Source organism: Pseudoalteromonas sp. NBT06-2 (assembly GCF_002276045.1).
Lineage (GTDB): Bacteria > Pseudomonadota > Gammaproteobacteria > Enterobacterales > Alteromonadaceae > Pseudoalteromonas.
The window spans coordinates 1-42,713 of record NZ_NQMR01000078.1 but is presented as its reverse complement, the minus strand read 5'-3'; the positions used below and the strand labels follow the sequence as shown (position 1 = coordinate 42,713).

The following is a 42,713-nucleotide window of genomic DNA, read 5'->3' as shown; positions in this document are numbered from 1 at the left end:
AATAGGGGGGGAGCGACTGCATATTTATATAATTTTATTTTGTATATTAAAATTATTAAGTGATACTATCATGCTGATTTATAGTAAAAACTTTTATTGTAGTAACCAATGCATAAGAGCTAACTATAAATCTTAAAAAGTTTGTAATAATAAAAGGACGTTTTAGATGATAATTGGTCTGTATCTTAGGCATGTAAAAGCTTATAAAGGCATTTGTTTTATACCTGTGGGTTTAAAATATAATTTTACTACATACGCAGGTGAAAATGGTGTTGGAAAAAGTACAATTCTTGAAGCTTTTAACTCCTATTTTAACGGTGCAAAATATCCAATTAATCAAAGCGCTCTTAATGATGGTATTAAAACTGTCGGAAACGAACCGTTTATTGCGCCTATTTTCTTAATTGAAAAATCAAAAGTATCTCGTCAAAAGAAAGAGTTCGATAAAGTTAGTACTTATTTTTGGGATATAAATAAAAGTGATGTCCCAAGCAAAACAAGAAGTTCTATGAATGAATTCTTCGAGCTAAGAAAAACTTTATTAGAAAATGGATATTCTAAAAGTTCCCATTACTTAATGTTAGTTGGTGAATCAGATGCTGATAGGGATGTTTTACCAAAACCTTATTTTGCTAGTTTTCATGGAGAAGAGTCTTTTGTTTCTCACTTACTCCAATTAACCCATGCTAATGCGAATCAGGTAAGCAGAGAAAAACAGAAAGAAATTTTAAAAAAAGAATTATTGGTTAGAGATTGGAAAAAGTTCTTTATAGAACTCAAGTCTCTTTATTCTTATGTATATTTTCCTGTTGAGCTCGATGCTGAAAGTTTTACAAAGATTGAAACAACTGAAATGCAAAAAATCTTCGATAAAGATATAAAGAAGGAAATTGAAAAATCATTAAAAGACGTAAATATTGATAAGAAAGATGGAATTAACAAAATTCTTGAAAATTTTGTTTTAGAAATAGAGGATATTTTAGAAAATGAATACTGTTACCATACTGGAAAAGATCGAAATAATGCAATTACAAAAAACGACCTCGTTAATAAAATTCTAGAAGTTTATTTTCAAAAAAGAATTTTAAATAAAAAAGATGGTGTTAATTTAACCAAAATCAGTGAGCTTAGCGCTGGGGAGAAAAGACAAGCGCTTATAAATTTAGTTTATGCCTTTTTAAAAAGAAATTCTAACAGAGAAAAAATGGTAATCATTGGTATCGATGAGCCTGAAAATTCACTTCACACTGCTTTATGTTATGAACAATTTGAAAAGTTAAAAGAGATATCTCTACATAACCAAATTTTAATAACAACTCATTGGTATGGTTTTTTGCCCATAGTTAGTGAAGGTCATAGTCACTTTTTAAATACAGTTGGTAGTCAAATTACCTTTGAAAGTTATGATCTCTATGACTATAAAGCTCAAGTCAAAAAAGATATTGAAGAATCAAAATATAATTATCCTAAAAACTTTGTATTGAAAAGTACTTATGATTTAGTCCAATCTATCTTTTATTCTATAAGAAGTGATAATGCTTACAATTGGATACTTTGTGAGGGGATAAGTGAAAAAATATATTTTGAATATTTTTTTCAAGAAGAAATTAAAAAGAAAAAGCTTAAAATATTGCCTCTGGGTGGTCAGAGGATGGTTATCAGGTTATATAAATATCTTGAGACCCCAATCTCGGAAGATAAACCAAATGGAAAGGTTTATTGTGTAATTGATACAGATATAACCAGATGTGAAAATCTAAAAAATGATAAAAGGAATAACCTAAAAATAAGTCGATTAAGTAATAAAAACTCACATGAGAAAACTCATTTACTAGATCTTGCGAATGCAGATACCTCTCCTACTGACATTGAACAAGCTTTAGAACCTTGTATTTTCCTAGAAACAATTAGAGAACTGACCGGTAACGATGATTTTAAATATCAAAATACATATGGTAATACAAGTTTTATAAAAAACTTTAAAAATCTTGAATTAGAAGATTACTTTAAAGAAAACCTTGGGGAAAATAAGATTCTTTTTGCTAAAAAATATGTTGAAATTTGCTCATCAAGGGAAAATGAGGGAGAGTACTTTAGGTCTCAATCCTTCGATAAAGAAGGAATCATACCTGAATGGATTTATCAGATTAAAAATTTTTTTGATGGTTAATTAAATTTATATTTTAATAATATGCTCAGTAACTAAAAGTTTTTAAATGGGTTTAAACTTTTGCTATTTCATTCCCTCATTTTACTTATTATACATAATAAAAAATGGCAATTTTATGGCGAATTAAATTTTAGATACAAAAAAGGTAGTTAAGATTTAACCTAACTACCTAATTCATAGCACTTAATTTGGTGGCGCTGGGGGACCCCCTATCCGGAAAGCGTAGTTATTACAATTGATTTTAAAGTTGTGGCCAATATGTGGTCATTTAAATGCCGTTGAACCATAAGTTATTGTTCTTAATTACTTTTTAAGTTTAGCAAATGCATCCGCAAAGGCATTACCCATAGCTGCATTGTTAGATTCTTTCCTTGACTTAGCTTGATGTTGTGGTTTTCTTTGCGCATCGTTTGCTTGAGACTTATTAGCTTGTGGTTTATGATTTTGTTTAGATTGAGGTGAAGTATGAATTTCATCATCTAAGCGCATGGTAAAGCTGATACGCTTACGAGCAACATCTACTTCTACTACTTTTACTTTTACAATATCACCGGCTTTTACGATTTCACGCGGATCTGAAATAAATTTATTAGTGATAGACGAAATATGTACTAAGCCGTCTTGATGTACGCCTACATCTATAAATGCACCAAAGTTAGCGACGTTTGAAACTACACCTTCTAAAATCATGCCTGGTTTTAAATCTGATACGGTTTCTACACCTTCTTTGAATGTGGCTGTTTTAAATTGTGGTCGCGGATCGCGACCCGGTTTATCTAGCTCTTCAATGATATCAGTTACTGTTGGCAGACCAAATTTTTCATCTGTGAAGTCATTAGCATTTAAGGCTTTTAAGCTTTCGCTGTTACCCATTAAATCAGATACTTCGATATTGGTTTTCATTAGTATGCGTTTTACTACTGGGTATGATTCAGGGTGAACGGACGAGCTATCTAGTGGGTCGGTGCCATTGCTAATACGTAAGAAACCAGCACTTTGTTCAAATGCTTTTGGCCCTAAGCGTGCTACTTTTTTAAGTTGGCTACGATCGGTAAATACGCCATTTTCATCACGATATTTAACAATGTTTTGCGATAGCGTTTTATTTAAGCCAGATACACGGGCTAATAATTGTGCTGAAGCCATGTTGATATCGACACCAACGCCATTTACACAGTCTTCTACTACACCATCTAGGCTAGTTGATAACAGGCTTTGCGATACGTCATGTTGGTATTGGCCAACACCAATGGCTTTAGGTTCAATTTTTACTAGCTCAGCAAGAGGGTCTTGCAAGCGACGCGCAATAGAAACAGCACCACGAATAGATACATCTAAATCAGGGAACTCGTTCGCTGCTAATTCTGACGCTGAATAAACTGATGCACCTGCTTCGCTGACAATAATTTTATTTATTTTCAAATCGCTTTCAGTTTTTATTAATTCAGCTGCAAGCTTGTCGGTTTCGCGCGAGGCAGTACCGTTACCAATGGCGATTAACTCTACTTTATGTTGGCGACACAATTGGCTTAAAGTGCGTAATGATTTGTCCCAATGATTTTGCGGTGCATGTGGGAATATAGTGCAGTGACCTAGCATTTTCCCTGTTACATCAACAAATGCTGCTTTTACGCCAGTACGTAAACCAGGATCTAAACCTAAAGTAACACGTGGGCCGGCAGGCGCTGCCATTAATAAGTCTTTTAGATTTTTAGCAAATACATCAATAGCGCCATTTTCGGCTTTATCGCGCATAGCGCCTAAAAATTCGTTTTCTAGGTGAAGTGATAATTTTGCTTTCCAACAAGTTTGCACAACACTTAATAGCCACTCACTTGCTGCTGTATTTTGTAAATCGATATTAAAGTGCTTAGCAATAATATTAATGCATATGCCTTCTGGGCGTTCTGAACTTGGGTCGGGCACCATTTTTAGTTGTACTACGCCGGCACTACGCGCTCGTAACATGGCAAGTGCACGGTGAGAAGGTACTTTTTTTAGATTTTCTGTGTGTTCAAAGTAATCTTGATATTTTGAACCTTCGTTTTCTTTACCTTTTACTAAGCGGCTATTTATCACGCCGTATTGGCTGATTTGACGACGTAATTTAGCAAGTAATTTAGCATCCTCAGCAAAACGTTCTATTAAAATAAATTTAGCGCCATCTAAAGCATCTTTTATTTCGTTGATTTTTTGCTCTGGATTTAAGAAGTTTTGTGCTTCGTTTTCTGGCGTTAATGATGGTTGAGAAAACAAGTTGTTGGCTAATGGCTCTAAACCCGCTTCGATTGCAATTTGGCCTTTGGTTCTGCGTTTAGCTTTAAAAGGTAGGTATAAATCTTCTAACTCAGTTTTACTGTTTGTTGCTTTTATATCTTGCTCTAACTGAGATGTTAATTTGTCTTGGTCTTTTATGGTATTTAATATGAATTTTCGCCTTTCTTCTAAGGTTCTTAAATAACCAAGGCGCTGCTCTAATAAGCGCAGCTGTGTATCATCTAATCCGCCAGTTGCTTCTTTTCTGTAGCGTGCTATGAATGGTACTGTTGCACCTTCATCTAATAATTGCGTGGCTGCGTTAACTTGGTTTTCATTGGCATTGAGTTCTTGTGCCAATTGAGATGCAATTTTGCTCATTTTGAACCTATAAACGTATATCAAATGAAGTGGTCATGAAAATAAATGGTTTTTTGAATCAGCTAGGTAAAATACTGATGCTAAATTCAAAACCCGCTATGATAGACCATATAATGAATAATATTGTCTCTATTAGTACTGCAAAAGTCCAATTTTAAAGTGCATTTGCATCATTTTTACTGATCGAGTGTTTGAAAAGAAGCTTAAATTATCTATGATGCTTAAGTGCATCCTTTTTATTTTTTTAATTAATTGAAGATATAAACGTGTGAAAACAAATTTAGTAACAGCCGAAGGTTATAGAAAACTTCAAGAAGAAGAAAATTATTTATGGACTGTAAAACGTCCTGAAATTACAAAAATAGTAACATGGGCTGCAAGCTTGGGAGATAGATCTGAAAATGCCGATTACACTTTTAATAAACGTGTTTTACGTCAAATAGATCGGCGTGTTAGATACTTAAGAAAACGATTACCTGATTTAAAAGTGGTTGAATACTCACAGGTTCAAGAAGGTAAAGTATTTTTTGGCGCCAAGGTTTATATTGAAAATGAAGCAGGCGAAACAAAATCATTTAAAATAGTGGGTCCAGATGAAATATATGGCGATGAAATGGAGTCTTATATTTCTATCGACTCACCAATGGCCAGAGCATTATTAAAAAAACAAGTAGATGATGAATTTATTGTAAAAACGCCACAGGGTAATAAAGAATGGTTTGTAAACGCAATTGAATACGAGAAATAATTCCTTTAGAGTCCGTAGTTATGATGAGTTTGATGTTAATTTAGCCATTATGAAACTTTCCGTAACAAACTAAATCATAAAAGGATTCTTATTATGATCATTTTCTTTTATATTTAGTTCATATTAATAACAGAAGTTAGCTCGGAGTTGGACATGGGACAGGAAACAACCAAAGTTTTAGTAGTAGATGATGATATGCGCTTACGTTCATTATTAGAACGTTACCTAGTAGAACAAGGTTTTATCGTCCGTTCAGCTGGAAATTCAGAACAAATGGATCGCCTGATAGAGCGTGAAAACTTTCATTTGTTAGTATTAGATTTAATGTTACCAGGTGAAGATGGTTTATCTATTTGTCGTCGTTTACGACAAAAAGAAAATGATATTCCAATTATCATGTTAACTGCCAAAGGCGATGAAGTTGACCGCATTATTGGTTTAGAGCTCGGTGCCGATGATTACATTCCTAAACCTTTTAACCCGCGTGAATTATTAGCTCGTATTAAAGCAATCTTACGCCGTCGTTCAGCTGATGTACCGGGTGCACCTGCTGCAGAAGAAAATAAAATTGAATTTGGTAACTTTAAACTAAACTTAGCAACACGTGAAATGAGCCACGGTGATGAAATTATATCGCTAACAAGTGGTGAGTTTGCTGTTTTAAAAGCGTTAGTTACTCACCCAAGAGAACCGCTTAGCCGTGATAAGTTAATGAATCTAGCGCGAGGTCGTGACTACAGCGCCCTTGAACGTAGTATTGATGTTCAGGTCTCTCGTCTGCGTCGTATGATTGAAGACGATCCAGCTAACCCTAGATACTTACAAACAGTTTGGGGACTTGGTTATGTATTTGTTCCTGACAGTGATGAATAATGCGATTATTTCCGCGTAGTGCATTTGGACAAACAGTATTTTTTGTTGGTGCACTACTTTTAATTAATCAAATTGTTTCATATATATCAGTGACTTTTTATGTCGTTAAACCTACTATTGAGCAAGTAACTTTAATGCTTTCTAAACAAGTTAAAATCGTATTTATAGGTGTTAACGATGGCATTGTTTTATCTCCTGAAATAGCCGAGAAATTTCATTTGGCAACAGGGGTAGAAGTCATGAGTGAAAAAAAAGCATTTAAAAATGGTCTTGAAATGGCATCTGAATATCCGATGTTATCTAACATAATGTCAGAGCAATTAGGTGGACCTGCACGAGTTAGAATTAATCAAGCAAGCCAACTAGTTTATTGGGTTGAATCGCCACAAGCACCAGGATATTGGGTGCGAGTACCGTTAATGGGCTTTAAAGAAACGCAATTAGAGTTTTTAACATTTTATTTGGCTTGTATCGGTGTGTTAAGTGTTTTAGGTGGCTGGTTATTTGCGAGCCAATTAAACCGACCACTAAAATCATTACAAGATGCCGCGGTTAAAGTTGGTGTAGGGGATTATTCTACTCAACTCAAAGAGCGCGGTTCTATTGAAGTGATTGAAGTAACACGTGCATTTAATCAAATGTCTAAAGGCATTAAAGAGCTCGAAGAAGACCGGCGCTTATTGATGGCGGGAGTATCACATGACTTGAGAACGCCTTTAACACGTATTCGCTTAGCTACAGAAATGATGTCTGACGATGAAGATTATTTACGAGATGGCATTATTTATGATATAGAAGATATGAATACGATTATAGATCAATTCATTGAATATCTAAGGCATCATAAAGTGGCAGAATTAGATAGTGAAGACTTAAATGCTTTAGTTGCCGAGGTCGTTTCTTCTGAACAAAAACAGCAAAGAGTGATTAAAGCTCAGCTTAATGACAATATTCCAAATATTCCATTAAGTCATGTTGCAATCAAGCGTGTAATAACAAATATGATCGTGAACGCACTGCGTTACTCTGATGATGATATTCAAGTGATAACAGGTTTAGATAAATCTAAAAAATACGCTTATGTGGCCATCCAAGATAAAGGCCCTGGCATTCCTGAAAACGAACTAGAACGCGTATTTCAACCATTCACACAAGGAGATTTAGCGCGTGGAAGTGAAGGCAGTGGTTTAGGTTTAGCAATCATCAAACGTATCGTAGATATGCATAATGGCACAGTAACTTTAAGAAATATGCCTGAAGGTGGGTTAGAAGCAAAAGTAAACTTCCTTGTTAAACAGTAGGGAAAAAAAATAAAACTAAAAAGGGGTCGGAGTGAATTAACTTAAAATGGGTTAATGTACTCCGACCCCTTTTTGGTGGATATTAAAAAAGGCTAGCCTTAGCTAACCTTTTTATTTTGTTAATGTTCGAGAGTAAACTCTCGCAGCAATATTATAACTGAGGACCAGCTGATACTAATGCTTTACCATTATCTGTATCAGTGAATTTCTCAAAGTTATTTACAAAGCGTTGTGCTAAATCTACTGCTTTATCATTCCAAACGCTTGCATCTTTGTATGTTCTACGAGGATCAAGGATGTCACCTTCAACACCTTCAACTGAAGTCGGTACGGCTAAGTTGAACATAGGGATAACAGTTGTTTCAGCGTTATCAATTGAACCATCTAAGATTGAATCAATGATGGCACGCGTTGCTTTGATAGAAATACGTTTACCAGTACCGTTCCAACCTGTGTTAACTAAGTAAGCTTCTGCGCCAGCATCTTCCATACGTTTATGTAATACTTCAGCGTACTGAGTTGGATGTAGGCTTAAAAATGCAGCACCGAAACAGCTAGAGAAAGTAGGGGTAGGCTCTGTAATACCACGTTCAGTGCCGGCTAGTTTTGCTGTGAAACCTGAAAGGAAGTAGTATTCAGTTTGCTCTGGCGTTAATTTAGCAACTGGTGGTAAAACACCAAATGCATCAGCAGTTAAGAAAATTACTTTCTTAGCATGTCCTGCACGAGAAACTGGTTTTACTATATTGTCGATATGGTGAATCGGGTAAGAAACACGTGTGTTCTCAGTTTTCGAGTTATCGTCAAAATCAATTTTACCGTTCGCATCAACAGTTACGTTTTCTAATAATGCATCACGACGGATTGCATTATAGATATCTGGTTCGTTTTCTTTGCTAAGGTTGATTGTTTTTGCGTAACAACCGCCTTCAAAGTTAAATACGCCATTGTCATCCCAACCATGTTCATCATCACCGATAAGTTGACGTTTAGGATCTGTAGAAAGCGTTGTTTTACCAGTCCCTGATAAACCAAAGAAAATTGCTGTATCGCCATCTTTACCAACATTTGCACTACAGTGCATAGATGCAATGCCTTGAAGCGGAAGGTAGTAGTTCATCATGGAGAACATACCTTTTTTCATTTCGCCGCCGTACCAAGTACCACCGATCAGTTGAACTTTTTCAGTTAAGTTGAAAGCAACAAAGTTTTCAGAGTTAAGACCTTGCTCTTTCCATTTATTATTGACTGTTTTTGCACCGTTCATAACTACGAAATCAGGTTCGTAATTTTCAAGCTCAGCTTCAGTAGGACGAATGAACATGTTTTTAACAAAATGTGCTTGCCATGCTACTTGAGTAATGAAACGTACTTTTAAACGTGTTGCTTCATCAGCACCACAAAAAGTATCAACAACAAATAAACGTTCGCCGCTTAATTGTGTTGTAACTAAACCTTTTAAATGATCCCATGTTTCTGGGGTCATAGGTTTGTTATCATTTTTACCTTGATCAGACCACCATACTGTATCGCGAGTTACGTCATCACGAACAATATATTTATCTTTAGGTGAACGACCGGTAAAAATACCTGTGTCTACATTTACTGCGCCAAGTTTAGTTTCGACACCTTTGTCAAAACCTTCTAGGCCGGCTTTAGTTTCTTCTGAAAAAAGCAACTCATAAGAGGGATTGTAAACAATTTCTGTCACATCATTGATACCATATAGTGACAAATCAATTGAGTTTTCTAAAGCGGTCATGCAAAAACACTCCTACGTTTGAACGGGGTTTAGTTATAAAGAACGATTGTGAGATTAGGCGCTAATTCTAGGTGATCACTGGCTAAAACAAAAGCAATAAAAGGCGTTAAGTCGTAGTTTTCAAAAAAATCATTTATGACACCGGTATCATATTGCCAATGTAAGATGAAATTTATTAATGACAGCGGTGTCAGTCTGTTTTCCATATTTGAGCAATAAAAAGGCCGAGCAATGCTCGGCTGTTTGCCAGTAATAAAAATTACTAATATTTATAATTTACAGTTAGTGAAAAAGGGCTCTGACTTGCGATTCATCAAAAATATAATTTTGTAAGCAGTAATGGCAATTAATTTGAATGTCACCATGGCTTGCTATTTCTTCTAATAAAGACTCAAGACCAACATTCATTAATGCGCCTGCAGTTTTATCACGAGTGCAAGTACATTTGTAATTTACAGCTTGCGGTTCAAATACTTTTGGATTGTCTTCATGATAAAGACGAGTTAAAACAGTCGTTGCATCTAAAGTTAACAACTCTTCATCTTTAATAGTATTTGATAGTGCTTCAAGATGAATAAAGTCTTGTTCAGCTTTTTCTTTATCAACAGGCAATACTTGTAAAAATAAGCCTGATACTTTAGCTGCATCTTCAGTAATATTAGTTGCAAACCATAAACGAGTTTTTAATTGCTCCGACTGTGTAAAGTATTGCTCTAAACATTTTGCTAATGTATCAGCATCAAGTGGCACTATACCTTGATATCTTTCACCTTTTTTAGGTGTGATAGTAATGACCATCTGGCCTTTACCGATCAGTTCTTTGATACTTGTGCCTTTTATTTCACGTTGTAGGCGCGCAATGCCTCGCATATTTTGTTCGTTATCACCGTTGATCACGGCATACTTTACAGGACCATCACCTTGTAACTGAACGGCAATGTCACCTTCAAATTTTAGAGTCGCCGTTAACAAACAGGTTGCTGCTAATAATTCCCCTAGTAACTCTTTAACTGGAGTTGGGTAATCATGACCTTTAATGATTTCGTTAAACGTGGTGTTTAACTGAACTAATTCCCCCCTGGCATCGAGGTCTTCAAAAATATATCTGTGTAATAAATCTTGCATCTTGAACTTGCCTATCTTAAATTTATGTATCGTAGAATTTAAATCCTGCGGTATTACTATAAAGTGCTTTAATAAAACGGGTTTTGCTTCGCTTAATTCTGTTTAAATTGAATAATTTTACGTCTTTGTTTCTTATCTGGTTTACGATCTGGATGTGGTGAAAAGAAATTGTTATTTTTTCTAGCTATCGTATTTATTTCACGCTGTTTTATGCTTTCATCTGACTCTTGATATAAAAGTTGTGCTTCAGGTGCGCCGCGTCTGTGTTCAGATATAACTAAAACAGTAATGATTTTTTCATCATAATTTTGAGTCAGTTTTATAATTGCGCCTATTTCAACTGTTTTACTAGCTTTGCACCTTTGGCCATTATATTGAACTTTTCCCCCTTGAACCATGTCTCTTGCTATAGCGCGGGTTTTATAAAACCTTGCAGCCCAAAGCCATTTATCTAATCTAACTTTAAGAGTGTCATTTGGCTGTGTTTTTGGATTTTTTGCCATTCTAAATTAAATATCGCTGAGAAATTGTGCGAAATATAGCATGAAAAGACTTTTTTAAAAAGAGACTACATTTGTTTACGAAATACTTAAACATAGTAAGAATAAGTGTTAGAAAGGTGTTTGTACCTTTTTATTCAATTTCTAGATAAGATTAACTATTAAGTCACTTGTTGTATGAAAATAAGCGCGTTAAGATGTCATCGCTATTAATTATAAAAAATAAAGGTTATGCAGCAAAAATCACAACAAATTCAGTATTTAATTGCCAAACTACCAGAAAGGCAAATTAGTTTTACACTACTATTAGTAATTGTGGTGTATGTTGCATATTTATCTGCTCAAGCATTTTGGCTATTTTGGCCACAACCTCAAGAATCAAATTCATTTATTAATAGCTCTAATTCAAATTCAGCTAGCCGCAGTAGCATTAATAGTTCAGGTATTACCGATCTAAATTTATTTGGTATTGCCAATGCAAAACCGATTAAAACAGAAATTGAAACACCAAAAATCATTAACGATGCCCCAGAAACAACATTAAATATCAATTTAACGGGTGTGATGGCTGTGAATCAAAATGATAAAGCTGGTTCAGCTATTATAGAAAGCCAAGGCTCACAAGAAACCTATGCGGTCGGAGATGTTGTTAAAGGCACGCGAGCAACAATTAAACAGGTATTTGCAGATCGTGTCATTATACAGGTACGTAGTCGATATGAAACTTTGATGTTAGACGGGTTTAACTTTTCGAAAACAGTAAGTGGTGTAAAACGTAAGCCACAAAGTACTTTCCCTAAAAAAATCACAAAAAATTCACGTACTATTAAAGCAACGCAAAATGCAGATGTAAAACGTGAAATTCGTGAAAAACGGGCAGAATTAGTAAAAGATCCAGGTAAGTTATTTGATTATATTCGAGTTTCGCCATCTAGGGTAAATGGTGAATTAGTTGGATATAAATTAAGACCTGGAAAAGATCCTGCGTTATTTAAAAAGATGGGGTTGAAGAACAATGACTTAGCAACTTCAATCAATGGTTATATGCTTACTGATATGAAGCAAGCTATGGCTGCAATTAATGAATTGCGCACCGCACAATCAGCTACGATTTCAATTGATCGCAAGGGCGAACAATTGGACGTATTGTTTAGTTTAGAATAATAGATTCGGAGTTTATAAGATGAATCACATGCAAGGCCGCCTAAAAAAAAGCACTAAAATTAAGAAAGGGTTGGCAAAATACGCCGCATTGATGCTTGCTATAGGAACTTCGTTGTCTGTTGCTGCTGTAGAGTATTCAGCTAATTTTAAGGGCACAGATATTAATGAGTTTATTAATATCGTTGGTAAAAATTTAAATAAAACCATTATTATTGACCCAGCAGTACGCGGCAAAATTAACGTGCGCAGCTATGAATTAATGGATGAAAAGCTTTATTATCAATTTTTCTTAAATGTACTGGAAGTGCAAGGTATTGCTGTTGTTGAAATGGATAACGGTATATTAAAAATAGAAAAAAGCTCTAGCGCTAAAAAATCTAGCGTACCAGTAATGGATGATGGCGATGACACATCTTACGGTGATATGATGGTGACACGTGTTATTCGTGTTAAAAATGTCAGTGTTCAAGAGTTAGGCCCGCTTATTCGTCAGTTTAGTGATCAAAAAGATGGTGGTCATGTAACTAATTATAAAGACGCAAACGTAATGATGCTGACAGGTCATGCTGCATCAGTAAATCGCTTGGTTAAAATCATACGTTTAGTTGATCAGGCGGGTGATAAACAAGTTGATATCATTCGTTTAAAACATGCAGCACCTGGTGATATTGTATCTGTTATTGAAAAAATTTATAAACCAACCTCTGGAAAGTCTAATATACCGGCTTTTTTAATTCCTAAAGTGGTTGCTGATGATCGTACTAATAGCATTATTGTAAGTGGTGAAACACAAGCAAGGGAGCGAGCTTTAGAATTAATTAAAAGATTAGATGGCGAACTTGAAAGCCAAGGTAATACTAAGGTTGTATATCTAAACTACGCTAAATCCGAAGAATTAGTAAAAGTATTGCAGGGTGTAAGCAAGTCAATTGCTGAGGAACAAAAGAAATCTAGCTCTAAATCTAAAAGTCGTAATAGTAAAAACCAAACAAGTATAGAAGCCCATACTGAAACGAATTCACTCGTTATTACAGCACAACCTGATGTAATGCGTTCACTTGAAAAAGTCATTGCTAAATTAGATGTGCGTCGTCCACAAGTTTTAGTTGAAGCGATTATCTTAGAGGTATTTGAAGGTGATGGTATTAACTTAGGTTTTCAGTGGATCACAAAGCAAGGCGGCATGGTACAATTTAATAATGGCACTGTACCTGTTGGTTCATTAGCTGTGGCAGCGGAACAAGCAAGAGATAAAACGATTACCGAAACAACAGCCTCTACCAATGCTAATGGCAGTACTGTGGGTTCTGCTCCGACTACAAGAGTTGTAGAAGGTGATTTAACCGCTGCTGCAAGCTTACTTTCCAGTGTCAGTGGTATGGCTATGGGTATCATTAAAGGTGATTGGGGCGCGATTATTCAAGCCGCTGCAACTGATACTAATACTAATGTTTTATCAACACCTTCAATTACTACCATGGATAATCAAGAAGCCTCGATGATCGTAGGTCAAGAAATTCCAATTTTGACAGGTTCTGCTGCAGGGAGTAATAATTCAAACCCATTTAGTACGGTAGATCGTCAAGAAGTCGGTATAAAATTAAAAGTAACACCACAAATTAATGATGGCTCTGCAATTCTATTAACTATTGAGCAAGAAGTTTCGAGTATCAGTGGTTCCACTTCGGTTGATATTATTACTAATAAACGTGAATTTAGTACAACCGTATTAGCTGATGATGGCAAGATGGTTATACTGGGAGGTTTGATTGATGAAGATGTGCAAGAAAGTGTTTCTAAGGTGCCGATTTTAGGTGACATTCCAATTTTAGGCCATTTATTTAAATCAAGTAGTACTACTAAACGCAAACGTAATTTAATGGTATTTATTCGGGCAACTATCATTCGTGATGGTGTCACTATGAATAAATTAAGCCATGAAAAATATAATTACCTGCGTTCAGAGCAAGAAAAAATGGATGAAAAAGGTATATCATTAATGCCCGGTTCGCAAACTCCAGTATTACCTGAGTGGAATGATGAATTAGTTTTACCACCTACTTATCAAGAGTTCTTGCACAATAAAAATAAAAAAGAGAAAAAAGATGACTGAGTTAGCGGTCGCAGTTCCAATGGCTGCTAAGCGCCTGCCTTTTTCTTATGCGCGTCGCTTTGGTGTGTTTTTGAGTCATGAACAGCAAAGTAATAATTTCACTTTGTTTTATAAAGGTGAGTTAAACCTAGAAGTTTTACTTGAAGCAAGACGTATTGCAGCTCAAAGTTTTACAACGGTGCGACTTACTGATGATGACTTTGAATTACAAATCGAAGCTATCTACCAAAGAGATAGCTCTGAAACGCAGCAAATTATGGAAGATATTGGCAACGAAGTTGATTTATTCTCTTTAGCTGAAGAGTTGCCGACAACGGAAGATTTGTTAGCCAGTGATGATGATGCACCGATTATCAAGCTGATTAATGCTATGTTAGGTGAAGCAATTAAAGAAGGTGCTTCAGATATACATATTGAAACTTTTGAGATGGATTTAGTGATCCGTTTTAGAGTTGATGGGGTTTTAAAAGAAGTATTAAAACCTAATCGCAAGCTATCTTCTTTATTAGTTTCTCGGATCAAGGTAATGGCTAAATTAGATATTGCTGAGAAACGTATACCGCAAGACGGTCGTATTAGCTTAAAAATAGCGGGTCGTGCTGTTGATGTACGTGTATCAACTATGCCTTCAAGTTATGGTGAGCGTGTCGTATTACGTTTACTTGATAAAAACAATGCGCGCCTAGATTTACAAGATTTAGGTATGAATGATGATAATCGTGTGACTTTCACTGATTTAGTACGTAAGCCGCACGGTATTATTTTAGTTACTGGGCCTACAGGCTCGGGGAAAAGTACTACGCTATATGCAGGTCTTGCTGAGATAGATTCAAAAGAAAGCAATATTTTAACTGTTGAAGATCCCATTGAGTATGAAATTGCAGGTATTGGTCAAACACAAGTAAATGCTAAAGTGGATATGACATTTGCTCGTGGCTTACGCGCCATTTTACGTCAAGATCCTGATGTCGTTATGGTGGGGGAAATCCGTGATTTAGAAACAGCACAAATATCAGTTCAAGCGTCATTAACCGGTCACATGGTATTATCTACTTTACATACGAATACCGCAGCAGGTGCAATAACACGTATGGAAGATATGGGGGTAGAGCCTTTTTTATTATCTTCATCATTATTAGGTGTTTTATCACAACGTTTAGTACGTACTTTATGTCCTGATTGTAAGCAATCTCATGTGGCAGATGAAAAAGAATGTCGTTTATTGGGGGTTGAATTTAATCAGGGAGTGCAAATTTACCGAGCATTAGGCTGTACAGAATGTAATCACAATGGTTATCGAGGTCGTACAGGTATTCATGAATTATTGGTTGTTGATGATGCTATCAGAGAGCTTATTCATAACGGTAAAAGTGAACAAGCGGTAGAAAAATATATTCGTAAAACAACACCCAGTATTCGACAAGATGGTTGTAGAAAAGTATTACTAGGCGAAACAACATTAGAAGAAGTATTGCGTGTTACTAGAGAGGAAAGCTAGTGCCTGCATTTGAATACAAAGCATTAAATGCTAAAGGTAAAAGCATAAAGGGCTTGGTTGAAGCGGATACCGCAAAACAGGTCAGGCATAATTTAAGAGAAAAAGGTTTAACACCTTTAGAAATTAATGTTGCAGCAGAGGGAGAGAGAAAACAAAGTGGTAGTTTTTTTAAAACTAAAATATCAACTGCCGATCTCTCTTTAATTACACGCCAATTAGCAACATTAATACAGTCGGCATTACCTGTAGAAGAAGCAATATTAGCGGTAGCTGAACAATGTGAAAAGCCTAGACTAAAAGGCATGCTAATGTCGGTTCGCTCAAAAGTTGTCGAAGGTTATACTTTAGCTGATGGCTTAGCTGAATTTCCTCATGTATTTGATTATTTATATCGTGCCATGGTTGCGGCAGGTGAAAAGTCAGGTCATTTAGATAAAGTACTGAATCGCTTAGCTGATTATACTGAGCAACGTCAGCATATGCGTAGCCAAATTACACAAGCTATGGTTTATCCAATGGTGCTAGTTGTTTTTGCAATTGGTATTATTTCTATATTATTAGGTAGTGTAGTACCTAAAATATTAAAAACATTTGAAAAATCAAAACAAGCTTTGCCTTGGACGACAGAGTGGGTACTTGCTGCGAGTAATTATGTGCAAAACTATTGGTTGATCACCTTAGTTGTATTTTTAAGTCTTATTTTTGGTATAAAAAAGGCGTTAGCAAAACCACATATTCGCTTTTGGTATGATAGTAAACTTTTAACGCTTCCGGGTTTAGGAAAAGTAAGTCGCAGCTTAAATACTGCGCGATTTGCCCGTACATTAAGTATTTTATCCTCTAGCTCAGTACCTTTATTAGAAGGTATGAAAATATCAGGTGAAGTACTGGCAAATGAACGCATAAAAAAGGCTGTAGGAGATGCGGCTGTTAAAGTAAGTGAAGGTGCGACGCTAAGGGCTTCATTACAGCAAACAAAGTTTTTCCCCCCTATGATGTTGCATATGATTGCCAGTGGTGAAAAGTCAGGTGAGCTTGAGCAAATGTTAGAACGTTCGGCAGATAATCAGGATAGAGAATTTGAAAGCTTAGTGAGTGTGTCATTAAAGCTTCTTGAACCTGCCATGATTGCGGGAATGGCAGTGATTGTATTGTTTATTGTAATGGCAATATTACAGCCAATAATGGCAATGAACAAAGCGATTGGTATGTAGTCTTAATAAAAGTCTTATAAAATTTAAAATTAGAGGTAAACAATGAAAAAACAGTCTGGTTTTTCACTATTAGAAGTAATGGTGGTTTTAGTGATCATAGGCATGATCATGGCGATAGTTGCACCCAATATTATGGGACAACAAGAAGAAGCGGCTGTAGATAAAGCGCATTTAGACATACAGCAGTTAGAAGATGCGATGGCGATGTATAAATTGCGTAATAAAGTATATCCGTCAACAGAGCAAGGTCTTGAAGCATTAGTAACAGAAACGGATATTGAACCTTTACCAAGACGTTTTCCCGAAGGTGGTTTTATCGATAAATTACCTGAAGATCCATGGGGTAATCCGTACCAGCTAGTAAGCCCTGGTGATAATGGTAAAATTGATTTGTTTTCTATGGGCCCTGACGGTGAAGTGGGTACAGAAGATGATATTGGTAATTGGAATGAAGAAGATACACAAGGTTAAAATAGCTTTTGGAATAGCACTTGTTTCATAGTATTCACAGTAAGGTGAAAAATTTAAAACCATGCAGTAAAACGCATGGTTTTACACGTTATCGTCAAAAAAGTTTAGGCTTTAGCTTAATTGAAATCATGGTTGTATTAGTCATTATCGCATTTGCCACTAATATGATGGTTTACAATTTAGGCGGTGGTCAAGAAGATGAATTAGAAAAATCAGCTGTTAAAATGAATTCGGTTATTAATTTAGCTGCTGACTATGCGGTATTAAACCAGTTAGAGTTAGGCTTTCATATCGATAAAGGTGTTTTAGAGTTTCTTGCATTTGATGGCGAAAAGTGGATACCTTTAACTGGCAATAAGGTTTTCAAAGCGGTTAAATTTCCTGACTTTATGGATGTTGAGTTACAGCTTGATGATCTTCCTTGGGCACAAGACAACTTATTAGAGCAAGTTGATTGGCGAGAGTTGATGGATACAGATGATGAAGAAAGCTTTTTAGAAATTGAAAAATTAAAAGTGCCTCAAGTTATATTGTTATCATCAGGGGAGGTGAGCCCTTTTTCATTATCACTTTCATTAAAAGAGCAAGTAGAACCGACCTTTTTTATTCAAGGTGAGTTTATGGCGCCGGTTTTATTTAAGAGAGAACCTGAACTATGAAAAATAAAAGTGTAGGGTTTACTTTATTAGAGGTGATGGTTGCATTAAGTATTTGTGCTATGGCGGGGATTGCAGCGATGCAAGTCGCTGGTCAGCATATTAATCACCTTTCAATTGTAGAACAGCAAGCTTATGCCTCTTGGGTTGCTGAAAACCAATTAGCTGAAATAACTCTGAGTGATAAATGGCCGCCTAAAAATAATAAAAAAGGCAATGAAGAACAAGCAGGTCATAAATGGTATTGGCAGCAAAAAGTCATAAAAACAGAAACTGCAGACTTTTATCAGGTCACAGTTGTTGTATTTGAGAGTGAAAAATACCAAGAAGCTGTTTACGAATTAAGTACCTATGTCACTAAGAGTAATACCAAGTGAATATGTTAAAATCTCAATCTAAGCAACTCGGATTTACTTTGCTTGAAGTCATGGTTGCTTTAGGTATTTTAGGTTTTATTGTTGTTGCAAGTCACCAGATTTTAAATACAGCCATTCTTACCAATGAAACATCAGAGCAAACTATCGCTGAGTTAAATACGCTACAAACCACTTTTAGATTAATGGATCAAGACTTTAGTCAAATGGCGCAACGTATAGGTCGTAATGAGTCAGGTGAGCGTATTGAGCAATACTTAATTGCCGGGCACTATTTAATGAATAGCCAATATGATGGATTAGCTTTTGTACGTGATGGTTGGCGCAATCCTGCAAATTTATTACCGCGCAGTGAACTACAAGCAATAGGGTATCGTGTTGTAGACGACAAGCTTGAACGTATTTATAAAGTTTATATCGATAGTTTAGATGATGCACAGCCTCGAAAACATGTTTTGCTAGAAAACGTGGAAGAGTTTTTGGTTAAGTATCGTAATGACAGAGATAAGTGGCTAGACGCATGGAAAGTTAAATCACTACCAAGAGCAATAAAAATTGAATTGAAATTAAAAGATATCGAACCTATTACGCGTGTTTTTTTAGTGCCGGGCGCAGGAGTTGTTGATGACAAAAAATAACTCAGGTGCAGCATTGATTATCGTATTATTTGTAGTAGCACTTGCTGCTACATTAGCAGTTGAAATGAGTTCTCGGATGATGGTGCTCGTTAATAAAAATAGTATTTTACAAGAGCATCAACAAGCAAAATGGTATGGCTATGCGGCAGAAGCGCTAGCAAAACAGGCTTTAATTCAGACTAAAAAAGATGACAAAGAAATAGTTAATTTAAAACAGCCTTGGGCACAAGAAGAAGCAACCTTTCCAGTTGAAGGAGGTACGATAAGTGGCCAAATTTCAGACTTACAAGCTTGTTTAAACTTAAATGCATTTAGGGCAAAGCCTAATGCCAATTCAGCAGATAAACTACCTGAAATTCATGGTGTATTTTTGAGATTGTTAGACAAACTTGATGAAGTTGAGAGTCTTCCGCTAGAAAACTCACAAGAGGAGCTTGCTGATACTTTATTAGATTGGCTTGATAAAGATGATAACCGCCGCCCTGAAGGTGCGGAAGAAGATGAATATTTATCTCGTGAAATTCCTTACTTAACGGCTAATCATTTTTTAGCATCGATATCAGAATTACGCACAATCAAGGGCTTTAACCCATTAATAGTTGAAAGGTTATTACCCTATATATGTATCATTCCTGGCTCTGATTTATTCGAAATTAATGTAAATACTATTCTTCCTGAGCAAGCTCACTTATTAGCTGCTTTGTTAGCAACAGATACTGAGATTGCAGAGCAAATTTTAAGTGAAAGGGAACCAGAAGGGTGGAGTGATATTGATAAATTTATCAGTGATGCAAACGAAAAGTTACCTAAAAAATTAAAAAAAGATAATAAACAATTTGTTGTAAATAGCGAATATTTTCAACTGATAGCAAATACAACATTTGCTGAAAGTCGATTTAGAATGACAACGATGATGAAAATAAAAGATAACAAAGTCAGTATATTGGCACGTAAATTTGGAGGCGACGTAGATGAGTGAAACTCTAATAATACGTTTAGGTCACAATCAGGCAGATAAATTACATTGGTTAATTTATTCTGATACAGAACAAGAAATCATAGCCAGTGGCGAATTACAAAATGCTAACGAGTTAGTAAACTTAACAGATAAAGCGGTAAACCGTCAATTTGTAGCCTTATTACCTGCCGCAGATGTGCAATTAAAAAAAGTGACTTTGCCAGCAAAGTTTAGTCGAAAACTACAACAAGCTTTGCCTTATATCATTGAGGAAGAGTTAGCTTGTGACTTGGATGATATATTCATTGCGATAGATGAGCCGTATCAAAATACCAAAAATTCTGAGACTCAATACGGTATTAAGGTGGCAATCTTAAATAAAACTTGGTTTGAGACTTGGCTTAAGTGTTTGGCTGACTATCAACTTTCTCCACAAAAAATCATGCCGGATGCTTTATTATTGCCATATGAAATAGATAAAGCATCTGCAATTGCATTAGATAATAAATGGTTGGTGAAGACCACTGATTGGCAAATAGCTGAAGTGGAATCTGATTGGTTAAATACCTATATAAGTGCAACTAAAGTAGATACTTTAATGCACTTTACACCAAGTGCACAATTAAGTGGAATAAATGGTTTAACCTTAGAATCAAAAGAATCTCAATTTGATTTACCTTTAGTTATATTTGCCAAACAACTTAAGAATCACGCTTTTAATTTATTACAAGGTGACTATCAGGTTAAAAAACAAAGTAATATTGTTCGACCTGCTTGGCGTACGCCAGCGATTGCAGCATCAATTGCATTAGTTTTAACTTTGGGTTTAAAAGGGTTCCAAGTATATCAACTTGATCAGCAAGTCTCTGTTGCTAAGCAAAATGTAATAGATCAATATAAGTCAGCCTTTCCTCGTGCTAAGGTTCGCCCTCATCTCATTAAAAAACAGCTTAAGAATCGTTTAAAGCAACTGGAAGGTGGCAGTGGTGCTGGTTTCTTAGATCTTATGAATGATTTAGTGATTGTGTTTAAAGAAGTCGAGAACTTTGAACCTGATTCATTACGTTATGATAAAAAACGTAATGAAATTAGATTAAGGGCAAAAGCGAAAGACTTTCAGACATTTGGCAGAGTAAAATCTATCTTAGAAAATCAAGGTTTAGAAGTATCTCAAGGATCACTTAATAATGATGGTGATAATATTGTTGGTGAAGTTAAAGTCAGGCGCCAATCGTGAGCTAGGAGAATAGAGTATGAAAGCAATATTGGAATATTGGCAATCACTTAAAGAACAAGAACAAAAATTGTTAATGGTAGCTGGCGGTATTTTTGTTATTTTTGTGTTTGTGATGGGCGTTTGGCGACCTTTAAATAATGCGATAGATACTTTTACAAAAGAGTTAAATAAGCAGCAGGATTTAGTGATATGGATGCAATCTAGTATCGCTAAGATTAAACAAGCAAATCCTAAAGCAAGCATAAGTTCTGGTAGTTTAAGTCAAATAGTGAATAAAACACGTAATAAATATCAAATTGTGATTAGTAAAATGCAACCGAAAGATAATACACTTCGTTTAACAATTGAAAGTGTTGAGTTTAATAAGCTGGTTGATTGGTTGACATTATTGGTAGAAAAACATCAGTTCACTATTGAAAAGATAGATATGAGTAAAGATGATAATACGGGTTATGTGAAAGTGAGTCAGTTGATTTTAGAGAAATAATGACAATGAAAAATATAAAAAAAACAATTGGATTAACTTTGGTATTTTTACTTACTTTTATCTTTTTTGTTTTAAATTTAATGCCTGCAAATATAGCTGTTTCTTTTGCAAAACCTTATTTCCCTAAACAGCTTAACTTGGGCTCGGTATCAGGTTCACTTTGGCAAGGTTCAATTGCTCAATTACGCTTTAAAGATAGAAATCAAGAGCTTATTTTAAAGAAATTAAGCTGGACACTCAGTGCAAGCTCATTGTTAACTGCTGACTTAGTTGCAGATATTAAATTTGGTAATATTCGTCAAGAAGGCGAATATTCAGGTAAAGGTACCATCAAGTTTAGTTTACTATCAAAAGAGTTAGCTATCAGTAATGCGAATATCAAAGCGCCAGTGTCTTTATTAATGGCACAAGTAAACCTTCCTTTACCAATTAATGCTAAAGGGCGTGTCACTGTTAAAGTGAAAGAATATCAATTAGGAATGCCTTATTGTAAAATGCTAAATGCGGATATATCAATACAACAGTTACAAATTCAAGGGTTATCAGGTTGGTTTCCAATTGATGAAATCGCCGCAAAAGGTAAATGTAAGTCAGGTAATGTTACATTTGCAGTCAGTAAAGATAATGACTTAGGTTTGCAACTTGATATTGTATTAGCAGCAAAAAACAAATTAACAGTCGATGGTTTTATTAAGCCTAGTGTAAATATGCCAAAAGATGTGCATGATGCTGTTAAATTTTTAGGCCGACCTGATGTTCAAGGTCGTTATAAAGTTAGCCTGTAATGAAAGACGAAGAATATAGGGGTGATACTTGAAAGAACTTAACTTAACATCAACAGAATTAAATTTATTAGCTGATTGGTTAACTGGTGATGAAACTTCAAAAAAAACAATGAACTTACCTTGCGTTGAAGGATTTTTATTTGCACTTATTTGTGCACCTGCACCTGTTGAAGATGAAGTTTGGTTAAATGAAATATTAGCTGGAGATTTATCATCTCTTAGTGATGATAAGTTATTTGCTTTAATGACCCTTTATAATCATTTAAGTACTGATATATTCGAGACTGGGTATAAACTTCCAAAATCATTAATTGTTGTTGATGATGTAGCAGCTAATTTTATACATGGCAGTGCACTGCATAGTTGGAGTAAAGGTTTTGCTCGTGGTATCGGGTATGCTGGTGATTTACTTGATTGTGAAAATATTGATATAGAACTGAGATCTGCCTTTGCTATGGCGATTAGTTGTTTAAGCTATTTTTCTAATGAATCGAATGCTCAGCAGCAAGCGCAAGAGCAAAATATTCATTTGGAAGCTATGAGTCAACAAATGTTTGAAATGATGCCTGACTTTGCGACAGGTTTTGCTGAGATAGTTGAAGCAATGGCTGTGAGCAGTGGTTTGTTTAATGATGAAGGCTGGGATTAATTCCTAAGCTAATTTCAGGTAAATAAGCGGAGCTTTTCTGGCTTGTTTTTAGAGTACTAAATGTTGTAAAGCAATATGGCTAAAGTCCCTTTTACAGAGGGGCTTACTCTTATTTTTTAACTACTATGATCGATCACAATGCGCCATTCATCATTGATTTTTTTCCAATAAAGTGAATAATACCCTTTTGGATTATCAGTTTTTCGCTTTAAAGACCACTTTCCTAAAACAAAAGCGGTGTCACCATTGACATTAACTTCAAGTACATCAAATGTTAACTGCCCCATAGTTGCTTTATCCGGATATGTTGTAATATAGTTTTTCAAAGTGTTTTTCCAACCATATTTAATACCATTTTTACCAACAAACTTTAATTCTTCAGATTGCCAATAACCTTGCATATATTGCTTTAAGTTTCCTTGGTTCCATGCGTCTTGCTGCATTGCCATTACTTTTAAAATGTCATATTTACTTGTACTAGCATGTGCAAATTGGCATATAAATATAAAGCTGAATAAAATAAATTTTATCATAGTCGCTGTTTCATTTAATGATGTGAATAAAATATATGGCCAGATTAACTGTTTACATAAACGAAAGTAAACAGTTATTTTTTGATGAAAATTTTCACTTTAAAAGCGTATGCTAGTTAATAAAGTTGCTGATTTAATATCTCCGCTACCATCACCAAATTTAGTACCTAAACCAAAGCGAAGAGAAGCAATATCGCCAAACCAATATTCAGTTTTTATTTCTATATTGTTGTTATCAAAATCATCCATTTCAACACTTGAAGAAAGAGATAAACTCCATTGTTTATTGATATAATAGGCAGCTTGAGTTTGAATATATTCTTTTTTTCCTGAGTATTGCTTTAGCTCTAAGTCCCACCCTTGGCTATTCTCTATGCTAGTCCATCTAATATAAGGGCCTACAGTAAATTCGCTATCTGAAGGTGTATTGACTTGATTATTTTTTTCGTAATTGTAAAAACCACTGATTCCAACCTGTAGATTTTCAGATAATTTTTGTCCTAAAGTAATTGATGTTTCATAATACTTATCTTTTCCATGATAAACATCATCTTGAATGTATTTTATATAACCACTTAGGATTAAATTGTCTTCGGTAAATTTTTCTGCGTGGATGGCTAAATGATCAACATCGTCAATGCTAAACCCTGATACTGTAATAGAATCGATTTGATTTAAATAGGGGATTAGTTTGTGCGGGCCTTCTTTATTGATAAGATTATCAAAGTAATATCGATAACGCATACCAAAAAATCGGTCATCGAAATCTCTTATATCAGAAAATCCAATATCAAATTGATGATGAGTTGTATCCTGAGCTGTACAGCAAAAGCTTGTTAATAGCGATATTGAAACTAAATTTAATAGACGCATAGAGAATCCTTTTTTATTTAGCGTCATTTTAGGTATGTTTATTTTTCAAGTCATTAACTATAAAGTAAAAATATGTAGAAATGAAATTGTGTGTACTTTGTGTTTATGTTTGTTCAGTACGTAGATATACCCAAGCTACTTGGAAATGCATGATTTCAGCGGGAGTTTGAAAGGCAATAAGCATTCCTAAAATGATGTGCCTTGTGCTAACTCACCTGATAAATTCTGAAACAAGCATTATCAAGTGGCTTGGGTATATAGCCCAATTTCCTGGAATAGCAGTGCACACTCAGATTGAACTAAATCTTCAATATTCATAAATGCATGCTCCATATCTTTAAAATGTTTGTGTTGAACCGAAGTATTATTTTTCTTTAGTGTTTTAACATAGGCAAAACCCTCATCCTTAAGGGGATCGTAACCGGCAGTAAATATAAGCGTATCAGGCAAGTTTGAACTAATCGGACCGAATAAGGGCGATAGTAATACTCTATCTTCATTATTCTGAAAATAATGATCAAAATACCATGCGATTTTTTGACTTTCTAATAAATACCCTTGCCCATTTTCTGAAATCGAAGGTAAGCTCATGGTGTAATCTAAACTAGGATAAATTAATATCTGTTTATCTATTTTAACTTTTTTATTATTAATATTATTCATTGATAAAGTGGCGCAGATAGCTCCGCCAGCACTGTCACCTGCAATATAAAGTTGTGAACTGGAATTTAAACCTGAGAGTGCTTGAGTATATTTTTCTAATACAAGTTGTTGGCATTCTTTTCCTGTTTCAGGTAAGAAAAAACTGCCGATGAAGATATTACTACTGACAATTGTAATAAACATAAATGAAGGGTCATAATTACCATCATTTATATCAACAAGCCTACCAAAGATCCATAAAACGACGGTAGCTAATAAGTAACTAATTGACCAAAACAAACTAAAAACAACTGTAATACGTTGAGTTGTCATATTAAGTAATTCTTGAGGTAAAGTGATTAATGCGGTCATAGGTAAAAAGATAAAGAAGCCTAAAGTGATACTTGAAAATAGTTGAATGGCATCGTCACTTCCATATGTTAACCCTGTGATAAAAAAGATAATAGCTAAGCCAGACTAGCGAAGTACAGGTATTCGTAAACTGATTTTCTTACTGAAAATAATACCAAATCCGATGACCCATTTACTGTTAGAAATCTCTGCTTGAGGATAAAAAGTAAATAAACAAATATAAAAGGCTGGCAGACTCACCAGAATTTTTTTCTATATCTTTTTCTGAGAACCAGTTAAAATATGACTTGATATTATTTTTTTTACTTTGTTGTGGAATTAATAGTAAAAATTATTTTTTTCAGCAACACTTTCAAAGCCACTTTGCTTAGCAAAGGATTTATTTTTCTGTGCGCAACCATGTAATAAAATCACTAAGTTTTTACTATGGCTCAGAGGTAAATATGAATATATACCCAAACCACTTCAAGATGCAGGATTCAGTTGGAATTAGAAATGCTTTAGGCAAAGGCATTGATTGAAGAACATGGTTATTCCCTTTTCAAAATCAATTACGCTGCATAAAGTATTTATAAACCAACCTTACAGGGACTTCTGAGCAAATCATGCTCGTTGTTCCATCTTTTTTTAAGGGAGTAACCATTAATGCAAAGATGCGCCTAGATCATGCATTGCTCAGCAGTCCTGAACCTCACATCTTGAAGTGGCTTGGGTATACAAGTAAATATTATCAAAATCAGATGATTTTTTTTCATTTAAGGTCGAATCCTGATTAGTGTGGTTAATATACTATATCTTGTAGACTAGTACGTGTTTTATCTATGCTACTTTAGAGTAGGGAGCGTGTTTTTTTAAATAATCACATATAAAAAGCAACTTGATCATCTTTTACTCTTGTTTTCACTTGCTTCCTCAGTATAATGTCAATCCACTTTGCAGGGGCGTAGTTCCAATTGGTAGAACAGCGGTCTCCAAAACCGATGGTTGGGAGTTCGAGTCTCTCCGCCCCTGCCATTTATTAAACCAGTCTGAACTTAATAGCCGGTTTGTAATAGCACGTTATTAAGTTTAGATTTTAAGGAATTACCCTGCCAGCGTGCAGGGTTGTTGTGTCTGTTATTAAGGTAAATAATTATGAGCACTAAAGTGGAAACCCCGTCTAGTTCGATGGATCCGATTAAGTGGATTTTAACCTTTGCTCTGCTTGGCGGTGCTGTGGTTGGAAACTACATGTTTGAAGATCTATCTGTATTAATACGTGCGATTGGTGTAGTTTCAGCTGTCGCTGCTGCAATGGGGATTGCATCGCAAACTCAGAAAGGACAAGATTTTATTGTTTTTTCAAAAGAAGCTAAATTAGAAGTACGCAAAGTGGTGTGGCCTACACGCCAAGAAACAATTCATACAACAATCATCGTAATGATAGCAACAGTTGTAATGGCATTAATCCTTTGGGGTCTTGATGGTATTTTATTTAGAGTTGTTGGCTTTTTAACTGGCTTGGAGATCTGATCCTATGACGGATGAGAATAAAGAATTAAAATTTCGTTGGTATGTAGTTCAGGCATTTTCAGGCTATGAAAAGCGTGTAAAATTGACAATTGAAGAACATATTAAACAAGAAGGTTTAGAAGATCTTTTTGAAGAAGTGCTAGTACCTACGGAAGAAATTGTTGAGATGCGCGCAGGTCAAAAACGTCGCTCTGAACGTAAGTTTTTCCCTGGATACGTCTTAGTTAAGATGGCCATGACAGATGCTAGCTGGCATTTAGTTAAAGGCACTGAACGTGTTATGGGCTTTATTGGTGGTACAAAAGAACGTCCAGCACCAATTAGCCAAAGAGAAGCCGATAAGATTCTTAACCGTTTAGAAGAAAATGCAGATTCACCTAAGCAAGCGACTATGTTTGAACCTGGTGAAGTTGTACGTGTTATTGATGGTCCTTTTGCTGACTTCAACGGTGTTGTTGAAGAAGTAGATTATGATAAATGTCGCGTAAAAGTTTCTGTACTTATATTTGGTCGTTCAACCCCTGTAGAGCTTGAATTTAGCCAAGTAGAAACTGATAAATAATAAAACTTTCTTTTTATTATTTTAAAAGGCACAGTATTTAGCTGTGCTTTTTTGATCTTAAAGTACAACATCACTTCAGTCTCTATATTTAAGAACCTAGGTTTATTTTTATACTGATGTAAATAATATCAGTTTCTTAAAATTTTATTATTCGATATTATAAATTTGAATTTCATTTTGAAATAATCTAGTAGAAAAATCATATTAATTAAATATTGATCAAGGCCGCTGATTAAACTATAATCAGCGGCCTTTTGTTATTGGGCTAGTTATTTATTGACTGAATCAGTAACAAAAGCACGAATTGAAAAATTTTGTAAAACACGGGAAGCCGTTTGAGTACGCGTCCTCACGCGCACAAGGCTAAGACCCACAATCGAGGTATTTATAATGGCTAAGAAAGTTGAAGCTGTAATCAAGCTACAAGTTGCTGCTGGTATGGCTAACCCTAGTCCACCAGTTGGTCCTGCACTAGGTCAGCACGGTGTTAACATCATGGAATTCTGTAAAGGCTTTAATGCTCGCACAGAGTCTTTAGAAAAAGGCGCTCCAGTCCCAGTTATCATCTCTGTATATTCAGATCGTTCTTTCACGTTCGATATGAAAACTCCACCTGCCGCTTACTTACTTAAGAAAGCAGCTGGAATAAAATCTGGTTCAGGTCGTCCTAACACTGAAAAGTGTGGCACAGTAACACGTGCACAACTAGAAGAAATCGTTACTATCAAGCAAGCTGATTTAACAGCTGCTGATATGGACGCTGGTGTACGCACAATTGCAGGTTCTGCACGTGCAATGGGCTTGAACGTAGAGGGTTAATCAGATGGCTAAACTTACTAAACGTATGCGTAATATCCGCGAAAAAGTGGAAGTTACTAAAGAATATGATATCAATGAAGCTGTTACACTTTTAAAAGAATTAGCAACTGCTAAATTCGTAGAAAGTGTTGACGTTGCTGTTAACCTTGGTATCGATGCACGTAAATCTGATCAAAACGTTCGTGGCGCTTCTGTGTTACCACACGGCACTGGTCGTGATGTTCGTGTTGCTGTATTTACTCAAGGCGCAAACGCTGAAGCTGCTAAAGCAGCAGGCGCTGAGCTTGTAGGTATGGAAGATCTTGCTGAGCAAGTGAAAAAAGGCGAAATGAACTTTGACGTTGTTGTTGCTTCTCCAGATGCAATGCGCGTTGTTGGCCAACTTGGTCAAATCTTAGGTCCGCGCGGCCTTATGCCTAACCCTAAAACGGGTACTGTTACACCAAATGTTGCTGAAGCAGTTAAAAATGCAAAAGCGGGTCAGGTTCGTTACCGTAATGACAAGAATGGTATCATCCATACTACTATCGGTAAGGTTTCTTTTGAAGCTGCACAGCTTCAAGGTAACTTAGAAGCACTAATCATTGCACTTAAGAAGGCTAAGCCTGCTCAAGCTAAAGGTGTTTACTTGAAGAAAGTAACTATCTCTACGACTATGGGTGCTGGTGTAATTGTTGATCAAGGTACACTGAATACTGTAGTAGCTTAATTTTCTAAATTAACTATTACAGTATACTTGGCGCATAAATCAAGATATAATTTTGCGCCACATTTATTGAAAAAATGTTTTATTTAAAATAAAACTAAATTTTTCAATAAATAACAAATTCGGGTTGAAGTTTTGATTAGTAATAATTGAAATTTCCGTCCAAGACCGTAGGTGTTATTTATTATTCGTAATAAAAACTTAATTTCCTACGTAGATGGTGTAGAACCCCAGATAGATTTTTCCTAATCTTCTGGCTCTCGCCGTAAAAAGCACCTTAGCATCATTTTGTTGTTAAGGATGAGTAAATCGGAAAATTTAATTTAAGTTTTCCAAGAACCAGGAGTCACACCCATGGCCTTAAACTTTGAAGGCAAAAAAGCGATTGTTGCTGAAGTCAGCGAAGCCGCTAGTGGTGCTCTATCTGCAGTAATTGCAGATTCTCGTGGTGTACCTGTTGGCGCTATTACAGCCCTTCGTAAAGAAGCACGTGAAGCTGGTGTATGGATGAAAGTTGTTCGTAATACTCTAGCAAAACGTGCTATCGAAGGAACTGAATTTGAGTGTCTTAACGATTCTTTAGTTGGTCCAAGCTTAGTTGCTTTTTCTAGCGAGCACCCTGGTGCTGCAGCGCGTATCTTTTCAGATTTCGCGAAGAAAAATGATAACTTTGAGCTTAAATTGGCCGCTTTTGAAGGTAACGTTGTAGACGTTGCTATGTTGGCTACATTGCCTACATATGATGAAGCAGTTGCACGCTTAATGAGCGCTATGAAAGAAGCGTCTGCCGGTAAATTGTGTAAAACAATTGAAGCAGTACGTGTACAAAAAGAAGAGCAGTCTGCATAACTTTATAGAATTCTATAAGTTTAGATTGTTTTTATTGGTGTAAATATTTTTTAGAACATTATTTATTCTAAATAATTGTTCATATAATTAGGAAATTTGAAATGTCTGTATCTAAAGACCAAATCCTTGATGCTATTGCAGAAATGTCTGTAATGGATGTTGTTGCTCTTGTTGAAGCAATGGAAGAAAAATTCGGTGTAACTGCTGCTGCTGCAATGGTTGCTGGTCCAGCTGCTGAAGCTGCTGAAGAGAAAACTGAATTTGATGTTGTAATGACTTCATTTGGTGGTAACAAAGTTGCTGCTATCAAAGCTGTTCGTGCTGCTACAGGTCTTGGCCTTAAAGAAGCAAAAGGTCTTGTTGAATCAGCTCCAGTTGCAGTTAAAGAAGCTATTTCTAAAGAAGAAGCTGAAGCGCTTAAAACAGATCTTGAAGCAATCGGTGCAACAATTGAAGTTAAATAATCTGGCGTTTGCTAGGTTATCTGCCTAATTTATTAGGCATGGGCTGATGGTTTTTTAATCATCAGCCTTTTTGCGCTGTAGTGTTTTACACTGCAGCGCATTTTGCTCTCTGTGATTTATGCTGTTTATTACAGCAATAGAACATAGTATGCAAACACACAATATGTAGTAAAAAGATGGCATTAATAGCCAGTTAGTCTGTCCATTTATGGATGGTATATCAAGATTCAGCAAGCTGAGGAACCTCATGGATTACTCTTATTCTGAAAAGAAACGTATCCGTAAGGATTTTGGTAAACGACCACAGGTTATGCAAATACCTAAACTGCTAGCTATGCAGTTGGATTCGTTCGCAAAATTCTTAAAGCCAAACACCGAAGGCGAATATGGATTGGAAGCAGCCTTCCGTTCAGTATTCCCTATCAAAAACAACTCGGGTAGTGCTGAGCTTCAATACGTAAGTTACCGTATTGGTGAGCCAGTATTTGACGTTAAAGAATGTCAAATCCGTGGTGTTACTTTTTCTGCTCCACTACGCGTAAAATTACGTTTAGTTGTAATGGATAAAGAAAATCCAGGCACAGTTAAAGACATAAAAGAACAAGAAGTATACATGGGTGAAATTCCACTCATGACAGATACGGGTACCTTTGTAATCAATGGTACAGAGCGTGTTATTGTTTCTCAGCTGCATCGTAGTCCAGGTGTGTTCTTTGATAACGATCGTGGTAAATCACACTCTTCTGGTAAAGTTTTATATAATGCACGTGTCATTCCATACCGTGGTTCATGGTTAGACTTTGAATTTGATATCAAAGATAACCTTCACGTTAGAATTGACCGTCGTCGTAAATTACCGGCATCAATCATTTTACGTGCATTAGAATACTCTACAGAAGAAATTCTAGCGATGTTCTTCGAAACAACAACTTTCGAAGTTGCCAACGGTAAAGTGATGATGGAACTCGTTCCTTCACGCTTACGTGGTGAAATTGCTACTTTTGATATTAAAGATCAAGAGGGTGAAGTAATTGCTGAGTCGGGTCGTCGTGTTACTGCTCGTCATATCAGAACATTAGAGAAAAAAGCAGTGACACAACTTGAAGTACCACATGAGTACTTGATTGACCGTGTTATTGCTAAAAACTATGTAGATGAAGACACTGGAGAAGTGATTGCTGAAGCAAACGACGAGCTTACTCTAGAAATTATGGCTGAGTTAGTTAAAGCTGGCTTCACCAAAATTGATACGCTTTACATCAATGAAGTTGATAGTGGTGCGTACATGTCTGATACAGTACGTGTCGACTCTACAACTAATAAACTTGAAGCGTTAGTTGAAATCTATCGCATGATGCGTCCTGGCGAGCCACCAACTCGTGATGCTGCTGAAGCGTTATTTGAAAATTTATTCTTTAATGAAGACCGTTATGATCTATCTAAAGTAGGTCGTATGAAATTCAATAGCCGTGTTCTACGTGACTCAGATATTGGACCTGGTATATTAGCTAAAGAAGATATCGTTGACGTAATGAAGACATTGATCGACATTCGTAACGGTAAAGGCGAATCAGATGATATCGATCACTTAGGTAATCGTCGTATTCGTTCTGTTGGTGAAATGGCTGAAAACCAATTCCGAGTTGGTTTAGTACGTGTAGAACGTGCTGTAAGAGAGCGTTTAACATTAGGTGATCTTGATGCAATTATGCCGCAAGATTTAATCAATGCGAAGCCTATCTCTGCTGCGGTTAAAGAATTCTTTGGTTCATCACAACTATCTCAGTTTATGGATCAAAATAATCCGCTTTCAGAAGTAACACATAAGCGTCGTATTTCAGCATTAGGGCCGGGTGGTTTAACTCGTGAACGTGCTGGTTTTGAAGTACGTGATGTTCACGTAACTCACTACGGTCGTGTATGTCCCATCGAAACTCCTGAGGGACCGAATATCGGTCTAATTAACTCATTGTCGTGTTATGCACGTACTAATGATTACGGTTTCTTAGAAACTCCTTACCGTAAAGTTATCAATGGCGTTGTTACTGACGAAGTAAACTACTTATCAGCAATTGAAGAAGGTCAATTTGTAATCGCACAGGCGAGCGCAGAAATGACAGTTGATAAAGAGCTTGTTGATGGCATGATCCCATGTCGTTTTAAAGGTGAATCTACCTTTATGGGTAAAGATGACATTCAGTACATGGATGTATCTTCACAGCAGGTTATCTCAGTTGCAGCAGCACTTATCCCGTTCCTTGAACACGATGATGCAAACCGTGCATTAATGGGTTCAAACATGCAACGTCAAGCAGTGCCGACGTTAAAAGCGGATAAGCCGCTAGTTGGTACTGGTATTGAACGTACTATTGCGAAAGAGTCTGGCGTTACTGTTGTTGCAAAACGTGGTGGTGTTGTTGATTACGCTGATTCAGGTCGTATCGTAGTTAACGTAAATGAAGATGAGCGTATTCCTGGTGAAGCAGGCATCGACATTTACAACCTAACTAAATACACACGTTCTAATCAAAATACTTGTATTAATCAAAAACCAACTTGCATGGTTGGTGAACCGGTTACTACAGGTGACGTATTAGCTGATGGCCCTTCAACGGATTTAGGTGATTTAGCACTTGGTCAAAATCTACGTATCGCTTTCATGCCTTGGAATGGCTACAATTTTGAAGATTCAATTCTTCTTTCAGAAAAAGTTGTAGATGAAGATCGCTTAACGACGATTCATATTCAAGAGTTACAGTGTATCGCACGTGATACTAAGCTAGGTCCTGAAGAGATTACTGCCGATATCCCTAATGTAGGTGAATCAGCATTAAGCAAACTTGATGAATCAGGTATTGTTTATATCGGTGCTGAAGTTAAAGGTGGTGATATCTTAGTTGGTAAAGTAACCCCTAAAGGTGAAACCCAATTAACACCTGAAGAAAAGCTTTTACGAGCTATTTTCGGAGAGAAAGCATCTGACGTTAAAGATAGCTCTCTACGTGTATCTAACTCGATCTCAGGTACTATTATCGATGTTCAAGTCTTCACCCGTGATGGTGTTGAAAAAGATAAGCGTGCTTTAGAAATTGAAGATATGCAACTTCGTGAAGCGAAAAAAGATTTCAATGAAGAGTTTAAAATCCTTGAAGAAGGTGTTTTAAGTCGCACTCGTACATTATTAATTAATAATGATATCGATGCAGATAAAGTTGCAACTTTGAATGGTGAGCAATTACTTACTCAAAGTTTAGCTGATGAAACTGCACAGGCTGAGCTTGAGCAATTAGCTGAGCAATACGATGAACTTAAAGCTGATTATGATAAACGTTTTGAAATTAAACGTCGTAAAATTACTCAAGGCGATGATTTAGCACCAGGTGTTCTTAAGATTGTAAAAATCTACCTAGCTGTTAAACGTACTATCCAACCGGGTGATAAGATGGCTGGTCGTCACGGAAACAAAGGTGTTATCTCAACTATCGTTCCAGTTGAAGATATGCCATATGATGAAAATGGTCGTACCGTTGATATCGTACTGAATCCGCTTGGTGTACCGTCTCGTATGAACATCGGTCAGATCTTAGAAGTACATATGGGTCTAGCTGCACGTGGTATCGGTGAGCGTATCGAAGAGATGCTTAAAGAACAACGTGAAGTTCATGAACTTCGTAATTACATTAAGCAAGCATACGACTTAGGTGAATCTCGACAAAACGTTGATATTGCTAGCTTTACTGATGACGAAGTACGACGTCTTGCAGCTAACCTTAAAGGCGGTCTACCGATCGCTACTCCAGCATTTGATGGCGCGATTGAAAACGAAATCAAAGACATGCTTGAATTAGGTGGTTATCCAAGAAGTGGTCAGGTTACTTTATATGATGGTCGTACAGGTGATGCATTTGAGCGTCAAGTAACTGTAGGCTACATGTACATGCTTAAACTGAATCACTTAGTTGATGACAAAATGCATGCTCGTTCAACCGGTTCTTACAGCCTTGTAACTCAGCAACCACTAGGTGGTAAAGCTCAGTTCGGTGGTCAGCGTTTCGGTGAGATGGAAGTATGGGCATTAGAAGCATATGGTGCTGCTTATACCCTACAAGAAATGCTTACTGTTAAGTCTGATGATGTAAACGGCCGTACTAAGATGTATAAAAATCTCGTAGACGGAAACCACAAGATGGAACCTGGTATGCCGGAATCATTCAACGTATTGTTGAAAGAGATCCGCTCACTAGGTATCAATATCGAGTTGGAAGAAGAGTAAGCGAAGCTGCTAACTTTATTAATTGAAGTTAGCAACTCGCATGGCAAGCATAACTGGGTTGTTATTATAATTAACAACCCACACTATTAACTTCCGACAGGAGAGCTAAAGTGAAAGATCTACTTAAGTTTCTGAAGCAACAAAATAAGACCGAAGAATTTGATGCAATACGCATTGGTCTTGCTTCACCCGATATGGTTCGTTCATGGTCATTTGGTGAAGTAAAAAAACCAGAGACGATTAATTACCGTACTTTTAAGCCTGAGCGTGATGGCTTATTCTGTGCCCGTATATTTGGCCCAGTAAAAGATTATGAATGTTTATGTGGTAAATATAAACGTCTTAAGCACCGTGGTGTAATTTGTGAAAAATGTGGCGTTGAAGTTACATTAACTAAAGTTCGTCGTGATCGTATGGGTCATATCGAATTAGCAAGCCCAGTTGCACACATCTGGTTCCTTAAATCATTACCATCTCGTATTGGTTTAATGCTAGATATGACACTTCGTGATATCGAACGTGTACTTTATTTTGAATCTTTTGTTGTTACCGAGCCTGGTATGACAACATTAGAGCGTGGCCAACTTTTAGGTGAAGAAGAGTATCTCGATTCACTAGAAGAGCATGGCGACGAATTTGAAGCTAAAATGGGTGCTGAAGCAGTACTTGATTTACTTCGTGAATTAGACTTAGGCCAGTTAATCGCAGAAATGCGTGAAGAGTTACCAACAATTAACTCTGAAACTAAGCGTAAGAAAATCACAAAACGTCTTAAATTAATGGAATCTTTCCACCAATCAGGTAATAACCCTGAGTGGATGATCATGACAGTACTACCAATTCTGCCACCTGATCTTCGTCCATTAGTACCACTAGATGGTGGTCGTTTTGCGACTTCTGATCTAAATGACCTTTACCGTCGTGTTATTAACCGTAATAACCGTCTTAAACGTCTTCTTGAACTGGCTGCGCCAGATATTATTGTACGTAACGAAAAACGTATGTTACAAGAAGCGGTTGATGCATTATTAGATAATGGTCGTCGTGGTCGTGCAATTACGGGTTCTAACAAACGTCCTCTTAAATCTCTTGCCGATATGATCAAAGGTAAGCAAGGTCGTTTCCGTCAAAATCTACTTGGTAAGCGTGTGGATTATTCAGGCCGTTCAGTAATTACTGTAGGTCCAACTTTAAGACTACATCAATGTGGCCTACCTAAGAAAATGGCACTTGAGTTATTCAAGCCGTTTATCTACGGAAAGTTAGAACTTAAAGGCATGGCAACGACGATTAAAGCTGCAAAGAAGATGGTTGAGCGTGAAGTACCAGAAGTTTGGGATATCTTAGATGAAGTTATCCGTGAACATCCAGTACTGTTAAATCGTGCACCAACACTTCACAGATTAGGTATCCAAGCGTTTGAGCCGGTGCTAATTGAAGGTAAAGCGATTCAATTACACCCATTGGTTTGTGCGGCATACAATGCCGATTTCGATGGTGACCAAATGGCGGTACACGTACCGTTAACCATTGAAGCGCAGCTTGAAGCTCGTGCACTAATGATGTCAACTAATAATATTTTATCACCAGCAAATGGTGAGCCAATCATCGTTCCTTCACAGGATGTTGTATTAGGTCTTTATTATATGACTCGTGAATGTATCAACGCTCGTGGTGAAGGCGCTGTATTAAAAAGTGCTAAAGAAGCTGAAAAAGGCTACCGTGCCGGCGTATTTGACTTACACGCAATTGTAAAAGTACGTATGACACAAACTGTGATCGATGCTGATGGTAACAAAACTGAAGTTACTGAAATCATTGATACTACAGTCGGTCGTGCTGTTTTATCTCTTGTTATGCCTAAAGGTTTACCGTTTGAGTTAATCAACAAAGCCATGGGTAAAAAGCAAATTTCACAATTGCTTAATGAGTGTTACCGTTTACTAGGTCTTAAAGATACTGTTATCTTTGCTGACCAAATCATGTATACAGGTTTCCATTACGCAATGAAGTCAGGTGTTTCTATCGGTATTGACGATTTAGAAATTCCACCGACTAAACCAGAAATCATTGGTGCCGCTGAAGCAGAAGTAAGCGAAATCAATCAACAATTCCAATCAGGTCTTGTTACTGCTGGTGAAAAATACAATAAAGTTATCGATATCTGGTCTCGTGTAAATGAAAAGTTATCGCGTGCCATGATGGATAACTTATCAAAAGATGACGTAGTGACTGCTAAAGGTGATACTGTTCAACAGGATTCATTTAACTCAGTATTTATGATGGCCGATTCTGGTGCTCGTGGTAGTGCAGCTCAGATACGTCAGTTATCTGGTATGCGTGGCCTAATGGCACGTCCAGATGGATCAATCATCGAAACGCCAATCACAGCAAACTTCCGTGAAGGTTTGAACGTACTACAGTACTTCATATCAACGCATGGTGCACGTAAAGGTTTGGCCGATACGGCACTTAAAACAGCTAACTCGGGTTACTTAACACGTCGTCTAGTTGATGTTGCACAAGATTTGGTTATCAATGATAAAGATTGTGGCACATTAGATGGTCTAACAATGAAACCGCTAATTGAAGGTGGTGATGTTGTTGAGCCTTTACGCGAACGTGTATTAGGTCGTGTTGTTGCTGAAGATGTTATTAAGCCTGGTACAACAGATATTGTTTTAGTTGAACGTAATGTGATGCTAGACGAAAAACTGTGTGACATGTTAGAAGAAAACTCCGTTGATGAAGTACGTGTACGTTCGATCATCACTTGTGAAAATGATTTCGGTGTATGTGGTAAGTGTTACGGACGTGATTTAGCACGTGGTCACCTGATTAACCAAGGTGAATCTGTAGGTGTTATCGCTGCTCAGTCAATCGGTGAGCCAGGTACACAGCTTACGATGCGTACATTCCACATCGGTGGTGCGGCATCAAGAGCATCGGCTGAAAATTCTGTACAAGTTAAGAGCACAGGTACGATTAAATTACACAATGCTAAATCAGTAACAAATACTGATGGTAAGCTTGTAATTACATCTCGTTCAACTGAAATATGTGTTATTGATGACCACGGTCGTGAAAAAGAGCGTTATAAAGTACCTTATGGTGCAGTATTAGCAATTAAAGATGCAGATGCTATTGAAGCGAACGATGTTGTTGCAACTTGGGACCCTCATAGTCACCCTATTGTTGTTGAACGTATATCAAAAATTACATTTAGTGATATTGATGAGTCAAACACTGAAACACAAACAGACGAGTTAACTGGTTTAACACGTATGGTTGTGAAAGACCTTTCTAAGCTTAATGCTAAAGAACCTAAACTTATTGTTGAAAGTGAAGAAACTGGTTTACAAGAAATCCGTTTACCTGCATTTACAACAATTGAAGTAAGTGATGGTAAAACAGTTAATCCGGGCGATGTGATGGCACGTATCCCACAAGAAGGTTCAAAAACGCGTGATATTACGGGTGGTCTTCCGCGCGTAGCTGATTTATTCGAAGCGCGTAAACCAAAAGAACCTGCTATTTTAGCTGAAGTAACTGGTACTATTAGTTTCGGTAAAGAAACTAAAGGCAAAAAACGTCTCGTTATCACGCCGCCAGAAGGTGATCACTACGAAGAAATGATTCCTAAATGGCGTCAGCTTAACGTGTTTGAAGGTGAGTCTGTATCTAAAGGTGAAGTTATCGCCGATGGTCCTGAGTCTCCACATGACATTTTACGTCTTCGTGGCGTGACAGATGTTGCTAACTACATTGTTAACGAAGTGCAAGACGTATACCGTCTGCAAGGCGTAAAAATCAATGATAAGCACATTGAAACTATTATTCGTCAAATGATCCGTAAGTGTATTATCACTCACGGTGGTGACACTGAGTTCTTAAAAGGCGAACAAGTTGAAGTATCTCGAGTAAATATCTCGAATCGTGAACTTGAAGAGCAAGGTAAGATCCCAGCTCAGTTTGAAATCCAGTTAATGGGTATCACTAAAGCATCATTGGCAACAGAATCTTTCATATCTGCAGCATCGTTCCAGGAAACTACACGTGTTCTGACTGACGCAGCTGTAAATGGTAAGAGTGATGAGCTTCGCGGCTTGAAAGAGAACGTAATCGTGGGGCGTTTGATCCCAGCGGGTACAGGTTTCTCTTATCATCAAGAACGCATGGCACGTCGTAAAAAGCGTAACGAACCAGCTGTTGAAGAACAGACGGTTAGTGCAGAAGATGCTGCTCAAGCATTAACTGATGCACTTAACGCGACCTTAGGCGATTAGTTTTTGTAGTCTTTTAGTTAAATTTAAGACTAAATCAAAAAAAAAGGCGGTTTATACCGCCTTTTTTACGCTAATTGTTGACAGGTTAAACTTTGCTCATTAAAATTCCGCCACCCTTATGTTGAGGATTAAATTTTTAGAATATAAAAATTCTAGGATTTTAGAATAAACATCAGGCAGAATTTAAATTCTTTCAGCAGTCAATTAATCATTAGGAGCTATTTAATGGCAACTATCAACCAACTTGTACGTAAGCCACGTAGAAGTAAAGTTGTAAAAAGCAACTCTGCGGCGCTTAAAGCATGTCCGCAAAAACGTGGTGTTTGTACTCGTGTATATACTACTACTCCAAAGAAACCAAACTCTGCATTACGTAAAGTAGCGCGTGTTCGTTTAACGAACGGTTTCGAAGTAACATCATACATCGGTGGTGAAGGTCACAACTTGCAAGAGCATAGTGTAATCCTTATCCGTGGTGGTCGTGTTAAAGATCTACCGGGTGTGCGTTTTCACACAATACGCGGCGCATTAGATTGTGCTGGTGTAAGTGATCGTCGTCAAGGACGTTCAAAATACGGTGCTAAACGACCTAAGGGTTAATAGTCCTCCGTTAGTAAGGCCAAACACATAATTTAATTTTTTTGTTTTGGGTATGAGACTAACAAGTCCAACCTGAATAAACCGGAGATACAAAATGCCTAGAAGACGCGTAGTAGGTCAACGTAAAATTCTTCCAGATCCTAAGTTCGGATCAGAGCTTCTTGCTAAGTTCGTAAATGTTGTAATGCAAGATGGTAAAAAATCAACTGCTGAAAAAATCGTATACGGTGCGTTAGACGTGGCTGCTGAGAAATCAGGCAAAACGCATCTAGAAATCTTTGAACAAGCACTTGAAGCAATTCGCCCAACGGTAGAAGTTAAATCTCGCCGTGTTGGTGGTTCTACTTATCAAGTTCCTGTAGAAGTACGTCCAGTTCGTCGCAACGCATTAGGTATGCGTTGGTTAGTAGAAGCTGCACGTAAGCGTGGCGAAAAATCTATGGGCTTACGTTTAGCTCAAGAAATCGTTGACGCTGCTGATAATAAAGGCACTGCGGTTAAGAAACGTGAAGACGTTCACCGTATGGCTGAAGCGAATAAAGCATTCGCTCACTACCGTTGGTAGTCACTGCTTAAAATTGAAATGGTCTGACTTATTAGTCAGATCTTTCTTGTTTAAGTGGTTTAAAGTTTTAAGAGGAATAGTATGGCACGTACAACCCCAATCGAGCGTTACCGTAATATCGGTATCGTTGCACACGTAGATGCTGGTAAAACTACCACAACTGAACGTGTGCTTTTCTACACTGGTCTTTCACATAAGATTGGTGAAGTTCACGACGGTGCTGCAACGATGGACTGGATGGAGCAAGAGCAAGAGCGTGGTATCACGATCACTTCTGCTGCCACCACATGTTTTTGGAAAGGGATGGACTCACAGTTCCAAGACCATCGTATCAATATCATTGATACACCAGGACATGTTGACTTCACAATTGAAGTTGAGCGTTCGCTGCGTGTACTTGACGGTGCTGTAGTGGTTCTTTGTGCATCATCTGGTGTTCAGCCGCAAACTGAAACAGTTTGGCGACAAGCTAACAAATACGACGTTCCAAGAATGATCTTCGTAAATAAGATGGATCGCGTTGGTGCTGACTTCCTTATGGTTGTCGACCAAATAAAGAGCCGCCTAGGTGCTAATCCTGTTCCAATTCAACTTGCAATTGGCGCTGAAGAAGAATTCTCTGGCGTAATTGATTTAGTTAAAATGAAAGTCATTAATTGGTCTGAAGAAGATCAAGGTATGTCTTTTAGTTACGATGAGATACCTGCTGATTTATTAGAAGAAGCAGAAATGTATCGTGAACAATTGGTTGAAGCGGCTGCTGAAGCTACCGAAGAGTTGATGGATAAATACCTTGAAGAAGGTGAACTTACAGAAGCTGAAATTAAAAGCGCGATCCGTAAACGTACTTTAGCGAACGAAATCGTTCCTATGGCATGTGGTTCTGCTTTTAAGAATAAAGGTGTTCAAGCAGTATTAGATGCCGTTGTTGATTATTTACCATCGCCAACTGAAGTGAAACAAATTCAAGGTGTTCTTGAAGATGATTCTGCAGCTGAGCGTCCGGCAGATGACAACGCACCGTTTTCAGCGCTTGCATTTAAAATTGCAACCGACCCATTTGTTGGCACACTTACTTTCTTTAGAGTATATTCTGGCGTAGTAAAACAAGGTGACTTCGTTTACAACCCGATTAAGGGTAAAAAGGAGCGCTTTGGTCGTATCGTACAGATGCATGCTAATAGCCGTGAAGAAATCAAAGAAGTAAGAGCCGGTGATATCGCCGCTGCGATTGGTCTTAAAGAAGTCACTACAGGTGAAACTTTATGTGATTTGGATTCAGTTATTACGCTTGAGCGTATGGACTTCCCTGAACCAGTTATTTCAATTGCAGTTGAGCCTAGAACAGTTGCTGATCAAGATAAAATGGGGATCGCACTAGGTAAACTAGCTGCTGAAGACCCATCTTTCAAAGTCCATACGGATGATGAAACAGGTCAAACAATTATTTCAGGTATGGGTGAACTTCACCTCGATATTATCGTAGATCGCATGCAACGTGAATTTAGCGTTGAATGTAACGTGGGTAAACCTCAGGTTTCATACCGCGAATCGATTCGTAAAACTGTAGAAGTTGAAGGTAAATTTATACGTCAATCAGGCGGTAGAGGTCAATATGGTCATGTATGGCTGAGACTTGAACCGTTAGAAATAGACGTTAACGATGATGATGCGCCAAACTATGTATTCGTAAATGAAATTGTAGGTGGTGCTGTTCCTCGTGAATTTATACCGGCAGTAGATAAGGGGATTCAAGAACAAATGCAAAATGGTGTTCTTGCAGGTTTCCCTCTACTTGGTGTTAAAGCAACCTTGTTTGATGGCTCATTCCACGATGTTGACTCCAATGAAATGGCGTTCAAGATCGCAGGTTCTATGGGTTTCAAAAATGGTGCACTAGATGCAAATCCTGCATTACTTGAACCTATGATGAAAGTTGAAGTTGTTACTCCAGAAACCAATATGGGTGATGTAGTAGGTGACTTAAACCGCCGTCGTGGCTTGATTGAAGGTATGATTGATGCTCCAGGTGGATTAAGGCAGGTCAATGCACTTGTTCCACTGGCTGAGATGTTTGGTTATGCAACCGCCCTTCGATCTGCGACACAAGGTCGAGCTTCATACTCAATGGAGTTTTTGAAGTATGCTGAGGCATCAAAAAATGTCACAGAAACAATCATGGCAGCTCGTACTGCTAGATAATTTTTAGTTCGGTCCGATTCATAGCTCGCAAGGCTGGATTGGACTATTATATTCTTAATAGGAATTTTTAAGATGGCAAAAGAAAAGTTTGAACG

At 36.9% G+C, this 42,713-nt stretch carries 37 protein-coding genes and 1 tRNA gene; 30 read left to right on the top strand and 8 right to left on the bottom strand.

The annotated features are described in order from the left end of the window. Positions 1–166: 166 nt before the first annotated feature. Positions 167–2,170, top strand: coding sequence for an AAA family ATPase (locus CJF42_RS15515; RefSeq protein WP_095367561.1), 2,004 nt, complete (start codon positions 167–169; stop codon positions 2,168–2,170). Between the two features lie 303 nt (positions 2,171–2,473). Here CJF42_RS15515 and CJF42_RS15510 read toward each other — a convergent pair whose 3' ends face one another. After that, positions 2,474–4,807 (bottom strand): Tex family protein, encoded by a 2,334-nt coding sequence (locus CJF42_RS15510; RefSeq protein ID WP_095367560.1) that lies wholly within the window; start codon positions 4,805–4,807, stop codon positions 2,474–2,476. A 268-nt stretch (positions 4,808–5,075) separates the two neighbouring features. Between CJF42_RS15510 and greB the strand changes: the two genes are divergently transcribed. The 3 genes from greB (at position 5,076) to envZ (ending at position 7,729) form a co-directional block, all read left to right on the top strand. Continuing rightward, on the top strand, positions 5,076–5,555 hold the full coding sequence (greB, locus tag CJF42_RS15505; RefSeq protein WP_095367559.1) for a transcription elongation factor GreB: 480 nt from the start codon (positions 5,076–5,078) through the stop codon (positions 5,553–5,555). A gap of 153 nt (positions 5,556–5,708) precedes the next feature. Beyond that, positions 5,709–6,428, top strand: coding sequence for an osmolarity response regulator transcription factor OmpR (gene ompR, locus CJF42_RS15500; RefSeq protein WP_095367558.1), 720 nt, complete (start codon positions 5,709–5,711; stop codon positions 6,426–6,428). Then, positions 6,428–7,729 carry a two-component system sensor histidine kinase EnvZ gene (envZ, locus tag CJF42_RS15495; RefSeq protein ID WP_095367557.1) on the top strand — a complete coding sequence of 434 codons (1,302 nt, stop codon included), beginning with the start codon at positions 6,428–6,430 and terminating at the stop codon, positions 7,727–7,729. Before ompR ends, envZ begins: the two co-directional genes overlap by 1 nt. Positions 7,730–7,880: 151 nt before the next feature. Here envZ and pckA read toward each other — a convergent pair whose 3' ends face one another. The 4 genes from pckA to hslR form a co-directional block, all read right to left on the bottom strand. Beyond that, the gene (pckA, locus tag CJF42_RS15490; protein ID WP_095367556.1) at positions 7,881–9,491 is read right to left on the bottom strand and encodes a phosphoenolpyruvate carboxykinase (ATP); all 1,611 of its coding nucleotides are present in this window, start codon (positions 9,489–9,491) and stop codon (positions 7,881–7,883) included. A gap of 29 nt (positions 9,492–9,520) precedes the next feature. Beyond that, positions 9,521–9,697, bottom strand: a complete 177-nt coding sequence (locus tag CJF42_RS27560; protein ID WP_170940630.1) for a hypothetical protein — start codon at positions 9,695–9,697, stop codon at positions 9,521–9,523. Between the two features lie 76 nt (positions 9,698–9,773). Continuing rightward, complete coding sequence (hslO, locus tag CJF42_RS15485; RefSeq protein WP_095367555.1) at positions 9,774–10,616, bottom strand: Hsp33 family molecular chaperone HslO; 843 nt, start codon at positions 10,614–10,616, stop codon at positions 9,774–9,776. Positions 10,617–10,708: 92 nt separating this feature from the next. After that, positions 10,709–11,119, bottom strand: a complete 411-nt coding sequence (hslR, locus tag CJF42_RS15480) for a ribosome-associated heat shock protein Hsp15 (RefSeq protein WP_095367554.1) — start codon at positions 11,117–11,119, stop codon at positions 10,709–10,711. A gap of 228 nt (positions 11,120–11,347) precedes the next feature. Here hslR and gspC point away from each other — a divergent pair, with 228 nt between their 5' ends. From gspC to CJF42_RS15415, 13 genes are read left to right on the top strand one after another with little or no spacing between them, the layout of a single operon-like run. Continuing rightward, the gene (gene gspC, locus CJF42_RS15475) at positions 11,348–12,280 is read left to right on the top strand and encodes a type II secretion system protein GspC (protein WP_095367553.1); all 933 of its coding nucleotides are present in this window, start codon (positions 11,348–11,350) and stop codon (positions 12,278–12,280) included. A 19-nt stretch (positions 12,281–12,299) separates the two neighbouring features. Further along, a complete protein-coding gene (gene gspD, locus CJF42_RS15470) occupies positions 12,300–14,393 on the top strand; it encodes a type II secretion system secretin GspD (protein ID WP_252097628.1) in 2,094 nt (697 codons plus the stop codon). Beyond that, entirely contained in the window at positions 14,386–15,891 is a 1,506-nt protein-coding gene (gene gspE / locus CJF42_RS15465) for a type II secretion system ATPase GspE (RefSeq protein ID WP_095367552.1), read from the top strand. The genes gspD and gspE overlap by 8 nt, the downstream gene beginning before the upstream one ends. Further along, positions 15,891–17,105, top strand: coding sequence for a type II secretion system inner membrane protein GspF (gene gspF, locus CJF42_RS15460; protein ID WP_095367551.1), 1,215 nt, complete (start codon positions 15,891–15,893; stop codon positions 17,103–17,105). The genes gspE and gspF overlap by 1 nt, the downstream gene beginning before the upstream one ends. Before the next feature lie 42 nt (positions 17,106–17,147). Further along, positions 17,148–17,576 carry a type II secretion system major pseudopilin GspG gene (gene gspG / locus CJF42_RS15455; RefSeq protein WP_095367550.1) on the top strand — a complete coding sequence of 143 codons (429 nt, stop codon included), beginning with the start codon at positions 17,148–17,150 and terminating at the stop codon, positions 17,574–17,576. 44 nt (positions 17,577–17,620) lie between these two features. Then, a complete protein-coding gene (gspH, locus tag CJF42_RS15450; RefSeq protein ID WP_286203503.1) occupies positions 17,621–18,235 on the top strand; it encodes a type II secretion system minor pseudopilin GspH in 615 nt (204 codons plus the stop codon). Next, positions 18,232–18,609 (top strand): type II secretion system minor pseudopilin GspI, encoded by a 378-nt coding sequence (gene gspI, locus CJF42_RS15445; RefSeq protein WP_095367549.1) that lies wholly within the window; start codon positions 18,232–18,234, stop codon positions 18,607–18,609. Before gspH ends, gspI begins: the two co-directional genes overlap by 4 nt. Before the next feature lie 2 nt (positions 18,610–18,611). Continuing rightward, complete coding sequence (gene gspJ, locus CJF42_RS15440; RefSeq protein ID WP_095367548.1) at positions 18,612–19,244, top strand: type II secretion system minor pseudopilin GspJ; 633 nt, start codon at positions 18,612–18,614, stop codon at positions 19,242–19,244. After that, the gene (gene gspK, locus CJF42_RS15435) at positions 19,231–20,223 is read left to right on the top strand and encodes a type II secretion system minor pseudopilin GspK (RefSeq protein ID WP_095367547.1); all 993 of its coding nucleotides are present in this window, start codon (positions 19,231–19,233) and stop codon (positions 20,221–20,223) included. Before gspJ ends, gspK begins: the two co-directional genes overlap by 14 nt. Further along, on the top strand, positions 20,216–21,439 hold the full coding sequence (gene gspL, locus CJF42_RS15430) for a type II secretion system protein GspL (RefSeq protein ID WP_095367546.1): 1,224 nt from the start codon (positions 20,216–20,218) through the stop codon (positions 21,437–21,439). The genes gspK and gspL overlap by 8 nt, the downstream gene beginning before the upstream one ends. A 16-nt stretch (positions 21,440–21,455) precedes the next feature. Then, positions 21,456–21,926: a type II secretion system protein M gene (locus tag CJF42_RS15425; protein ID WP_095367545.1), complete on the top strand. Its 471-nt coding sequence runs from the start codon at positions 21,456–21,458 to the stop codon at positions 21,924–21,926. 5 nt (positions 21,927–21,931) lie between these two features. Then, entirely contained in the window at positions 21,932–22,711 is a 780-nt protein-coding gene (locus CJF42_RS15420) for a type II secretion system protein N (protein WP_170940629.1), read from the top strand. A gap of 28 nt (positions 22,712–22,739) precedes the next feature. Continuing rightward, a complete protein-coding gene (locus CJF42_RS15415; RefSeq protein ID WP_095367543.1) occupies positions 22,740–23,360 on the top strand; it encodes a UPF0149 family protein in 621 nt (206 codons plus the stop codon). A 116-nt stretch (positions 23,361–23,476) separates the two neighbouring features. Here CJF42_RS15415 and CJF42_RS15410 read toward each other — a convergent pair whose 3' ends face one another. The 3 genes from CJF42_RS15410 to CJF42_RS15400 form a co-directional block, all read right to left on the bottom strand. Further along, positions 23,477–23,893, bottom strand: coding sequence for a YybH family protein (locus tag CJF42_RS15410; RefSeq protein ID WP_095367542.1), 417 nt, complete (start codon positions 23,891–23,893; stop codon positions 23,477–23,479). Positions 23,894–23,992: 99 nt separating this feature from the next. Next, positions 23,993–24,766, bottom strand: a complete 774-nt coding sequence (locus tag CJF42_RS15405) for a hypothetical protein (protein WP_095367541.1) — start codon at positions 24,764–24,766, stop codon at positions 23,993–23,995. 240 nt (positions 24,767–25,006) lie between these two features. Next, the gene (locus tag CJF42_RS15400; RefSeq protein ID WP_141235571.1) at positions 25,007–25,741 is read right to left on the bottom strand and encodes an alpha/beta hydrolase fold domain-containing protein; all 735 of its coding nucleotides are present in this window, start codon (positions 25,739–25,741) and stop codon (positions 25,007–25,009) included. A gap of 644 nt (positions 25,742–26,385) precedes the next feature. Between CJF42_RS15400 and CJF42_RS27555 the strand changes: the two genes are divergently transcribed. From CJF42_RS27555 to fusA, 13 genes are all read left to right on the top strand, one after another. Continuing rightward, the gene (locus CJF42_RS27555; protein WP_170940628.1) at positions 26,386–26,556 is read left to right on the top strand and encodes a hypothetical protein; all 171 of its coding nucleotides are present in this window, start codon (positions 26,386–26,388) and stop codon (positions 26,554–26,556) included. A gap of 161 nt (positions 26,557–26,717) precedes the next feature. After that, positions 26,718–26,794 (top strand) — tRNA-Trp (locus tag CJF42_RS15395). Between the two features lie 120 nt (positions 26,795–26,914). Beyond that, a complete protein-coding gene (secE, locus tag CJF42_RS15390) occupies positions 26,915–27,292 on the top strand; it encodes a preprotein translocase subunit SecE (RefSeq protein WP_095367539.1) in 378 nt (125 codons plus the stop codon). Between the two features lie 4 nt (positions 27,293–27,296). Further along, positions 27,297–27,854: a transcription termination/antitermination protein NusG gene (gene nusG, locus CJF42_RS15385; protein WP_095367538.1), complete on the top strand. Its 558-nt coding sequence runs from the start codon at positions 27,297–27,299 to the stop codon at positions 27,852–27,854. Between the two features lie 390 nt (positions 27,855–28,244). Continuing rightward, positions 28,245–28,673 carry a 50S ribosomal protein L11 gene (rplK, locus tag CJF42_RS15380; protein ID WP_042150064.1) on the top strand — a complete coding sequence of 143 codons (429 nt, stop codon included), beginning with the start codon at positions 28,245–28,247 and terminating at the stop codon, positions 28,671–28,673. 4 nt (positions 28,674–28,677) lie between these two features. Next, the gene (gene rplA / locus CJF42_RS15375; protein WP_095367537.1) at positions 28,678–29,382 is read left to right on the top strand and encodes a 50S ribosomal protein L1; all 705 of its coding nucleotides are present in this window, start codon (positions 28,678–28,680) and stop codon (positions 29,380–29,382) included. A gap of 351 nt (positions 29,383–29,733) precedes the next feature. After that, positions 29,734–30,228: a 50S ribosomal protein L10 gene (gene rplJ / locus CJF42_RS15370; protein ID WP_095367536.1), complete on the top strand. Its 495-nt coding sequence runs from the start codon at positions 29,734–29,736 to the stop codon at positions 30,226–30,228. 101 nt (positions 30,229–30,329) lie between these two features. Then, a complete protein-coding gene (rplL, locus tag CJF42_RS15365; RefSeq protein WP_095367535.1) occupies positions 30,330–30,692 on the top strand; it encodes a 50S ribosomal protein L7/L12 in 363 nt (120 codons plus the stop codon). Positions 30,693–30,939: 247 nt separating this feature from the next. Further along, entirely contained in the window at positions 30,940–34,965 is a 4,026-nt protein-coding gene (rpoB, locus tag CJF42_RS15360) for a DNA-directed RNA polymerase subunit beta (RefSeq protein ID WP_095367534.1), read from the top strand. 110 nt (positions 34,966–35,075) lie between these two features. After that, positions 35,076–39,251 carry a DNA-directed RNA polymerase subunit beta' gene (gene rpoC, locus CJF42_RS15355; RefSeq protein ID WP_095367533.1) on the top strand — a complete coding sequence of 1,392 codons (4,176 nt, stop codon included), beginning with the start codon at positions 35,076–35,078 and terminating at the stop codon, positions 39,249–39,251. A gap of 225 nt (positions 39,252–39,476) precedes the next feature. Then, positions 39,477–39,851: a 30S ribosomal protein S12 gene (gene rpsL, locus CJF42_RS15350; RefSeq protein WP_095367532.1), complete on the top strand. Its 375-nt coding sequence runs from the start codon at positions 39,477–39,479 to the stop codon at positions 39,849–39,851. A 94-nt stretch (positions 39,852–39,945) separates the two neighbouring features. Continuing rightward, entirely contained in the window at positions 39,946–40,416 is a 471-nt protein-coding gene (rpsG, locus tag CJF42_RS15345; RefSeq protein WP_095367531.1) for a 30S ribosomal protein S7, read from the top strand. Positions 40,417–40,497: 81 nt separating this feature from the next. Beyond that, entirely contained in the window at positions 40,498–42,618 is a 2,121-nt protein-coding gene (fusA, locus tag CJF42_RS15340; protein ID WP_095367530.1) for an elongation factor G, read from the top strand. Positions 42,619–42,713 lie beyond the last annotated feature (95 nt).

What these genes read in the sequence shown, in the direction of transcription:
- CJF42_RS15515 (WP_095367561.1), top strand. Translation starts at nt 167, where the DNA reads ATGATAATTGGTCTGTATCTTAGGCATGTAAAAGCTTATAAAGGCATT.
- CJF42_RS15510 (WP_095367560.1), bottom strand. Translation starts at nt 4,807, where the DNA reads ATGAGCAAAATTGCATCTCAATTGGCACAAGAACTCAATGCCAATGAA.
- ompR (WP_095367558.1), top strand. Translation starts at nt 5,709, where the DNA reads ATGGGACAGGAAACAACCAAAGTTTTAGTAGTAGATGATGATATGCGC.
- envZ (WP_095367557.1), top strand. Translation starts at nt 6,428, where the DNA reads ATGCGATTATTTCCGCGTAGTGCATTTGGACAAACAGTATTTTTTGTT.
- pckA (WP_095367556.1), bottom strand. Translation starts at nt 9,491, where the DNA reads ATGACCGCTTTAGAAAACTCAATTGATTTGTCACTATATGGTATCAAT.
- CJF42_RS27560 (WP_170940630.1), bottom strand. Translation starts at nt 9,697, where the DNA reads ATGGAAAACAGACTGACACCGCTGTCATTAATAAATTTCATCTTACAT.
- hslO (WP_095367555.1), bottom strand. Translation starts at nt 10,616, where the DNA reads ATGCAAGATTTATTACACAGATATATTTTTGAAGACCTCGATGCCAGG.
- hslR (WP_095367554.1), bottom strand. Translation starts at nt 11,119, where the DNA reads ATGGCAAAAAATCCAAAAACACAGCCAAATGACACTCTTAAAGTTAGA.
- gspC (WP_095367553.1), top strand. Translation starts at nt 11,348, where the DNA reads ATGCAGCAAAAATCACAACAAATTCAGTATTTAATTGCCAAACTACCA.
- gspD (WP_252097628.1), top strand. Translation starts at nt 12,300, where the DNA reads ATGAATCACATGCAAGGCCGCCTAAAAAAAAGCACTAAAATTAAGAAA.
- gspE (WP_095367552.1), top strand. Translation starts at nt 14,386, where the DNA reads ATGACTGAGTTAGCGGTCGCAGTTCCAATGGCTGCTAAGCGCCTGCCT.
- gspG (WP_095367550.1), top strand. Translation starts at nt 17,148, where the DNA reads ATGAAAAAACAGTCTGGTTTTTCACTATTAGAAGTAATGGTGGTTTTA.
- gspI (WP_095367549.1), top strand. Translation starts at nt 18,232, where the DNA reads ATGAAAAATAAAAGTGTAGGGTTTACTTTATTAGAGGTGATGGTTGCA.
- gspJ (WP_095367548.1), top strand. Translation starts at nt 18,612, where the DNA reads ATGTTAAAATCTCAATCTAAGCAACTCGGATTTACTTTGCTTGAAGTC.
- gspK (WP_095367547.1), top strand. Translation starts at nt 19,231, where the DNA reads ATGACAAAAAATAACTCAGGTGCAGCATTGATTATCGTATTATTTGTA.
- gspL (WP_095367546.1), top strand. Translation starts at nt 20,216, where the DNA reads ATGAGTGAAACTCTAATAATACGTTTAGGTCACAATCAGGCAGATAAA.
- CJF42_RS15425 (WP_095367545.1), top strand. Translation starts at nt 21,456, where the DNA reads ATGAAAGCAATATTGGAATATTGGCAATCACTTAAAGAACAAGAACAA.
- CJF42_RS15420 (WP_170940629.1), top strand. Translation starts at nt 21,932, where the DNA reads ATGAAAAATATAAAAAAAACAATTGGATTAACTTTGGTATTTTTACTT.
- CJF42_RS15410 (WP_095367542.1), bottom strand. Translation starts at nt 23,893, where the DNA reads ATGATAAAATTTATTTTATTCAGCTTTATATTTATATGCCAATTTGCA.
- CJF42_RS15405 (WP_095367541.1), bottom strand. Translation starts at nt 24,766, where the DNA reads ATGCGTCTATTAAATTTAGTTTCAATATCGCTATTAACAAGCTTTTGC.
- CJF42_RS15400 (WP_141235571.1), bottom strand. Translation starts at nt 25,741, where the DNA reads ATGACAACTCAACGTATTACAGTTGTTTTTAGTTTGTTTTGGTCAATT.
- CJF42_RS27555 (WP_170940628.1), top strand. Translation starts at nt 26,386, where the DNA reads ATGCTCGTTGTTCCATCTTTTTTTAAGGGAGTAACCATTAATGCAAAG.
- secE (WP_095367539.1), top strand. Translation starts at nt 26,915, where the DNA reads ATGAGCACTAAAGTGGAAACCCCGTCTAGTTCGATGGATCCGATTAAG.
- nusG (WP_095367538.1), top strand. Translation starts at nt 27,297, where the DNA reads ATGACGGATGAGAATAAAGAATTAAAATTTCGTTGGTATGTAGTTCAG.
- rplK (WP_042150064.1), top strand. Translation starts at nt 28,245, where the DNA reads ATGGCTAAGAAAGTTGAAGCTGTAATCAAGCTACAAGTTGCTGCTGGT.
- rplA (WP_095367537.1), top strand. Translation starts at nt 28,678, where the DNA reads ATGGCTAAACTTACTAAACGTATGCGTAATATCCGCGAAAAAGTGGAA.
- rplJ (WP_095367536.1), top strand. Translation starts at nt 29,734, where the DNA reads ATGGCCTTAAACTTTGAAGGCAAAAAAGCGATTGTTGCTGAAGTCAGC.
- rplL (WP_095367535.1), top strand. Translation starts at nt 30,330, where the DNA reads ATGTCTGTATCTAAAGACCAAATCCTTGATGCTATTGCAGAAATGTCT.
- rpoB (WP_095367534.1), top strand. Translation starts at nt 30,940, where the DNA reads ATGGATTACTCTTATTCTGAAAAGAAACGTATCCGTAAGGATTTTGGT.
- rpsL (WP_095367532.1), top strand. Translation starts at nt 39,477, where the DNA reads ATGGCAACTATCAACCAACTTGTACGTAAGCCACGTAGAAGTAAAGTT.
- rpsG (WP_095367531.1), top strand. Translation starts at nt 39,946, where the DNA reads ATGCCTAGAAGACGCGTAGTAGGTCAACGTAAAATTCTTCCAGATCCT.
- fusA (WP_095367530.1), top strand. Translation starts at nt 40,498, where the DNA reads ATGGCACGTACAACCCCAATCGAGCGTTACCGTAATATCGGTATCGTT.